Annotated in this window: 55 protein-coding genes (1 of these 55 running past the window's edge); 34 read left to right on the top strand and 21 right to left on the bottom strand. The window is 69.3% G+C overall.

Annotated elements, in window-relative coordinates:
• A protein-coding gene (locus tag CS1GBM4_RS21260) for an ATP-binding protein (RefSeq protein WP_186420756.1) crosses the window boundary here: on the top strand, nt 1-1,678 show its 3' portion. It extends 26 nt beyond the left edge of the window; 1,678 of the gene's 1,704 nt are visible here — the last part of the coding sequence; its start codon lies beyond the left edge, outside the window; the stop codon is at nt 1,676-1,678.
• Between the two features lie 19 nt (nt 1,679-1,697).
• On the opposite strand, the gene CS1GBM4_RS21255 is transcribed toward CS1GBM4_RS21260, so the two are convergent.
• On the bottom strand, nt 1,698-2,405 hold the full coding sequence (locus CS1GBM4_RS21255) for an NAD(P)H-dependent oxidoreductase (protein ID WP_186420755.1): 708 nt from the start codon (nt 2,403-2,405) through the stop codon (nt 1,698-1,700).
• Nucleotides 2,406-2,523: 118 nt separating this feature from the next.
• Between CS1GBM4_RS21255 and CS1GBM4_RS21250 the strand changes: the two genes are divergently transcribed.
• From CS1GBM4_RS21250 to CS1GBM4_RS21240, 3 genes are all read left to right on the top strand, one after another.
• Nucleotides 2,524-3,414, top strand: a complete 891-nt coding sequence (locus tag CS1GBM4_RS21250) for a LysR substrate-binding domain-containing protein (RefSeq protein ID WP_186420754.1) — start codon at nt 2,524-2,526, stop codon at nt 3,412-3,414.
• 117 nt (nt 3,415-3,531) lie between these two features.
• Entirely contained in the window at nt 3,532-3,921 is a 390-nt protein-coding gene (gene rpoZ / locus CS1GBM4_RS21245; protein WP_186420753.1) for a DNA-directed RNA polymerase subunit omega, read from the top strand.
• A 157-nt stretch (nt 3,922-4,078) separates the two neighbouring features.
• Entirely contained in the window at nt 4,079-6,286 is a 2,208-nt protein-coding gene (locus tag CS1GBM4_RS21240) for a bifunctional (p)ppGpp synthetase/guanosine-3',5'-bis(diphosphate) 3'-pyrophosphohydrolase (RefSeq protein ID WP_186420866.1), read from the top strand.
• A gap of 223 nt (nt 6,287-6,509) precedes the next feature.
• On the opposite strand, the gene CS1GBM4_RS21235 is transcribed toward CS1GBM4_RS21240, so the two are convergent.
• Complete coding sequence (locus tag CS1GBM4_RS21235) at nt 6,510-7,352, bottom strand: LysR substrate-binding domain-containing protein (protein WP_186420752.1); 843 nt, start codon at nt 7,350-7,352, stop codon at nt 6,510-6,512.
• A gap of 114 nt (nt 7,353-7,466) precedes the next feature.
• On the opposite strand from CS1GBM4_RS21235, the gene CS1GBM4_RS21230 reads away from it, so the two are divergent.
• The 3 genes from CS1GBM4_RS21230 (at nt 7,467) to parC (ending at nt 11,304) form a co-directional block, all read left to right on the top strand.
• A complete protein-coding gene (locus CS1GBM4_RS21230; protein ID WP_186420751.1) occupies nt 7,467-7,850 on the top strand; it encodes a tautomerase family protein in 384 nt (127 codons plus the stop codon).
• Between the two features lie 164 nt (nt 7,851-8,014).
• Complete coding sequence (recO, locus tag CS1GBM4_RS21225) at nt 8,015-8,743, top strand: DNA repair protein RecO (protein ID WP_186420750.1); 729 nt, start codon at nt 8,015-8,017, stop codon at nt 8,741-8,743.
• Between the two features lie 314 nt (nt 8,744-9,057).
• Nucleotides 9,058-11,304 carry a DNA topoisomerase IV subunit A gene (parC, locus tag CS1GBM4_RS21220; protein ID WP_186420749.1) on the top strand — a complete coding sequence of 749 codons (2,247 nt, stop codon included), beginning with the start codon at nt 9,058-9,060 and terminating at the stop codon, nt 11,302-11,304.
• Nucleotides 11,305-11,479: 175 nt separating this feature from the next.
• Here parC and CS1GBM4_RS21215 read toward each other — a convergent pair whose 3' ends face one another.
• A complete protein-coding gene (locus tag CS1GBM4_RS21215) occupies nt 11,480-12,112 on the bottom strand; it encodes a hypothetical protein (protein WP_186420748.1) in 633 nt (210 codons plus the stop codon).
• Between the two features lie 60 nt (nt 12,113-12,172).
• Nucleotides 12,173-13,186 (bottom strand): DUF2336 domain-containing protein, encoded by a 1,014-nt coding sequence (locus tag CS1GBM4_RS21210; RefSeq protein ID WP_186420747.1) that lies wholly within the window; start codon nt 13,184-13,186, stop codon nt 12,173-12,175.
• 255 nt (nt 13,187-13,441) lie between these two features.
• Here CS1GBM4_RS21210 and CS1GBM4_RS21205 point away from each other — a divergent pair, with 255 nt between their 5' ends.
• Nucleotides 13,442-15,106 (top strand): glucan biosynthesis protein G, encoded by a 1,665-nt coding sequence (locus CS1GBM4_RS21205; protein WP_244607331.1) that lies wholly within the window; start codon nt 13,442-13,444, stop codon nt 15,104-15,106.
• 29 nt (nt 15,107-15,135) lie between these two features.
• On the opposite strand, the gene CS1GBM4_RS21200 is transcribed toward CS1GBM4_RS21205, so the two are convergent.
• From CS1GBM4_RS21200 to CS1GBM4_RS21185, 4 genes are all read right to left on the bottom strand, one after another.
• On the bottom strand, nt 15,136-16,335 hold the full coding sequence (locus CS1GBM4_RS21200; RefSeq protein WP_186420746.1) for a UxaA family hydrolase: 1,200 nt from the start codon (nt 16,333-16,335) through the stop codon (nt 15,136-15,138).
• A gap of 79 nt (nt 16,336-16,414) precedes the next feature.
• On the bottom strand, nt 16,415-16,729 hold the full coding sequence (locus tag CS1GBM4_RS21195) for a UxaA family hydrolase (RefSeq protein ID WP_186420745.1): 315 nt from the start codon (nt 16,727-16,729) through the stop codon (nt 16,415-16,417).
• The gene (locus CS1GBM4_RS21190; protein WP_186420744.1) at nt 16,729-17,376 is read right to left on the bottom strand and encodes an RraA family protein; all 648 of its coding nucleotides are present in this window, start codon (nt 17,374-17,376) and stop codon (nt 16,729-16,731) included. Before CS1GBM4_RS21190 ends, CS1GBM4_RS21195 begins: the two co-directional genes overlap by 1 nt.
• A gap of 336 nt (nt 17,377-17,712) precedes the next feature.
• Complete coding sequence (locus CS1GBM4_RS21185; RefSeq protein WP_186420743.1) at nt 17,713-18,459, bottom strand: arginyltransferase; 747 nt, start codon at nt 18,457-18,459, stop codon at nt 17,713-17,715.
• Nucleotides 18,460-18,623: 164 nt separating this feature from the next.
• Here CS1GBM4_RS21185 and CS1GBM4_RS21180 point away from each other — a divergent pair, with 164 nt between their 5' ends.
• Nucleotides 18,624-19,454 (top strand): class I SAM-dependent methyltransferase, encoded by an 831-nt coding sequence (locus tag CS1GBM4_RS21180; RefSeq protein ID WP_186420742.1) that lies wholly within the window; start codon nt 18,624-18,626, stop codon nt 19,452-19,454.
• Between the two features lie 7 nt (nt 19,455-19,461).
• Here the strand turns inward: CS1GBM4_RS21180 and CS1GBM4_RS21175 are convergent, their stop codons facing one another.
• The 4 genes from CS1GBM4_RS21175 to hemB all read right to left on the bottom strand — a co-directional run bounded on the left by CS1GBM4_RS21175 (nt 19,462) and on the right by hemB (nt 23,929).
• The gene (locus CS1GBM4_RS21175; protein ID WP_186420741.1) at nt 19,462-19,938 is read right to left on the bottom strand and encodes an RDD family protein; all 477 of its coding nucleotides are present in this window, start codon (nt 19,936-19,938) and stop codon (nt 19,462-19,464) included.
• A 151-nt stretch (nt 19,939-20,089) separates the two neighbouring features.
• A complete protein-coding gene (locus CS1GBM4_RS21170) occupies nt 20,090-21,340 on the bottom strand; it encodes a threonine ammonia-lyase (protein ID WP_186420740.1) in 1,251 nt (416 codons plus the stop codon).
• A 17-nt stretch (nt 21,341-21,357) separates the two neighbouring features.
• On the bottom strand, nt 21,358-22,689 hold the full coding sequence (locus CS1GBM4_RS21165) for a branched-chain amino acid ABC transporter permease (protein WP_186420739.1): 1,332 nt from the start codon (nt 22,687-22,689) through the stop codon (nt 21,358-21,360).
• Nucleotides 22,690-22,930: 241 nt separating this feature from the next.
• Nucleotides 22,931-23,929 carry a porphobilinogen synthase gene (hemB, locus tag CS1GBM4_RS21160; protein WP_244607344.1) on the bottom strand — a complete coding sequence of 333 codons (999 nt, stop codon included), beginning with the start codon at nt 23,927-23,929 and terminating at the stop codon, nt 22,931-22,933.
• Between the two features lie 276 nt (nt 23,930-24,205).
• Here hemB and CS1GBM4_RS21155 point away from each other — a divergent pair, with 276 nt between their 5' ends.
• From CS1GBM4_RS21155 to CS1GBM4_RS21140, 4 genes are all read left to right on the top strand, one after another.
• Entirely contained in the window at nt 24,206-25,261 is a 1,056-nt protein-coding gene (locus CS1GBM4_RS21155) for an enoyl-CoA hydratase/isomerase family protein (RefSeq protein ID WP_186420737.1), read from the top strand.
• Between the two features lies 1 nt (nt 25,262).
• Nucleotides 25,263-25,706 carry a DUF6163 family protein gene (locus tag CS1GBM4_RS21150; protein ID WP_186420736.1) on the top strand — a complete coding sequence of 148 codons (444 nt, stop codon included), beginning with the start codon at nt 25,263-25,265 and terminating at the stop codon, nt 25,704-25,706.
• A gap of 208 nt (nt 25,707-25,914) precedes the next feature.
• Nucleotides 25,915-26,427: a winged helix DNA-binding protein gene (locus CS1GBM4_RS21145; RefSeq protein ID WP_186420735.1), complete on the top strand. Its 513-nt coding sequence runs from the start codon at nt 25,915-25,917 to the stop codon at nt 26,425-26,427.
• Between the two features lie 328 nt (nt 26,428-26,755).
• Complete coding sequence (locus CS1GBM4_RS21140) at nt 26,756-27,955, top strand: L,D-transpeptidase family protein (RefSeq protein WP_244607343.1); 1,200 nt, start codon at nt 26,756-26,758, stop codon at nt 27,953-27,955.
• A 74-nt stretch (nt 27,956-28,029) separates the two neighbouring features.
• Here the strand turns inward: CS1GBM4_RS21140 and nhaA are convergent, their stop codons facing one another.
• Both nhaA and CS1GBM4_RS21130 read right to left on the bottom strand, forming a co-directional pair.
• Nucleotides 28,030-29,205, bottom strand: coding sequence for a Na+/H+ antiporter NhaA (gene nhaA, locus CS1GBM4_RS21135; RefSeq protein WP_210201615.1), 1,176 nt, complete (start codon nt 29,203-29,205; stop codon nt 28,030-28,032).
• A gap of 217 nt (nt 29,206-29,422) precedes the next feature.
• Nucleotides 29,423-30,631 carry an MFS transporter gene (locus CS1GBM4_RS21130; RefSeq protein ID WP_186420732.1) on the bottom strand — a complete coding sequence of 403 codons (1,209 nt, stop codon included), beginning with the start codon at nt 30,629-30,631 and terminating at the stop codon, nt 29,423-29,425.
• A 68-nt stretch (nt 30,632-30,699) separates the two neighbouring features.
• Between CS1GBM4_RS21130 and CS1GBM4_RS21125 the strand changes: the two genes are divergently transcribed.
• Nucleotides 30,700-31,134 (top strand): helix-turn-helix domain-containing protein, encoded by a 435-nt coding sequence (locus CS1GBM4_RS21125; RefSeq protein ID WP_186420731.1) that lies wholly within the window; start codon nt 30,700-30,702, stop codon nt 31,132-31,134.
• Nucleotides 31,135-31,254: 120 nt separating this feature from the next.
• Nucleotides 31,255-32,553: a serine hydroxymethyltransferase gene (gene glyA / locus CS1GBM4_RS21120; RefSeq protein ID WP_186420730.1), complete on the top strand. Its 1,299-nt coding sequence runs from the start codon at nt 31,255-31,257 to the stop codon at nt 32,551-32,553.
• Between the two features lie 224 nt (nt 32,554-32,777).
• On the opposite strand, the gene CS1GBM4_RS21115 is transcribed toward glyA, so the two are convergent.
• Nucleotides 32,778-33,728 (bottom strand): hypothetical protein, encoded by a 951-nt coding sequence (locus CS1GBM4_RS21115; protein ID WP_186420729.1) that lies wholly within the window; start codon nt 33,726-33,728, stop codon nt 32,778-32,780.
• Nucleotides 33,729-33,977: 249 nt separating this feature from the next.
• Here CS1GBM4_RS21115 and nrdR point away from each other — a divergent pair, with 249 nt between their 5' ends.
• The 9 genes from nrdR to CS1GBM4_RS21070 all read left to right on the top strand — a co-directional run bounded on the left by nrdR (nt 33,978) and on the right by CS1GBM4_RS21070 (nt 43,120).
• Nucleotides 33,978-34,475 (top strand): transcriptional regulator NrdR, encoded by a 498-nt coding sequence (gene nrdR / locus CS1GBM4_RS21110; RefSeq protein ID WP_186420728.1) that lies wholly within the window; start codon nt 33,978-33,980, stop codon nt 34,473-34,475.
• Nucleotides 34,468-35,598 (top strand): bifunctional diaminohydroxyphosphoribosylaminopyrimidine deaminase/5-amino-6-(5-phosphoribosylamino)uracil reductase RibD, encoded by a 1,131-nt coding sequence (gene ribD / locus CS1GBM4_RS21105; protein WP_186420727.1) that lies wholly within the window; start codon nt 34,468-34,470, stop codon nt 35,596-35,598. The genes nrdR and ribD overlap by 8 nt, the downstream gene beginning before the upstream one ends.
• On the top strand, nt 35,598-36,245 hold the full coding sequence (locus tag CS1GBM4_RS21100; protein ID WP_186420726.1) for a riboflavin synthase: 648 nt from the start codon (nt 35,598-35,600) through the stop codon (nt 36,243-36,245). Before ribD ends, CS1GBM4_RS21100 begins: the two co-directional genes overlap by 1 nt.
• A gap of 176 nt (nt 36,246-36,421) precedes the next feature.
• Nucleotides 36,422-36,919: a 6,7-dimethyl-8-ribityllumazine synthase gene (ribH, locus tag CS1GBM4_RS21095; RefSeq protein ID WP_186420725.1), complete on the top strand. Its 498-nt coding sequence runs from the start codon at nt 36,422-36,424 to the stop codon at nt 36,917-36,919.
• On the top strand, nt 36,916-37,383 hold the full coding sequence (gene nusB, locus CS1GBM4_RS21090; RefSeq protein ID WP_186420724.1) for a transcription antitermination factor NusB: 468 nt from the start codon (nt 36,916-36,918) through the stop codon (nt 37,381-37,383). Before ribH ends, nusB begins: the two co-directional genes overlap by 4 nt.
• An 8-nt stretch (nt 37,384-37,391) precedes the next feature.
• The gene (gene thiL, locus CS1GBM4_RS21085; RefSeq protein ID WP_186420723.1) at nt 37,392-38,387 is read left to right on the top strand and encodes a thiamine-phosphate kinase; all 996 of its coding nucleotides are present in this window, start codon (nt 37,392-37,394) and stop codon (nt 38,385-38,387) included.
• A gap of 36 nt (nt 38,388-38,423) precedes the next feature.
• Entirely contained in the window at nt 38,424-39,629 is a 1,206-nt protein-coding gene (locus tag CS1GBM4_RS21080; protein ID WP_186420722.1) for an MFS transporter, read from the top strand.
• 201 nt (nt 39,630-39,830) lie between these two features.
• A complete protein-coding gene (locus tag CS1GBM4_RS21075) occupies nt 39,831-41,987 on the top strand; it encodes a sodium-translocating pyrophosphatase (protein WP_186420721.1) in 2,157 nt (718 codons plus the stop codon).
• A 203-nt stretch (nt 41,988-42,190) separates the two neighbouring features.
• Complete coding sequence (locus CS1GBM4_RS21070; protein WP_186420720.1) at nt 42,191-43,120, top strand: EamA family transporter; 930 nt, start codon at nt 42,191-42,193, stop codon at nt 43,118-43,120.
• 79 nt (nt 43,121-43,199) lie between these two features.
• On the opposite strand, the gene CS1GBM4_RS21065 is transcribed toward CS1GBM4_RS21070, so the two are convergent.
• Entirely contained in the window at nt 43,200-43,694 is a 495-nt protein-coding gene (locus CS1GBM4_RS21065) for an outer membrane protein assembly factor BamE (RefSeq protein WP_186420719.1), read from the bottom strand.
• 127 nt (nt 43,695-43,821) lie between these two features.
• Between CS1GBM4_RS21065 and CS1GBM4_RS21060 the strand changes: the two genes are divergently transcribed.
• The 7 genes from CS1GBM4_RS21060 (at nt 43,822) to sugE (ending at nt 48,644) form a co-directional block, all read left to right on the top strand.
• Nucleotides 43,822-44,367, top strand: a complete 546-nt coding sequence (locus CS1GBM4_RS21060; RefSeq protein WP_244607330.1) for a ubiquinol-cytochrome C chaperone family protein — start codon at nt 43,822-43,824, stop codon at nt 44,365-44,367.
• Entirely contained in the window at nt 44,364-44,915 is a 552-nt protein-coding gene (locus tag CS1GBM4_RS21055) for a DUF177 domain-containing protein (RefSeq protein ID WP_186420718.1), read from the top strand. The genes CS1GBM4_RS21060 and CS1GBM4_RS21055 overlap by 4 nt, the downstream gene beginning before the upstream one ends.
• A gap of 112 nt (nt 44,916-45,027) precedes the next feature.
• Nucleotides 45,028-46,092, top strand: a complete 1,065-nt coding sequence (gene plsX, locus CS1GBM4_RS21050; protein ID WP_186420717.1) for a phosphate acyltransferase PlsX — start codon at nt 45,028-45,030, stop codon at nt 46,090-46,092.
• Between the two features lie 14 nt (nt 46,093-46,106).
• Nucleotides 46,107-47,084: a beta-ketoacyl-ACP synthase III gene (locus tag CS1GBM4_RS21045; RefSeq protein WP_280177743.1), complete on the top strand. Its 978-nt coding sequence runs from the start codon at nt 46,107-46,109 to the stop codon at nt 47,082-47,084.
• Between the two features lie 193 nt (nt 47,085-47,277).
• Nucleotides 47,278-47,592: an integration host factor subunit alpha gene (locus CS1GBM4_RS21040; RefSeq protein ID WP_186420862.1), complete on the top strand. Its 315-nt coding sequence runs from the start codon at nt 47,278-47,280 to the stop codon at nt 47,590-47,592.
• A gap of 35 nt (nt 47,593-47,627) precedes the next feature.
• Nucleotides 47,628-48,197: a MerR family transcriptional regulator gene (locus CS1GBM4_RS21035; RefSeq protein WP_186420716.1), complete on the top strand. Its 570-nt coding sequence runs from the start codon at nt 47,628-47,630 to the stop codon at nt 48,195-48,197.
• 132 nt (nt 48,198-48,329) lie between these two features.
• Nucleotides 48,330-48,644 carry a quaternary ammonium compound efflux SMR transporter SugE gene (gene sugE / locus CS1GBM4_RS21030; protein WP_186420715.1) on the top strand — a complete coding sequence of 105 codons (315 nt, stop codon included), beginning with the start codon at nt 48,330-48,332 and terminating at the stop codon, nt 48,642-48,644.
• 26 nt (nt 48,645-48,670) lie between these two features.
• Here sugE and CS1GBM4_RS21025 read toward each other — a convergent pair whose 3' ends face one another.
• The gene (locus CS1GBM4_RS21025) at nt 48,671-48,841 is read right to left on the bottom strand and encodes a hypothetical protein (RefSeq protein ID WP_186420714.1); all 171 of its coding nucleotides are present in this window, start codon (nt 48,839-48,841) and stop codon (nt 48,671-48,673) included.
• A gap of 263 nt (nt 48,842-49,104) precedes the next feature.
• On the opposite strand from CS1GBM4_RS21025, the gene CS1GBM4_RS21020 reads away from it, so the two are divergent.
• Nucleotides 49,105-49,608, top strand: a complete 504-nt coding sequence (locus CS1GBM4_RS21020; protein WP_186420713.1) for a ferritin-like domain-containing protein — start codon at nt 49,105-49,107, stop codon at nt 49,606-49,608.
• 7 nt (nt 49,609-49,615) lie between these two features.
• On the opposite strand, the gene CS1GBM4_RS21015 is transcribed toward CS1GBM4_RS21020, so the two are convergent.
• Both CS1GBM4_RS21015 and CS1GBM4_RS21010 read right to left on the bottom strand, forming a co-directional pair.
• Entirely contained in the window at nt 49,616-50,572 is a 957-nt protein-coding gene (locus tag CS1GBM4_RS21015; RefSeq protein WP_186420712.1) for a LysR family transcriptional regulator, read from the bottom strand.
• 95 nt (nt 50,573-50,667) lie between these two features.
• A complete protein-coding gene (locus CS1GBM4_RS21010) occupies nt 50,668-51,087 on the bottom strand; it encodes a DoxX family protein (protein ID WP_186420711.1) in 420 nt (139 codons plus the stop codon).
• 185 nt (nt 51,088-51,272) lie between these two features.
• Here CS1GBM4_RS21010 and CS1GBM4_RS21005 point away from each other — a divergent pair, with 185 nt between their 5' ends.
• Nucleotides 51,273-52,205 carry a ring-cleaving dioxygenase gene (locus CS1GBM4_RS21005; protein ID WP_186420710.1) on the top strand — a complete coding sequence of 311 codons (933 nt, stop codon included), beginning with the start codon at nt 51,273-51,275 and terminating at the stop codon, nt 52,203-52,205.
• A gap of 71 nt (nt 52,206-52,276) precedes the next feature.
• Nucleotides 52,277-52,924 carry an alpha/beta hydrolase gene (locus CS1GBM4_RS21000; RefSeq protein ID WP_186420709.1) on the top strand — a complete coding sequence of 216 codons (648 nt, stop codon included), beginning with the start codon at nt 52,277-52,279 and terminating at the stop codon, nt 52,922-52,924.
• A gap of 5 nt (nt 52,925-52,929) precedes the next feature.
• On the opposite strand, the gene CS1GBM4_RS20995 is transcribed toward CS1GBM4_RS21000, so the two are convergent.
• Complete coding sequence (locus tag CS1GBM4_RS20995; RefSeq protein ID WP_186420708.1) at nt 52,930-53,079, bottom strand: hypothetical protein; 150 nt, start codon at nt 53,077-53,079, stop codon at nt 52,930-52,932.
• A 104-nt stretch (nt 53,080-53,183) separates the two neighbouring features.
• On the bottom strand, nt 53,184-54,017 hold the full coding sequence (locus CS1GBM4_RS20990) for a 3-keto-5-aminohexanoate cleavage protein (protein ID WP_186420707.1): 834 nt from the start codon (nt 54,015-54,017) through the stop codon (nt 53,184-53,186).
• Between the last annotated feature and the right edge of the window lie 441 nt (nt 54,018-54,458).

Raw genomic sequence — 54,458 nt, 5'->3', positions numbered from 1 at the left:
GTTCCACGACGACATCTCGCCCGACAGGCGTGCGCCGAGTCAGGCCGAGGATCGCATCATCGGCCGCGTCGTCGCCTGTTCGGGCTCGCGCGCGACCATCGCGGCAACCGTCCAGGGCCCGCTCGCCGGCGCCGCCAATCCCTGGGTGGTCGGCCGTCTCGTCTCGATCAGCCTCGGCGGCAGCCGCATCGTCGGCCTCGTCTACGAGATGCGCGCGCAGCAGGGAACCTGGGACGAGGCCGGCCTCAATCCGATCGCGGTCGAGGTCGAGCTGCTCGGCGAGGTCGTCGACGGCGAGCATGGCGCGGCGCGCTTCGACAGCGGCATCACCGCCTATCCGCCGATCGGTGCGCCGGCGCACCGCATCCGCTCGCGCGATCTCGAACGCATCCATGACCTCGGCCAGCGCAAGGGCGTGGTCGTCGGGACCCTGACGCAGGATGCCGCGATCCCGGCGAGCGTCGACATGGAGCGGCTGCTCGCGCGCCATTTCGCGGTGCTCGGGACCACCGGCGTCGGCAAGTCGAGCGCGGTCGCCCTGATGCTGCGCAAGGCCGTCGCGGCCAAGCCGAATCTGCGCGTGCTGGTCCTCGATCCGCACAATGAATACGCGCACGCCTTTCCGGACAGCTCCGTCCGCATCGACGCGGGCACCCTCGATCTGCCGTTCTGGCTGTTCCGTTTCGAGGAGTTCGCCGACATCGTCTTCCGCGGCCGGCCGCCGCTCGAGGACGAGGCCGAGATCCTGCGCGAGACCATCGCCGTCGCGCGCAGCCGCTACCGCGTCGTCCCGGCCCATGACATGGCGCGCGATCTCGGCAGCAGCGTGCTGAAGCGGCCGCTCGATCCCGCCCAGCGCCGGCCGGCCGATAGCGCCGGCACGGCCGAACTCGCCTCTCCCTACCGCATCGCCGACCTCTTCGCCGCGATCGACGAGCTGATCGGCCTGCACGAGCAGCGCTACCCGCGCACGACGCTGCGCTCGCTCAGGGTGAGGCTGGAGACGCTGCACGCCGATCCGCGCTACGGCTTCCTGTTCGCCCATGCCAACAGCATGGAGACGATCGCGCCGGTGATCGCCCAGATCTTCCGGGTGCCGCACAAGGGCCGGCCCATCACCGTGTTCCAGCTCGCCGGCTTGCCGTCGGAGGTCCTCAACGCCGTGGCCTCCAGCCTGGCCCGTCTCGCCTTCGACCTCGCCATGGCCGGCCGCGGCGGCTACGAAATCCTGCTGCTGTGCGAGGAGGCGCATCGCTACGTGCCGCAGGATCAGGCGCTGGGTTTCCTGCCGACGCGCCAGGCCATCGCCCGCATCGCCAAGGAAGGGCGCAAATACGGCGCCTATCTCGGGGTCGTGACGCAGCGCCCGGGCGAGCTCGACCCGACCATCCTGTCGCAATGCTCGACCGTCTTCGCCATGCGGCTCTCCAACGAGCGCGACCAGCAGATCATCCGCGCCGCGATCGCCGACGCGTCCGCCAGCACCATCGCCTTCCTCTCCTCGATCGGCAATCGCGAGGCGATCGCGTTCGGCGAGGCCGTGGCGACGACGATGCGCATGCGCTTCCTGGAGCAGCGGCCGGAGGAGCTGCCGGCCATGGCCGGCCGGGCGCCCGCCGAGGCCGAACGCCGCGAGCTCCTGGTCGAGGAGCTCGTGGCGCGCATGCGCGGGCTGTGACGGCCGGCCGCGACGCTGCTCAGGCCGCCGACGCACGATCGGCGCCGTCGGTGATCTCCAGCGCCAGCCCGTCGACAAGCCGGTCGATCTCGGCCTCTGCCGCCGCGATCGACGCTTCCAGACGCTCGCCGCCGAACTCGTCGTATTCGATGGCGATCGCATGCGTCTCGGTCAGGCCGAGATAGGCCATCGGGACCGTCAGGCCGCGCTCGACCAGGTTCACCGCCTCCAATCGGCCGCCGGCATCATAGCCGTAGTCGCCGCGCGAGGAGAGGATGACGAGGCGCTTGCCCGGCGGCAGCATCGGCCAATAGGGCTCGCCCGGTCGGCTGCGGTCGAACCCGAAGGTGACGCCGACCCGGACGACATTGTCGACCCAGGCCTTGAGCTGGGCCGGAAGCCCGAAATTGTACATCGGCGCGCCGATCACGACGAGGTCGGCGCGCAGCAGCTCCTGCACCAGCATGTCGCTCTCGGCGAGCGCGGCCTGCGCCGCCGCATCCCGGCGCTCGGGCGGGGTGAAGGCGGCCGCGATCCACGCGCCGGTGACGGGCGAGGGCGGACGCTGCCCGATATCGCGATAGGTCACCGCGTCCGCCAGCCGCGCCGCGCGCCAGCGCTCGACGAAGCGGCGCGTCAGGCGGCGGGTGTGCGATCCGCGCGGGTCCGTTCCGGACAGGCCGGGGCGGGCGCTGGCATCGATCTGCAGGATCTGGAAGGGAGGCATGGCGATCTCCATGGAACCGAACTGCTCATGCGAAAATCTCGCTATCCTGCGAATACGTCGCTATCTACCTTGGTGACAAAGGCGAATTCCTCAGCCGATAGGTGAGTTGGAATCATCTATGACCGCTCCTCGCAAATTGCCGCCGCTGGCTGCGCTCCGCGCATTCGAGGCCGCGGCGCGGCATCTGAGCTTCCGCAAGGCGGCGGAGGAGCTGGGCGTGACACCGACCGCGATCAGTCACCAGCTGCGGCTGCTGGAGGCGACGCTCGGCCTGCCGCTGTTCGAGCGGCATGTGCGGCGCGTCTCGCTGACGCAGGCCGGCGCGCATCTCTATCCGGTGCTTCGGGACAGCCTGGACACCATCGCGCGCGCCGTCGCCGAGCTTGCGCCGCCGCCCCGGCGCAGCTCCGTCACGGTCAGCGCGACCACGCTCTTCACCGCCCGCCGTCTGATCCCGGCCCTGGGGCTCTTCCAGTCGCGCTGGCCGCAATTCGCGCTGCGGCTGCATGCCTCCGACGAGGCGGTCGACCTGGCGAGCGGCGCCGCCGACGTTGCGGTGCGTTACGGCGCGGGGCCGTTCGGGGGGCTGGTCTCGGAGGTCCTGTGCCGGGAGCGCTTCGGCGTGGTGTGCAGCCCCGCGCTCGGCCTGCGCGGCCCGGCCGATCTCACCGCGGCGACGCTGATCCATTCGGAATGGCACCGCCGGGACCTGCAGCCGGACTGGCGCCGCTGGCAGGCGCTGGCGCAGGTGCCGGGGCTGGACGTCGAGGCCGGACTGCGCATCACCGACGAGAGCCACGCCATTCAGGCCGCCGTCGCGGGGCAGGGCGCCGTCATCACGAGCCTGCTTCTGGTCGAGGACGAGCTTGCGCGCGGCATCCTCGTCCATCCGTTCGGCCCGGTGATCGAGGGCCACCACTACCATCTGGTCGCCACCGCCGAGACCCTGGCCAGCCCCGATGTCCAGGCCGTCGGGGAATGGCTGAGGGCGATCGCCCCGCCGCAATAGGCCTGCTGCCATATGGCGCCGGCGGCGCGGTGCAAAACCTTGCATCCGCCCGCTTCAACCTGTATGAGCGCCGTTCAACCTTTCCATCGTATCGCGCAAGATCAGAAGGAGCCGCGAATGGCTCGCGTCACCGTTGAGGATTGCATCGACAAGGTCGAGAACCGCTTCGAGCTCGTCCTGCTCGCGAGCCATCGCGCCCGCATGATCGCCTCCGGCTCCTCGATCCTCGTCCCGCGCGACAACGACAAGAACCCGGTCGTGGCGCTGCGCGAGATCGCCGAGGAGAAGCTCACCCCCGAGGATCTCAAGGAAGAGCTGATCCACTCGCTGCAGAAGCATGTCGAGGTCGACGAGCCCGAGCCCGACACCGTGCCGCTGCTGACCTCGCCGTCCCAGGCCGCCACGCCCGATTCCGAGATCCAGTTCGACCGGATGAGCGAGGAGGACCTGCTGCGCGGCCTCGACGGTCTCGTCCCGCCGACCGAGAGCGCCGACGACGAGGATTGAGCTGTCGGAAAGCGTTGACGGTATCTGCTAAAGCCCGGCCCCGCCGGGCTTTTTTCATGCCGGCCCCGTGCGGATTGGCCTTGCCGGGGCATGGCGCCATCGTCGATATAGATGACGAATCCACTGAACAGAGCGGCGGAGTACGGCCCGCATGGGCATGATGCGGCAATATGAGCTTGTCGACCGGGTCAAGCGCTACAACCCGAACACCGACGAGGAGCTGCTCAACCGCGCCTATGTCTACGCCATGCGTGCGCACGGCACGCAGAAGCGCGCCTCCGGCGACCCGTTCTTCGCCCACCCGCTCGAAGTCGCGGCGATCCTGACCGAGCTGAAGCTCGACGACGCCACCATCGTGGCGGCCGTCCTGCACGACACCGTCGAGGACACCGAGGCGACGCTGGAGGAGATCGAGACCCTGTTCGGGCCCGATATCCGCCGCCTCGTCGACGGGCTGACCAAGATCAAGAAGCTCGACCTCGTCTCGAAGAAGGCGGCGCAGGGCGAGAATTTCCGCAAGCTCCTCCTCGCCATCGTCGACGACATCCGCGTGCTGCTGGTCAAGCTCGCCGACCGGCTGCACAACATGCGCACGCTGCACTATGTGCCGCCCGAGAAGCGCCTGCGCATCGCCGAGGAGACGATCGAGATCTACGCGCCGCTCGCCGGCCGCATGGGCATGCAGGAGCTGCGCGAGGAACTGGAGGAGCTCGCCTTCCGCCACATCAAGCCGGAAGCGCACGCCACCATCACCAAGCGCCTGGAGGAGGTGACGCAGCGCGAGGGCAAGGTCATCGGCGAGATCGAGAGCGACCTCAAGGCCAAGCTCGCCGAGCGCGGCATCGAGGCGCAGGTCTATGGCCGGCGCAAGCGTCCCTATTCGATCTGGAAGAAGATGGAGCGCAAGTCCGTCTCCTTCGAGCAGCTTTCCGACATTTTCGGCTTCCGCGTCATCGTCGACCTGCCCGAGGACTGCTATCGCGTGCTCGGCATCGTCCACATGACCTGGCCGATGGTGCCCGGCCGCTACAAGGACTACATCTCGACGCCCAAGCAGAACGATTACCGCTCCCTGCACACCACCGTGGTGGGCCCCGGCCGCCAGCGCGTCGAATTGCAGATCCGGACCGACCGGATGGACCGCGTCGCCGAATACGGCATCGCCGCCCATGCCCATTACAAGGACGGGCGCACCACCGGCGTCGTCGCCGCCGCCGACGAGAGCCGCGCCTATCAATGGCTGCGCCGCACGGTCGACCTGCTGGCCGAGGGCGACAATCCCGAGGAGTTCCTCGAGCACACCAAGCTCGAGCTCTTCCACGACCAGGTCTTCTGCTTCACGCCCAAGGGACGCCTGATCGCCCTGCCGCGCGGGGCGACGCCGATCGACTTCGCCTATGCGGTCCATACCGATGTCGGCAACACCGCCGTCGGCGCCAAGATCAACGGCCGCATCGCCCCGCTCCTGACCGAGCTCCAGAACGGCGACGAGGTCGAGATCACCCGCGCCGAGGGCCAGGCGCCGCCGGCGGCCTGGGAATCGCTGGTCGTCACCGGCAAGGCGAGAGCCGCCATCCGCCGCGCCACGCGCGCCGCCGTGCGCCGGCAATATGCCGGCCTCGGCCGCCAGATCCTGGAGCGCGCCTTCATGCGGGCCGAGCGGCCCTTCTCGGACGACAAGCTGAAGGCGGCGCTGAAACGGCTCGCCCGCAGCGCGGTCGACGACGTGCTCGCCGCCGTCGGGCGCGGCGAGATGTTCTCCGGCGACGTGGTCAGGGCGGTCTATCCCGACCTCGAGCCGGAGAAGCGCGCCGGCGCCGACGCCAAGGCGAAGCCGTCCGGCAAGGGCTGGTTCGAGCTGCGCCAGGGCGAGAACCTCAAGTTCAAGCTCCCCAGCGAGGCGCCGGGCGCCGATGCGATCCCGATCCGCGGCCTCGGCGGCGACCTGCCGGTGCGTTTCGCGCCGGGCGGCGGAGCCGTGCCGGGCGACCGCATCGTCGGCATCCTGACGCCCGGCGAGGCGGTGACGATCTATCCGATCCAGTCGCCCTCGCTCGCCGCCTTCGACAACGAGCCGGAACGCTGGCTCGACGTGCGCTGGGACCTCGACGACAAGCGCCCGCAGCGCTTCCCGGCGCGGATCCAGCTCAACTCGATCAACGAGCCGGGTTCGCTCGCGCAGATCACCACCACCATCGCCGAGCATGACGGCAATATCGACGCGGTCTCGATGGTCCGTCCGACGCCGGACTTCACCGACGTCACCATCGACCTGACGGTCTGGGACCTGAAGCACCTTTCCGCCATCATCAGCGAACTGCGCGAGAAGCGGGTGATCAGCCGGGTCGAGCGGGTGGTGGCGTGACGCCGTCATTCCGGGGCAGGCCGGAGGTCTGAGCCCGGAACCCATGACCACGACGCTGCCACAGTTCGTCATGCTCGCCCTTGTGGCGAGCATCCACGTCGTGAACACCGTCCTCGAACAATGAAGACGTGGATGGTCGGGACAAGCCCGACCATGACGGGAGGGGCAGTGTTCATGGGTTTCAGGGTCTGCGCTTCGTTCCGCCCGAGGATGGCGCCCTGTTTCACCCCGCCCGGAACGCCGCCGCGAGCTCCCTGACGAAGGCGTTGGCGCGCGGCGTCGCGACATTGCTGCGCAGCACCACCTCGAAGCTGTCGAGCGCCGGCAGCCCCCATTGCGGGCCGAGGTCGACGGCTCCGCGCGGCGCGATCCGCGCCGCCAGAGGCGAGACGCCGAGCCCGCCCTCGACCGCCGCCAGCACCGCCGCCATGCCGCCGCCGATGAAGGCCTCGCGCCAGGGCAGGCCGGCGCGGTCGAGCGCGTCCATGGCGTGGCGGCGCAGCCGGCATTCCGGCATCAGGCTGACCAGCGGCACCGGCCCGTCCGGCCGCGCCAGCGCGGGCGAGCCGAACCAGCCGAAGGCGTCGCGCCGCAGCACCTCGCCGGTGCGCCCGGGCCCGAGCCGGCGCACCACCGCGACATCGAGCTCGCCGCGCTCGAACGCCGCCTCCAGCGCCGCCGAGGGCTCGATCCGCAGGCCGATCACCAGGGACGGGTCGTGCCGGGAGAGCCGCGCCAGCAGGGCCGGGGCGTCGGCCCCGACCGCCTGTTCGCTGATGCCGACGGCGATGCGCTCCTGAACCTGCTGGAAGGAGGTCCGAGCCCGCTCATGCGCTGCCATCAGCTCGCGCGCCGCCGGCAGGAAGCGCTCGCCCTCGGCGGTCAGCCGGACGAGGCGCGGATGGCGCTGCAGCAGCAGCTGGCCGAGCGCCTCCTCAAGCTTCTTGATCCGCGTGCTGATCAGCGATTGCGCCGTGCCGAGCGCCTCGGCGGCGCGGGTGAAGCTGGAGAGCTCGGCCGCGTGCAGGAAGGCGGCGACGCCGTCGAGGTCGAGTGTGCTGCTCATATCAATCTCAAATCAGGATCACTGATATCTATAAAGATATTATTTTCGGATTGATGGGACAAGCCTAGCGTCGAGATGTCGGCGGCGATGCCGCCCAACCCATGGAGCCTTGTCATGCCTCTGATCCGGATCTCGATGCGCCGCGGCCGTCCCGCTTCGCACCCCGCCGCCATCGTCGACGGCGTCTATCGCGCTCTGCGCGCCACCTTCGAGGTGCCGGAGAACGACCTCTTCGCCGTGGTGCACCAGCACGAGGCCGAGGAGTTCGTCTTCGACGCCAATTATTTCGGCTTCAACCGCAGCGATGCGCTGGTCATCATCCAGCTCGTCGTCGCCAACACCCGCGGCATCACCCAGAAGAAGGCGCTCTATGCCGCCATCGCCGAGAACCTGCAGAAGGAGCCGGGCCTGAAGCCCGACGACATCTTCATCAACCTCGTCGAGGTCAAGCGCGAGGACTGGTCCTTCGGGGGAGGGATCGCGCAGTACGTGGCGTGAGCCGAGAGCAACAGGCGTCATGGTCGGGCTCGACCGACCATCTCAGGCCGGAGGAGGCTCCTGATCGCGCCTTCTCGTCAGGAGATTCTCGGGTCTCCGCTACGCTGGGCCCGAGAACGACGCGCGATTGACGGCGTTCGGCCTCGCACCCTAACTCTCCCGCCATGGAATGGAGCGACGAGGGCACGATCATCGGCGTCAGGCGCCATGGCGAGAACGCCGTGATCCTGGAGGCGATGACGCGCGGGCACGGCCGCCATCTCGGCCTCGTCCGCGGCGGCCGCTCCAGCAGGCTGCAGCCGGTGCTGCAGCCCGGCAATCTCGTCTCGCTGACCTGGCGGGCCCGGCTCGACGAGCATCTCGGCGAGTACAAGGTCGAGCTCCTGACCTCGCATGCGGCCCGGCTGATGGCCCGGCCGGTCGCGCTCTACGGGCTCGCCAACGTCGCCGCGCTGCTGCGCCTGCTGCCGGAGCGCGACCCGCATCCCGGGCTCTATGAGGGCCTCTCGGTGCTGATCGCCCATCTCGATGAGCTCGCGATCGCGCCGGCGCTGATGGTGCGCTTCGAGCTCGCCATGCTTTCCGAGCTCGGCTACGGGCTTTCGCTCGAACGTTGCGCCGTCACCGGCCTGCGCGAGGATCTCAGCCATGTCTCGCCGAAATCGGGCAAGGCGGTGAGCCGCCAGGCGGCGCAGCCCTATCTCGACCGGCTCCTCGCCCTGCCGGCCTTCCTGAGCGAGGGGCAGGGCGCGCGCCGGCCGGCTGCGGCCGAGATCGCCGCCGGCTTCGCGCTGACAGGTTTCTTCCTGCGCCGCGATCTCTACGGACCGCGCGGCCTGCAGGAGCCGCCCGAGCGGGCACGCCTGCTGGAGCTGGCGGCGAGAATCCACTGATTTCCGCCGGTTTTCCGCCGGCGACGTTTTGCGTTGCTGCCTTTCCGCCGGCATTGTGCAACAGGTGATTCGCGCGTCATTCCGAGGCGCTGCGCGGCAGCGAGCCCGGAACCCATGACCACGAGGCGGCTCCAGTGTCGTCAGGCTCGCCCTCGCGGCGAGCATCCACGTCCACCACGCTCGATCCGCCGGGCGAAGACGTGGATGGTCGGGACAAGCCCGACCATGACGGATACGGGCCGTGTTCATGGGTTCCGGGCTCCAGCGCCGCCCCGGAATGACGACGCGCCACGAGTTCGAAGGTCAGTGAAAGCATGGGCAAACCCGTCGAGCCGCCTCCGGAGGAGGAAGCCGAACGCGTCGATCTGAAGAGCGCGCTCGAGGAGCGCTATCTCGCCTATGCGCTCTCGACGATCATGCACCGCGCCCTGCCGGATGCGCGCGACGGGTTGAAGCCCGTCCATCGCCGCATCCTGCACGCCATGCGCCTGCTCCGGCTCGATCCCGGCCAGGTCCACAAGAAATGCGCCCGCATCGTCGGCGACGTCATCGGCAAGTTCCACCCGCATGGCGACCAGTCGGTCTACGACGCGCTGGTGCGCCTCGCCCAGGACTTCGCCCAGCGCTACCCGCTCGTCGACGGCCAGGGCAATTTCGGCAATATCGACGGCGACAACGCTGCCGCCTACCGCTACACCGAAGCGCGCATGACCGAGGTCGCGCGCCTCCTGCTCGACGGGATCGAGGAGGACGCGGTCGATTTCCGCGAGACCTATAATGGCGAGGACGAGGAGCCGATGGTGCTCCCCGCCGCCTTCCCGAACCTGCTCGCCAATGGCTCGCAGGGCATCGCCGTCGGCATGGCGACCTCGATCCCGCCGCACAACGCCGCCGAGCTCTGCGACGCGGCGCTCTATCTGATCCAGCATCCCGGCACGACGTCCGAGCAGTTGATGACCTTCGTGCCGGGGCCGGATTTCCCGACCGGAGGCATCATCGTCGAGAGCCGGGCCTCGATGGTCGAGACCTATCGCACCGGCCGCGGCGCCTTCCGCACCAGGGCGCGCTGGCATGTCGAGGACCAGGGCAGGGGCACCTGGCTCGCCGTCGTCACCGAGATCCCCTACATGGTCTCCAAGGGCCGGCTGATCGAGAAGATCGCCGAGCTGCTCAACGAGCGGAAGCTGCCATTGGTCGCGGATCTGCGCGACGAATCCGCGGAGGACATCCGCATCGTCATCGAGCCGCGCGCCCGCAATGTCGACGCCAACCTGATGATGGAATCGCTGTTCCGGCTCTCCGAGCTGGAATCGCGCATTCCGATGAACATGAACGTGCTGACCGGCGGGCTGGTGCCGCGCGTGCTCGGCCTCGCCGAGGCCCTGCGCGCCTGGCTCGACCATCGCCGCGAGGTGCTGATCCGGCGCTCGCGCTTCCGCCTCGGCCAGATCGACAAGCGCCTCGAAATCCTCGCCGGCCTTCTGATCGTCTATCTCGACCTCGACCGGGTGATCAAGATCATCCGCGAGGAGGACGAGCCCAAGCTCGAGCTGATGAAGGTCTTTCAGCTCAGCGAGGTCCAGGCCAACGCCATCCTCGACACCCGCCTGCGCGCCCTGCGCAAGCTCGAGGAGATGCAGCTCAAGACCGAGTTCGAGGAGCTGACCCGGGAGAAGGGTCAGATCGAGGGCCTGATCGCCTCCGAGGCGCAGCAGTGGAAGACCATCTCCTGGGACATCCGCGAGGTGAAGAAGCTGTTCGGCCCGGAGACGGCGATCGGCAAGCGCCGCACCAGCTTCGCCGACATGCCCGACACCGCCGAGATCGACCTGACCCAGGCCATGGTCGAGCGCGAGCCGGTGACGGTGGTGATCTCGAAGAAGGGCTGGATCAGGGCGCTGAAGGGCCATGTCCAGGACCTGTCGAGCCTGTCCTTCAAGGGCGATGACGGCCTGCGCACCGCCTTCTTCACCGAGACCACGGCCAAGGTCCTGGTGATGGCGACCAACGGCAAGATCTTCACCCTGGAAGCCTCGAAGCTGCCGGGCGGGCGCGGCTTCGGCGATCCGATCCGGCTGATGATCGAGCTCGAGGAGAGCGCCGACATCGTCGCCGCCTTCCCCTACAGGGCGGGCCTGAAGCTGCTCGTCGCCACCACGGAAGGGCGCGGCTTCGTCGTCCCCAGCGACGACGTCGTCGCCAATACCCGCAAGGGCAGGCAGGTGCTCAATGTCGAGGCCCCGGTCGAGGCGATGCTCGCCGTGCCCGCCGAGGGCGACCATGTCGCGATCATCGGCCAGAACCGCAAGCTGCTCTGCTTCCCGCTCTCCGAGGTCGCCGAGATGAGCCGCGGCAAGGGCGTCAGGCTGCAGCGCTACAAGGATGGCGGCTTGTCCGACGCCAAGGTCTTCAAGCTGGAGGACGGGCTGACCTGGCTCGATTCCTCCAACCGGACCTGGACGGTGGCGCAGGCCGAGCTGATCGAATGGCTCGGCCACCGCGCCGAGGCCGGTCGCCTGCCGCCCAAGGGCTTCCCGAAGGCCAACAAGTTCGGGGGCTGAGGGAAAGCGTCATGCTCGGGCTTGCCCCGTGCATCTCAGGCCGGAGGCGTCTCCGACAGGCGCCTTCTCGTCACGAGATTCTCGGGCCTGCGCTTCGCTTCGCCTGAGAATGACACTGTTTCAAAGGCTTACGCCGGCGGCTTGAATCAATCCGCCAACGCCTTGAATCGCATCCTCAACGGACTGCCGGTCCGACCACGCCGACCTCGAGCCCGAGCGTCACGTTGTTGGTCACCGCCCATGCGACGCCGGCGCGCGCCTCCGGCCTGACCGCGATGTCGGAGCGCGAGAACGGCGTCGAGAACGGCGTCGCGCCATAGCGGAAGGTCTCGTTCGCGGCCGACATGCCGACGCTCGTATAGAGCAGTACGTCCGGCGTCGCGAACACGCCGGCCCTGACCTGGAAGGCTCCGGCGATGTCACGGGTGTAGCTCGCCTGGTTGAAGCCGGGATTGGCGTAGCCGCCGAAGGACGGCGAGAATTCGAGCGCCCCGGAAATGCCGTAGACGAAGTCGCCGTCGCGCCACATCTTGCCGGCCTCGAGCCCGATCACCGGGCCGGCGGAGGTCCCGAAACGCTTCGAGCTGGTGACCTGGAACCCGCTGGAGATGCGGGCATACGAGCCTTCCCATTTGACGCCGCCGGGCGACAGCGTCGGCTCCGACCAGGCGAAGGACGGCAGGAGCCCGAAGCCGGAGAGGGGCAGGAAGGCCTGCGCAGCGGCGGGAGAGGTGGCGACCAGCGACGCCGCCAGGGCGGCAGCGGCCGGGAAAAGCGTCATGCGCGCGGCGCCAATAGCCAGGATCATGTTCATGATCTAGCAGGTGAGGGCGGGATTGTCGCGCTTTTGTGGCGCCCCGCCCGGCGCTCAGCCGAGCTTGGTCTTGAGGCGCAGGAAGCGCATCGTGCGCTCGGCCGTCGCCATGTCGAGCTGGACATAGTCGCGCAGGTCGTCCTCGATGTCCTTGGCCTTGAAGTAGAGGCGCCGCCCGCGCAGTTGCAGGACGGCGTGGAAGGTGTCCTTGCCGAGCTCGAGCGTGCGCGCCAGCACGGCGATGCCGCTGACGTCGCGCTGCATCAGCACGCGCAGGGCCTGTTCGTTGGTGACCTCCGCGCTCGCCGCGATCACCTGCGCGAGGTGGAAGGCGCGGTCCTCTTCCGCCAGCATGGTGACGACGTCGTCGAGGGTGCGCGTCCTGGTCCGCAGGTCGGCGAGCAGGAGCTTCACCTCGAGGCGCTGCTGGCGTGCCTGCCGGGCGAGCGTCTCCGCCTCGGCGCCGCGCTCGGACTGGTCGGCGATCTGCTCGACGATGCGCAGCACGCGCTCGACCCGCTGGGGCGACAGGTCCGAGCGGCGCGCCAGCGCCTCGCCAACCACAGCGTCGTCGCCGCCGCGCTGCAGCAGCCGGTCGAAACCGTGATCGGAGAACTGCGCGCCCTCATTGCCCGAGACCGTGCGCAGCACGGTCGTGTCGCCGCGCTCGACCAGGATGTCGGTGACGCCTTCCGACAGGCGCGCGCGCTCGGCGATGGCCGCGAGATGCTGCTGCGTCTGGCTGACGGCGATGGCGGCCAGGTCGGTATCGGTCAGGACGGGGGAGAGTCTGAGCACGAGCCGCGCCACCTCGCTGTCGCCGTCGTTCGCCAGCGACACCGCGACCTGGCGCGGCAGCGTTTCGACCTCGGCGACGGAATCGGCGTAGTGCCGGCGTTCCTCCGTGGCCAGATGCGGCAGCGAGCGCAGGGCGATCTCGCCGTAATGGTCCTTCGCCGCCTCGCTCGGATCGACATCGAGCAGGAACAGGTCGGTGACCGCGTTCAGCAGCTTGCGCCGCGATTCGGAGGACATCTCCGCCGGCATGCGGGACAGGGAATGGAGCATCGGCGCAGTTCCGCAGGAGTATCGCGTCTCAGGCAATGCCCGAACGTTAGCGCGCGCGGTTTGATTTAGTCTTAAGCCGACCGAAGACTCGTCGGGAATTTCGGATCGGCAGGTATTTCGCTAATTGTATCATTAACATCGTGCAACTTTTGAGGTGCGCGTTCCGTTTCTATTCACGGAACATCAGCGTCCGCATCACGTTGGCAGGTCGCCGCCCATGCGCGGCCACAGCCCACCAGCGAAGCGGAGCGTGACGTGAGCAGAAGCCAGCGCCTTCCCCCGGGCGACGAGACGTCGAGAGCGGTGGCGGAACCGTCCCGCCGCGCCGTGCTGGCGGGGCTGGCCTCGATCGGGCTCGCCTCGCCCGGCGCGGCCCAGGACGGCCGCAGGCCGGCCGCGCCGCCCGAGCAGCGCGGCAATTTCGGTTACGAGGACGTCGTCCGCCAGGCCCGCGAGCTTGCGGCGCGGCCGTTCGACACGAGCGCGCCCGGCATTCCAGAAGCGCTCAAGGCGCTCACCTACGACAGCTATCGCGAGATCAGGTTCCGCAGGGACAAGGCGCTCTGGCAGGACAGCGGCTCGGACTATCGCCTGCACCTGTTCCATCTCGGCTTCCTGCACGACAAGCCGGTCCCGATCCACGTGATCAGCGACGGCAACGCGATTCCGCTGCCGTTCAACATGGCGCTGTTCGAATACGGCAAGGCCCAGATCCCGCAGAAGCTGCCGGTGTCGCTCGGATTTGCCGGATTCGCCGTCACGACCACGCTCAACGACCTGAAGGTGCAGGACGAGGTGATCTCCTTCCTCGGGGCCAGCTATTTCCGCTTTCTCGGGCGCGGCCACCGCTACGGCCTCTCGGCGCGCTCGCTCGCGCTCGACGTCGGCGGCGAACAGCCGGAGGAGTTCCCGTTCTTCCGGGGGCTGTGGCTGGAGAAGCCGAAGCCCGACAGCGTCGACCTCGTCATCTACGGGCTGCTCGATTCACCCTCGGTGAGCGGCGCCTTCCGCTATGTCGTGACGCCGGGCCAGCAGACCACGATCGCCGTCACGGCGACGATCGTGCCGCGCCGGCCGATCGAGCGCATCGGCATCGCGCCGCTCACCTCGATGTTCCTCGCCGGGGAGGGGGACCGCGAGCAGCGCACCGATTTCCGTCCGGAAGTCCATGATTCCGACGGGCTGCTGCTGAAGACCGGCGCCGGCGAATGGATCTGGCGGCCGATCCGCAATCCGGCGGCGCTGGCGATCTCGTCCTTTCACGATCGCAACCCGCGCGGCTTCGGGCTGATCCAGCGCGATCGCGAATTCGGCCATTATCAGGATCTCGAGGCGCATTACCACGCCCGGCCCGGCTACTGGATCGAGCCCGTCGGCGACTGGGGCGAGGGCCGGGTCGACCTGATCGAGATCCCGACGCAGGGCGAGGAATTCGACAACATCGTCTGCTGCTGGACGCCGAAGACGCCCCTGCCGAGCGGCCAGCCGGCCGAGCTGAACTATCGCATGACCACGGTCTCGACGACCGAGACCCTGCATGCGCTGGCGCAGGTGCAGAGCAGCTTCGCCGCCCGCGAGAGCGTCGATGCCGACCTCGCCAGGCGGCGCTTCATCATCGACTTCAACGCCGGCGACCTGGAATACTACCTGTCGGACCCCAAGCGCGTCGCGGTCGTCGCGACGGTGTCGACCGGGACCGTGGCCGGCACGATCCTCGCGCCGAACGCCGCCGCCAAGGGCTTCCGGGCGATCGTCGACGTCAGCCTGCGTCCGGGCGAGAGCACCGACCTGCGCGTGCTTCTGCGCGCGGGAAAACAGGCGCTCAGCGAAACCTGGACGATGCCCTGGTCGGCGGCACTTGCGCCGGCCGCGGCGGCGCAGGCCGACGCCGAGAAGCCGGCGATATCGCGCGGAAAGTAGCGCCGCCGCGACGGGCGACGATTCGGCGCCTACGCCGCCGGCAGGCAGGCCGGGCCGAGCGGCTCGAAGCTCTTGTAAGTCAGGATGAATTCCTGATGGCCGAGCTCCTCCGACTTCGTGCGCGCGCCCTGCGCCAGGGAGACGACGAGGTTCCGGATCTCGCTGCCGACCTGGTCAAGGCTCGCCTTGCCCTCGAGGATGCGCCCGGCGTCGACGTCCATGTCGTCGCTCATCCGGCGATAGGTCTCGGGATTGGCGCAGATCTTCACCACCGGCGAGATCGCCGAGCCGACGACCGAGCCGCGGCCGGTGACGAACAACACGCAATGCGCGCCGCAGGCGATCAGCTCGGCGATCTCGGCATTGTCGTTGATGTTGGGAAAGCCGAAGCGGACCTCGCCGTCCGGCACCACGTCGAGCAGGTAGAGCCCGCCGCGCGGCGGCACGTCGCCCGGCTTCAGCAGGCCGGAGATCGGGGAGGCGCCCGATTTGGCATAGGCGCCCATCGACTTCTCCTCGATGGTCGAGAGCCCGCCCTCGGCATTGCCGGCGGCGAAGGAGCCGTAGCCGAGCGTCGCGTAGTAGCGCGCCGCCTTGGCGACCGATTTCTCCAGCTCGGCGCCGAGCCCGGGCGTGATCGCACGCGCCGCCATGATGTGCTCGCAGCCGATCAGCTCGCCGGTCTCCTCGAAGATGCAGGCGGCGCCCTCGGCGATGAGCTGGTCGAAGGCGCGCCCCGCAGCCGGGTTGCCGGTGATGCCGGAGGTGCCGTCCGAGCCGCCGCAGACGGTGCCGATCACCAGCTCGCCGACCTGCATCGGCACGGTTTCGGCGGCGTCGAGCGCGACCCGCTGCTCCTCGACCCAGGCGCGGCCCTCCCGGATCGAGGCCCGCGTGCCGCCGGTGCCCTGGATCATGATGGTCTTCACCGGCCGGCCGCTGGCGCGCACCACCCGCTCCAGCGCGTATTTGTTGAAGCTCTCGCAGCCGAGCGAGACCAGCAGCACCGCCCCGACATTGGGATGGGTGCAGAGCTGCTCCATCATCCGCTCGGCGTAAGGGTTGGGGTAGCAGCCGGGAAAACCGATGGCGTGGACATCGTGCTCGCGCCAGGGCAGGGCGATCTCGCGCGCGACGTGGTGTGCGCATTCGACCAGATAGGCGACGGCGACGACGTTGCGGATGCCCTTGCGGCCGTCGCCGCGCAGATAGCCTTGCAGATGTGTCATTGGGCTCGACCTCGCTTCCCCTCCCCCTCGTGGGGAGGGGTTCCGCGCAGTGGCTCCGGCGATCGATCTGGGGTTGGGATCAGCCCTTCGCATCCGCCCGCTCGTCCTCGAGATGATAGGTCGGCGTGTAGTCGCTCTTCATGTTCTGGACATGGACATGGCTGCCGGCGGCGATGGCGGCCGTCGCCACGCCGATCGGCGCGCCGTATTTCAGGATCTTCTCGCCCGGCGCGATGGCGCGTCGCGCCACCTTGTGGGCGAGCGCGATGTCGCGGTCGGTCAGCGCCGCGCCGGCGCCGGTCTCGATGCGCTCGCCCGCGGGCAGCCGCATGCGCGCGACGAAGACGTTGTCGCGCGGGTCGAGCAGGATCAGGCGCGGATCGTGGCCGGCCATCAGAACTTGCCGTATTGCAGATAGGCCTGCTGCGGATCGGTGCCGGCGAGGATCGCCGTGCGGACCTTGTTCTCGGTCGAGATCGCGGCCTCGGCCTTGTCCAGCACCTCGGCGACGATCTCGGAGGGGATGCGCACCACGCCGTCGCGATCGCCGAGGATGTAGTCGCCCGGCCGGATCCAGACCTCGCCGATCTTGATCGGCTCGTCGACCGCCTTGGGCAGCCAGGCGCCGACGATGTCGCGCGGCGTGTAGGCCTTGAAATAGGCCTGGAAGCCCATCTCGATCATGAATTCGGTGTCGCGCGACAGGCCGTCGATGACGCAGCCGCGCACGCCCTTGTTCTTCAGCGTCTCGGCCGAGAGCTCGCCCATCAGCGCGATCTCCTCGGTGTTCGGCTGGCAGACCCAGACATGGCCGGGCTTGGCGGCGGAGAGCAGGCCGGTCCAGCCGAGCAGCGTCTCGTGCGCGTCGAACTCGCCGGTCCTGCCCTCGACGGTGAAGGCCGGGCCGGCGAGCTTCACGCCCGGCAGGAGCGGGCGCAGGCTCGGCGGCAGGGTGAAATCCTTCAGGCCCATGGCGCGCATCGTGTCGTGGATGATGCCGGTGTAGCAGCGCTCGAGCCGCTCGGTCAGCCTGTCGGTCATGGTTCCTCCGCTGCGGCCTGTCGGGCGGCCTTGGCGGCAGGTTGCACGGAGAGGCACGGCCCGGACAAGTGCGGTTTTTGCAGCGCGGGCGTGCGCGCCAGAGCCGGATCCGATCAGATTGAATCAATCTGATCGGTGAATCCGTCTCTCACTTTCAGCTGAGAGACCGTTTTACCGATCTGCTTGCGGTGCAAGCTGATCGGAACGGGCTCTAAACGATTTAGATCGTGCTTGCCGTCGTCCCGGGCTCGACCCGGCATCTCGAAAGCCAGGCGTCTGGTGATGAGGTTTTCGGGTCTGCGCGTCGCTTCGTCCGAGAATGACGGGCCGGCAGGCTCAGCCCACCCGTTCCCAGCCTTGCGGCATCAGGCGCTCCTGCGGCAGGAAGCGGGCCTTGTAGGCCATCTTCGGCGAGCCATCGACCCAGTAGCCGAGATAGACATAGGGCAGGCCGAGCTTGCGGGCGCGCTCGACATGGTCGAGCACCATGAAGGTGCCGAGCGAGCGGGTTTCGAGGTCGGGATCGTAGACCGAATAGACCATGGAGAGCCCGTCGCTCAGCCGGTCGGTCAGGGCGAAGGCGAAGAGATCGCCCTGGCCGCGGCCGGTGAAGCCGCTATCCGGCCCGCGCCGGCGATATTCGATCAGGCTGGTCTCGACATGGGTGTCCTCGACCATCATGGCGAAGTCGAGGGCCGACATCGTCGCCATGCCGCCATCGGGGTGACGTTCGTCGAGATAGGCGCGGAACAGCGAATAATGCTCCGAGCGCGGCTGCGGCGGCAGCGCCTCGCCGATCAGGTCGCCATTGCGCGCGGCGATCCTGCGGAAGCCGCGCGAAAGCCGGAAGTCGGCGACCACGATCCTGACCGAGATGCAGGCCCGGCAGATCTCGCAGGCCGGGCGATAGGCGATGCTCTGCGAGCGCCGGAAGCCGCCTTGCGAGAGCACGTCGTTGAGGTCGCGCGCCCGCGCGCCGACGAGGTGCGTGAACACCTTGCGCTCCTCGCGGCCCGGCAGATAGGGGCAGGGCGTCGGCGAGGTCAGGTAGAATTGCGGGGCATCCCGCAGGGGGCGCGTCACGTCTGGCAGGCTCCGGAACCGCCGTGTCGGGAGCGAGTTTAGCAGCCGGCGCGGCGGCAACAAGCGCCAAGCCTGCGGTGGCGGCACCGCATGGGACATTCCTCCCGCCGGTGCTACTCTGGACATGAGGGGATACCGGAAAGCCCCGAGCGCAGGGGCATCGGATGCGAACCGAGACGGTCGCGTTGACCCGGGAGAGGGAAACCCTGCTGATCACGCTCTGGGCCAAGGCCGGCGAGAGCCGGCTGCCCGATTCTCTGTTGAAGGACCGCTTCGCGGCGCGGGCGGCAGGCCGGATCGACTACGACTTCGCCAGGCTGAAGGTCGATCGCGACCTGATGATCGGCCTCGCCATGCGCGCCCATATCCTCGACGGCTGGACGCGCGACTTCATCGCCCGCCATCGCGACGCGATCGTGCTGCATCTCGGCTGCGGGCTCGACAGCCGGGTCTTCCGCATCGCCCCGCCTGCGGGGATCGACTGGTACGAGGTCGACTATCCCGACGTCATCGCCCTCAGGCGCAGGCTCTATCCGGCCCGCCGCGGCTGCCATCTGGTCGGCTCCTCGGTGACCGAGCCCGGCTGGATCGAGGCGCTGCCACGGCACCGCCCGGCGATGGTCGTGGCCGAGGGGCTGCTGCCCTATCTGCCGGAGGCGGAGGTGCCGCTGCTGCTGCGGCGGCTGGTGCGGCACTGCCCGGCCGGGGAGATCGTCTTCGACGCCTACAGCTCCTTCGGCCTGCGCCTGGTCGCGCTGCAGCCCTCCATCAGGGCGACCGGCGCGACGCTGGACTGGGCGCTCGACGATCCGGCCGAGCTGGAGCGGCAGGTTCCCGGGCTGAGGCTCGCGACCGAGCTCACCGCCTATGATCCCGATGGCTACGACCCGGCGCAGATCGCCAGGATGTCGTGGCCGGCGCGCTTCGCCATGCAGGTCTTCTCGCTGATCCCGCTGCTGGCGCGCATCGGCCTCCTGCTACGCTATCGCTTCTGAGCCCGGCTCAGGCGCGCACCACAACCAGCCCGGTCAGGATGTCGTGGCCGAGGCGCCGGTCCTCGCGCACCAGCCCGCAGGCGATGTCGATCAGCCAGAGGGCGACCGTGCCGGCCGCGACGTAGAAGAACAGCGCGTGCACGGCAGCGGCCAGCGCATCCGGGCGGCCGCCCGAGGCGGTCTCGACCCGCAGGCCCGCCATGCGCATGCCGAGCGTCGCCTGCCTGCGCCCGCCGATGGTGACCGCCGAATAGCCGAGCACGACGGCGAGCGCCGCGCCGCCGATCAGCAGCCAGGCCAGCCCGAAGGTGACGAAGCCGAGGATGCCGAGCAGCACCCAGACGATCCAGGTCAGGAAGAACAGGATGACGACGTCGCCGATCCAGGCGAACAGGCGCGAGCCCAGCACGCCGCGCGTATCCTGCTGCGGCCGGTCCTCCAGCGCCGTGATCGGCGGCTGGCGATAGGACGACGGGTTCGACATCGATGGGCATCCCCTTCCAGGCAGGCCGTCACGGCCTGTCGAAGGGTAATGTTTGATCGGCCGGCCGGTTCCGCAAGAGCGTGAGGCCGGGATGCGCAAGGCCTTTGTCCATGCGGGAGCGCGCTGTCCGGGGGGAGCGAAGCACGCCCCGCTACGCTCCGGAGCGGTCGGGCTCCTGGCCGCGCGGGTGGATCCGCCGCGGCGCGAAGCCTTCCTCGCGCAGCGCCTGCTCGATGGCCGCCGTGTGCGCCTCGTCGCGGGTCTCGATGGTGACGTCGAGCGTCACGCCCTTGGCCGGCACGTCGAGGAAGAGGCGGCCATGGCTGACCTCGAGGATGTTGGCGCCGTGCGTGCCGAACAGGCTCGCCACCTTGCCGAGCAGGCCGGGCCGGTCGCTGGCGGTGAGGCGGAAGGCGGCGATGCGCTGCTCGCGCTCGAGCTCGCGCACCATGATCGCGGCGAGCAGGCGCGCGTCGATATTGCCGCCGCAGAGCAGGAGGCCGACCCTGCGCCCCCGGTACCGGTCCGGCTCCTTCAGCATCGCCGCCAGCCCGGCGGCGCCGGCCCCCTCGGCCAATGTGTGCTGCAGCGTCGCATAGGCGTTGACGGCGCGCTCGATCAGGTCCTCGCCGACGAGCACGATGCCCGAGACCAGCTCCTTGACGATCGGCAGGGTCAGCGTGCCGACCGTCTTCACCGCGATGCCTTCCGCCAGGGTCGCGCCGCCGATCGGCATCTGCGTGCCGTGCACGGCGTTGTGGAAGGAGGGATAGAGCGCCGCCTCGATGCCGATCAGCTCGATCGACGGCTTCAGCGCCTTCGCGGCCACGGCGTTGCCGGCCATCAGCCCGCCGCCGCCGAGCGGGATCATCAGCATGTCGAGCTCGGGCGCCTCGCGCAGCATCTCCAGCGCGACCGTGCCCTGGCCGGCCATCACCGCCGCATCGTCGTAAGGGTGGACGAAGACGAGGCTCCTCCCGGCGGCGATGTCGCGGGCGTGCTGGGCCGCCTCATAGAGGGTTTCGCCGAACAGCACGACCTCGGCGCCATGGGCGCGGGTGTTCTCCACCTTCACCAGCGGCGTCATCTCCGGCATCACGATCGTCGCCGGAATGCCGAAGCGCCGGGCGTGATAGGCGACCGCCTGGGCGTGGTTGCCGGCCGACATGGCGATGACGCCGCGGCGCCTTTCGTCGTCGCCCAGGCTGCGCAGCTTGTTGACCGCGCCGCGTTCCTTGAACGAGGCGGTCGCCTGCATGTTCTCGTGCTTGACGAACACCTCCGCCCCGGTCAGCGCCGAGAGGCGCGGCGCCGGCATCAGCGGCGTCCTCAGCACATGGCCTGCGATGGTCTGCGCAGCCGTCTCGATATCGGCGAAGCTGATCGCGAAGCCGCTGCCCATCCGTTCCCCCGTGTCCGTCAGACCTGGCGCGGCGTCAGCGCGCCGTCGCCGAAGAAGCCGCCGGGACGCAGGATCAGCGTCACGGCGAGCAAGCTATAGACCGCGATGTCGCGCTGTTCGAGCGGCATCGTCGCCGACCACAGCACCTCGAAGGCGGCGATGGCGAGCCCGCCGAGGCAGGCGCCCGGCACCGAGCCGATGCCGCCGAGCACGGCGGCGACCAGCGCCTTCAGGCCCAGCGTGAAGCCGCCGGAAAAGCCCATGCCGCCATAGATCACGGTGACGATCACGCCGGCCGCGCCGCAGATCGCGCAGGCGATGATCAGCGCCCGGTCGTGCACCGCGCCCGGATCGATCCCGAAGAGCGAGGCGGTGCGGGCGTCGTCGGAGACGGCGCGCCAGGCCCGGCCATAGGCCGAGCGGGCGAGATAGAGGATGAGGCAGGTCGCCGCCGAGAGGCCGAGCCCGGCCATGGCGAGCGAGACCGGCGTCGCGGTGACGATGAACGGCCCGGCCCGCGCCAGCGGCAGCGGCTCGTTGAACACCGGCGGCAGCCAGCGCAGTTCGGCGCCCTGCGCCAGGCGCAGGTATTCCGAGAGCGCGATGGCGAGGCCGATCGTCGCGATCAGCACCTGCTGGCCGTTGCTCTTGTCGAGATGGCGCAGCACGAAGCGGCCCATGGCGAAGCCGTGCAAAGCGCTGACCGCGATCGCCACCGCGAAGGCGACGAACAGGCCGGAGACCGGCGTCGAGACGGCGAGGGACAGGGTCAGGGCCACGCCGACCACGGCGGCGAGCGCGCCCAGCGCCGAGAACTCGCCGAAGGTCAGGATGATGCGGCCGTTGAGCCCGTAGATCAGCGCATAAGCGCTGGCGAGCAGCGCGTAGATCGCGGCCGAGGGCAGGGCGGCGAGCCCCTGCTGCAGCCCATAGGCGAGGCCGGGGGGCAGGATGAGCAGATCGGCACCGGGAGACATGCCGGGATCGACCGGCGGCTCCGCCTTGTATTCGAGATAGAAGCGCCGCAGCAGCAGGAAGCTCGCTTCCGTCATCGGCACGCCGTCGGAGGCGAGCCCCGCCAGGGCGCCGCGCTGCAGCGTCGTTCCCTCGCCGGCGAACAGGCAGTCGATGGTGCGCCGCCGCGCCGGGCCGTCCGGCGCCTGCGCCCGGTAGGCGATGCGCAGGATGTCGGCGCGCGGCCCGCTGCCGGTGCCCTCGATGGTGATCACGCTTCCGGGCGGGTTCAGCGCCGGGATCGCCAGCCGGCAGGCGCGGATCTGATCGGTGTCGAAGCGCCCGCAGGCGGCGAGGGCGAGGCAGAGCAGAATCGACGTGAGCAGGGCGCGCATCGCAGCGGACGCTAGCCTGCTTCACGAGAGTGCGGAACAGCTTTGAAGGGCCAGGGATGAGGGCCTGCCCTATCGATCGGGGCGCGACGGTGCCGTCGCGTCCGACAATCAGCGGCGGATCCTCAGCCCTGCCCCTCTCACTGATCTCGGGCCTGCCCGAGATCAGAACGCAAAGTGTCGAAGTCGGGTAGACCCGACTTCGATGCGGGAGAGGAGTTCCCTGCGCATGTCCTGCAGGCGTTCAGCCCTGCTCCTTCAGCATCGTCGCCACCCGCGGGGCGAAATAGCTCAGCACGCCGTCGGCGCCGGCGCGCTTGAAGGCGAGCAGGCTCTCCAGCATCGCCTTGTCGCCGTCGAGCCAGCCATTATTGGCCGCCGCCATGATCATCGCGTATTCGCCGGAGACCTGATAGGCGAAGGTCGGCACCGCGAAGGTGTCCTTCACCCGCGCGATCACGTCGAGATAGGGCAGGCCGGGCTTGACCATCACCATGTCGGCCCCCTCCTCGAGGTCGAGCGCGACCTCGGCGATCGCCTCGTCGGTATTGGCCGGGTCCATCTGATAGGTGCGCTTGTCGCCGACGAGCGTGGCGTTGGTGCCGATCGCGTCGCGGAAGGGGCCGTAATAGGCCGAGGCGTACTTGGCCGAATAGGCCATGATCTGCACGTCCTCATGGCCGCCCGCGTCGAGCGCGGCCCGGATCGCGCCGACGCGCCCGTCCATCATGTCCGAGGGAGCGATCACGTCTGCGCCGGCCTCGGCCAGCGCGAGCGCCTGCCCGACGAGGACGCCGACGCTGGCGTCGTTCAGGACGCGCTCGCCGTCCATCACGCCGTCATGGCCGTGGGAGGTGTAGGGGTCGAGCGCCGCGTCGCAGATGATGCCGATCTCCGGCACCGCCGCCTTGATCGCCCGGACCGCGCGGCACATCAGGTTGCGCTTGTTCAGCGCCTCCGAGCCGGTCTCGTCGCGCAGGGCGCGGTCGACATAGGGGAAGGGTGCGATCGCCGGGATGCCGAGCCTGGCGGCGGCCTCGGCCCGGCGCACGGCCTCGTCGATGTTGAGCCGGTCGACGCCCGGCATCCAGGCGACCGGCGAGGCGGGCTCAGCTGAATCGATCAGGAAGACCGGCCAGATCAGGTCGTCGGTGGTCAGACGGTTCTCGCGCACCAGCCGGCGCGACCACTCGGCCTTGCGGTTGCGGCGCATGCGCCTTGTGAGCCCGAGCGAGCCCGCCATGGCGGTCGCAGTTTCGGCCTGCCGCGCCTGAGGCGCGGGGAAGGGCCGCACAACCCGAGATGCCATCAACGCCTCCGCCTCGAACGCAATATCGCTTGCCGGCGTTGCTTTAGCACATCGGAACGATTCCAAAACAGGCGCGAAGGTCGCATGGCGGCCCGGCCGTATCGGGCGTTCTGCGGAAACCGGTCGTGCGCGGCTGCGCCGCCGGCCGCGTTGACAGGCCTCCGGCCAGCGCCCAAACACGGCCTGATCCGGACGAGACGAAAGAGCGCCATGTCGGACGAGCCCGAAATTCTCTGCGAGACCCGCGGCAGCGCCGGCTTCGTCCTGCTCAACCGGCCGAAGGCGCTGAACGCGCTCAACCTCGCCATGGTGCGCGAGCTGGCGAAGGCGCTCGACGCCTGGGAGCGCGATCCGGCCGTCAGCCGCATCGTCGTCACCGGCGCCGGCGAGAAGGCCTTCTGCGCCGGCGGCGACATCCGCACCCTGCACGATCTCGGCAAGGCCGGCCGCCATGACGAGATGCTCGCCTTCTGGCGCGAGGAATACATCCTCAACGCCCGCATCCAGAGCTATCCCAAGCCCTATGTCGCGCTCGTCGACGGCTTCGTCATGGGCGGCGGCGTCGGCGTCTCGCTGCATGGCAGCCACCGCGTCGCCGGCGAGCGCTGGCTCTTCGCCATGCCGGAGGTCGGCATCGGCTTCTTCCCGGATGTCGGCGCGACCTATGCGCTGCCGCGCCTGCCGGACCATGCCGGCACCTATCTCGCCCTGACCGGGGACCGCGTCGGCCAGGCGGACGCGCTGGCGCTCGGGCTGGCGACGCATGCGGTGCCCTCGGCGCGCATGGCCGAGCTCGCCGAGGCGCTGACCGGCTCCGGGCCGGTCGACGCCGCGATCGCCCGCTTCGCCGCGGAGCCGGGGCCGGGCAAGCTCGCGCCGGAACGCGAGACCATCGCGCATTGCTTCGGCGCGACGACTCTGCCCGACATCCTCGCCCGGCTCGACGCCAGGGCGGCCGCCGGCGATGCCTTCGCCGCCAGGGCGCTCGCCACCATCCGGGCGAAGTCGCCGACCAGCGTCGCCATCGCCTTCGAGCAGATGCGGCGCGGCCGCGCGCTCGGCTTCGCCGAGGCGATGCAGCTCGAATTCCGCATCGTCTCGCGCATCGCCCGCGGCCATGATTTCTACGAGGGCGTGCGCGCCGTGGTGATCGACAAGGACCAGGCGCCGTCCTGGCGCCCGCAGACGCTGGAGGAGCTCGATCCGGCCGCGGTGGCGGCGCATTTCGCCCCCCTCGGCGAAACCGAGCTGGTGCTGGGCGGCTGAGATGGCGGTGCTGCGCGACGGCGAGGCCCTGCGCGGCCCGGGCCAGACGGGCGAAGCCAGGCGCGGCATCCGCTGGCGGCTGCTCCTCGTCTGGCTGCTGCGCCTGCTGTCCGTGGTCTGGATCGGCAAGGGCCTGATGCATTGGATGACCATCCTCGGGCTCGGGCTGGTCTTCGAACCCGGCCCGGCCTTCGAGACGCGGCCGCTGACCTTCCAGGCGATCACCGTCTATTTCGCGGTGTTCGATCTGGTCGCCGGCGTCGGCCTCTGGCTGACCTCGACCTGGGGCGGCGTGCTCTGGCTGCTCGCCGCCGTGAGCCAGCTCCTGCTCGGCTTCTTCTTCCCGCGCTGGCTGACGCTCTCGCCCGCGCTGATCGGCACCTATGTCGCGCTGATGCTGGCCTATTTCCTCGCCACCTGGGCGGCCGAGAACGAGGAGTCGTGAGCCCGCCGGCTCGCCTCGAATGCCCCCCGATCCGGTAAGAAACGCTTTAGCTTAAGAGACTTGCGGTTCATTTTGGATTCACCCAAATGGGTAAATCCCTGATTCATCCTGATATTTAAACTCGTTTTCATTCGGCCCGCCTATGGTGTCTCTCAGAAGCGGACCGGGAGACAAATCCTGGCCGGTAATCAACAGGCGGGATATTACCATGAAGAGCAATGTAAAGACTGTGGAGCCGGCTGCTGCTGATGAGGTTCAGCTCAAGGTGAAGCCGCTTTACCTTGAGTCCCTCACCTTGGTCGAGCGGCTGCATCGCCGCTTGCTCGACGTGATCAAGGACGAGTTCGAGCGCCGCAACCGCGACGACGTCAACAGCGTGCAGGCGCTGCTCCTCTACAATATCGGCGACGCCGAGCTCTCCGCCAGCGAGCTGCGCACCCGCGGCTACTATCTCGGCTCGAACGTCTCCTACAACGTCAAGAAGCTGGTCGAGCTCGGCTTCCTGCACCATGCCCGCTCGCGGATCGACCGCCGCTCGGTGCGCATCAGCCTGACCGACAAGGGCCGCGAGGTGCACAACATCGTCAAGGGCGTCTACGACAAGCATGTCCGCACGGTCGAGCAGATCGGCGGCATCGCCGCCGACGATTTCGAGCGGATGAACAACGCCCTGCTGCGCCTGGAGCGCTTCTGGACCGACCAGATCCGCTACAAGCTCTGAAGGGCGGGCCGTTTCGGCCCGTTCCACCGGATCTCCCGCAGCGCGCTTCGGCTCCCGGCCGGGGCGCGTGCGCCTGTTTCTTTCCGGCAACAGTGGTTTGCCTTCGGCCGCAGCGATCAAACCCGCGTGAGCGCGCGGTGCCTCCGCCCCAAAAATGCCGCGCTCATCATACGGTGTTAACTGTGGTAAGGGATCGTCCCCAGCGACCGGCCGTGGCGGATGCCCGGCCGAAGGGGCGGGTCGCGTCCCGTTCCGGATCATGTTGGACGTCCAAGGGGTACGATCAATGCCGAATATCCGCCTGACCCGCCGCGAGACGGTTCTGGCCATGCTCTCGACTGCTGCCGCCGGTGTGAGCCTGCCGGCTTTCGCCCAGCAGGCCGAGTGGCGCCAGAGCTATGATGCCGGCTCGCGCAATGCGGTCGCGCGCTCCTCGACGCCGATGCTGTCGCCCGCCGCCCTGGCCGCGACCGAGCAGGCGGTCGAGACCTATCGGGCGCTGGCCGCGCGCGGCGGCTGGCCGAGCCTGCAGGTCAGCGAGCGGCTCGCCGTCGGCTCGCGCGGGCCGAGCGTCGTCGCGCTGCGCCAGCGGCTGATCGTCACCGGCGATCTCGAAGCGTCCGCCGGCGACAGCAACATCTACGATTCCTATGTCGAGGCCGGCGTGCGCCGCTTCCAGGCGCGCATGGGCCTGTCGACCACCGGCAGCATCAACCGCGCCACGCTCGCCGCGCTCAACGTGCCTGTCGACCGGCGCATCCGCCAGCTCGAGACCAATATCGTGCGCCTGCGCACCTGGTCGGGCAATCTCGGCAACCGCTATGTCGTGGCGAACATCCCGGCGGCCGCGGTCGAGACGGTCGAGAACGGCCATGTCGCGACCCGCCATGCGGCCGGCGTCGGCAAGATCGACCGCCAGTCGCCGCTGCTGCAGACCAAGATCCCCGAGGTCAATTTCAACCCGACCTGGACGGTTCCGGCTTCGATCATCCGCAAGGATCTGATCCCGAAGATGCAGAAGGAGCCGAACTACCTGACCGAGAACAAGATCCGCATCATCGGTCCCAACGGCGAGATCCCGCCGGAGCGGGTCAACTGGCGTTCCGACGAGGCGACCCGCTACACCTTCCGCCAGGATCCGGGCGGCGAGTTCAACTCGCTCGGCTTCGTCCGCATCAACATCCCGAGCCCGCATGGCGTCTACATGCACGACACGCCGTCGAAGGGCATCTTCGGCGACGATTACCGCTTCGTCTCCTCGGGCTGCATCCGCGTCCAGAACGTGCGCGACTACATCGCCTTCCTGCTCAAGGAGACGCCCGGCTGGGACCGCGCCAGGATCGACGAGGTGATCGCCTCGGGCGAGCGCGTCAACGCCCGCATCGCCAATCCGGTGCCGTGCTACTGGGTCTACATCACCGCCTGGGCGACGCCCGATGGCGGCGTCCAGTTCCGCGAGGACATCTACAACAAGGACGGCCTCGGCGCCTCGGCCGTCGCCGCTTTGCAGGGCGACCAGGACATCTGAGCGCTTTCGCCGGACCGGCGACATGCGGCCCGCCGGAGACGGCGGGTCGTTTCGTTTGGAGCCGCCCCGGTCGCTCAGCGCGCCCCGGTCGACGGCGCCCGCGGCGATCCCTGCCTGCTCTTCGCCAGCGACAGGACGAGATAGCCCGCCGCCGCCGACAGCAGCGAGCCGGCCAGGACGCCGATCTTTGTGGCGTCGTTGAGGGCGGCGTTGCCGGCGAAGGCGAGCGCGCCGATGAACAGGCTCATGGTGAAGCCGATGCCGCAGAGCAGCGAGACGCCGTAGACCTGCAGCCAGCTCGCCTTCGCCGGCATGACGCCGAGCTCGAGCCGGACCGCGAGCCAGGCGAAGCCGAAGACGCCGATCTGCTTGCCGAGGAAGAGTCCGAGCACGATGCCGAGCGGCACCGGCGTCAGCAGCAGCGAGGGCGACATCCCGGCGACCGAGACGCCGGCATTGGCGAAGCCGAAGACCGGCACGATCAGATAGGACGACCAGGGATGCAGCCGGTGCTCCAGCGTATGGAGCGGCGAATGCTCGGGCTCGTCGCTCTCCGTCCCCCGGCCGGCGAGCGGAATGGTCAGCGCCAGCGCGACCCCGGCCAGCGTGGCGTGGACGCCCGATTTCAGCACGAAGAACCAGAGCACGGCGCCGATGGCGAGATAGAGCGGCAGGGCGCGCACATCGCGCAGGTTGAGCGCGATCAGCACGGCGAGGCAGGCGGCGGCGCCGGCCAGCATCGGCAGCGAGAGCTCGCCGGAATAGAACAGGGCGATGATCAGGATGGCGCCGAGATCGTCGAGAATGGCGAGCGCGGTCAGGAAGATCTTGAGCGAGATCGGCACGCGCGGCCCCAGTATCGCGAGCACCCCGAGGGCGAAGGCGATGTCGGTCGCGGCCGGGATCGCCCAGCCGCGCAGCGCCTCGGCGTCGCCGCGGGCGAGCGTGGCATAGATCGCCGCAGGCACGATCATCCCGCCGAGGGCGGCCAGCGCCGGCAGGGCGCGCCGGCCCCAGCTCGCGAGCTGGCCCTCGATGAACTCGCGCTTGATCTCGAGCCCGACGAGCAGGAAGAACAGCGCCATCAGCGCGTCGTTGATCCAGTGCAGCACCGAGAGCCCGGCGAGCTTGCTCTCCAGAACCTTGAAATAAGCGGGGCCGAGGGCCGAATTGGCGATGACCAGCGCGGCGGCCGCGGCGAGGACGAGCAGCACGCCGGCTGCTGCGCCGCTCCCGAAGAAGGCGTGCAGCGGTGAGCGGCGCTTGGGTGGCCAATCCGGGTGGTGAGCCTCGCTCTCGTCCGTCTGCTGCGCCACGTCGCCTCCTTCCGCCGGTCCCGTCACCGGTTTGCCGCGACACCTCGATGTCGTTTCGATTGCAGCCGATGCCTGCGTCTCGCACGGCGAGTCGGCCAGTTCAGGCCGAATAGAGCAGAGTGGAACGGCGAACGCATGCCATTTCGTCCCGCTACCGCCGGCGGAGCCGCGTGATGCCGACTGCCGACAGGGCCGCGACGCTCATCGCCGCGAGCAGCGCCGCCGTCCCGCCGAAGAGGCCGCCATAGCCGTGCGCACCGATCAGCGGCGTGCTGACGAGCGGCGAGCAGAACTGGCCGATGAAGATCGAGGCGGTCAGGATTCCGCCGGCGAGGCCACGTCTTGGCCCCGGGGCCAGGTCGAGCGCCAGCGCCACGAAGCTCGGCGAGACCAGGGCGTAGCCGGCGCCGATCGCCGCCACCGCGGCGAAGGTCGGCAGGGCCGCCGAGGCGGGCATGAGCAGCAGGAAGCCCAGCGCCATGGCACCGTAGCCCAGCGCGAAGATCCCGGCATCGCCGGCGGCGCGCCGGATGCGCGGATAGAGCAGGGCGAAGGCGCCGCCGGTGAGCATCAGCACGCCCAGTGCCGAGCCGGTCATGATCGCGCTGTCACGGCCGGTCGCCGCGAAGAAGAAGGCGAGCTGCGTGGGCATGACGAAGAAGATCATGTTGGTCGCGCCCTGCAGCAGCACCAGCAGGGCGAGCCCGAGCCGCCAGGGGCGGTGGCCGTCGCTTGCGCCGGCCGATCGCGCACCGGCGGCGGGCAGCTGGCGCGGCGGGTCGACGACGACCAGCCACATCAGCGGCAGGAAGGCGGCGGCGAGGCCGTAGATGGCGAAGGGCAGGCGCGGCGACAGCGTCGCGAGCCAGCCGGCGCAAAGGATGAAGACCAGGCCGCCGAGATTGCGCGCCGAGATCTGCAGCCCGGTCAGCATGTTCCGGTCCTCGCCGCTGAAATAGTCACCGATCAGCGCCGTCTGCGCGGTCATGATCAGGGCGACGGCGACGCCGAGGACGAGCCGGCTCAGGAAGATCGTGGGCAGATCGGGCAGGACGAGCCCGGCGCAGCCTGAGATCACGAACAGGATCACGCCGAGGAGGAGCATCCTGCGCCTGCCGATCCGGTCGGCCGCGATGCCGGCGAGCGGGGCGCAGACCGCGACGCTGAGCGAGGGCGCCGGCACCAGAAGGCGGGTCAGCAGCGCGGCGTCGGGATCGCCGGCGAAGAGGCGCTCCAGCCCGGGCAGCGCCGGCGCGATCGTCGCGTTCGCCATGGTGGTGAGCGACGCCGCCATCAGCAGGGCGATGGCGCGCCGATCCTGCCAGAGCGGAATTTCTCGTGTGGTGATAACGGCTTCCATGAATATTCCTCTTGCCGAAACGAGCAGTCCGGCAGAGTGTACGAATTCAAGTCGACTTGAGGTCAAGCATGGTTGTTCTGGATATCGGGGAGGTCGCCGAGCGTTCGGGCGTGGCGCCGTCGACCCTGCGCTATTACGAGGAGATCGGGCTGATCGCCTCGCTCGGGCGGCACGGCCTGCGGCGGCAATTCGAGGCCGACGTCCTAATGAAGCTGTCGCTGATCGCCATGGGCAAGGCGGCGGGCTTCTCGCTGGAGGAGATCGCCGGCATGTTCGGGCGGGACGGCAAGCCCGCCATCCCGCGCGACCAGCTGCGCGTCCGGGCCGACGAGCTGCAGCGGCAGATCGCCGAATTGCGGACGCTGCGGGACATTCTGCGCCACGTCGCCGACTGCCCGGCCCCGAGCCACCTGGAATGCCCGACCTTCCGCAAGCTGATGCAGGCGGCCCCGGGACGACGGCTCGCCTATCGCCCGTCGGTCGCGCGCAGGGGAGCGCAGTAGGCGCGCGGCCGCGGAGCGGTCCCCGCGTCCATCTAGCGCTTGGACGGCCCAACATCGCGTGATAGGGACCGCGCACGGGGCCCGGCCGCGATCGGCCGCCGCATTCTTCAGGAGCCGGACATGACCGACGCCGCGCGCGACAAGCACCTCTCCAACTCCTTCTTCGGCGCCGGCCTCGCCGATGTCGATCCGGAGATCGCCCGTGCCATCGAGCTCGAGCTCGGCCGCCAGCGCGACGAGATCGAGCTGATCGCCTCGGAGAACATCGTCTCGCGCGCCGTGCTCGAGGCGCAGGGCTCGGTGATGACCAACAAATACGCCGAGGGCTATCCGGGCCGGCGCTATTACGGCGGCTGCCAGTTCGTCGACATCGCCGAGAAGCTCGCGATCGAGCGCGCCTGCCGACTGTTCGACTGCGGCTTCGCCAATGTCCAGCCGAACTCGGGCAGCCAGGCCAACCAGGCCGTGTTCATGGCGCTGATGCAGCCCGGCGATACCTTCATGGGTCTCGACCTCGCCGCCGGCGGCCACCTCACCCACGGCGCCCCGGTCAACCAGTCGGGCAAATGGTTCAAGGTCGTGCCCTACGGCGTCTGCGTCGTCGACCAGATGATCGACTATGACGCGCTGGAGCGCCTCGCGCTCGAGAACAAGCCGAAGATCATCGTCGCCGGCGGCTCGGCCTATGCGCGCCACTGGGACTTCGCCCGCTTCCGCGAGATCGCCGACAAGGTCGGTGCGTATTTCATGGTCGACATCGCCCATTTCGCCGGGCTGGTCGCCGGCGGCGCCCATCCCTCGCCGTTCCCGCACGCCCATGTTGTCACCACCACCACGCACAAGACGCTGCGCGGCCCGCGCGGCGGCATGGTGCTGACCAATGACGAGGCGATCGCCAAGAAGATCAACTCGGCCGTCTTCCCCGGCATCCAGGGCGGGCCGCTGATGCACGTCATCGCCGCCAAGGCCGTCTCCTTCCAGGAGGCGCTGCAGCCGGAGTTCAAGACCTACGCGCACGCCGTCGTCGCCAATGCCAAGGCGCTGGCCGAGACCCTGAAGAGCAAGGGCTTCGACCTCGTCACCGGCGGCACCGACAACCATCTGATGCTGGTCGACCTGCGCTCGAAGAAGCTCACCGGCAAGGCGGCCGAGGCCGCGCTCGGCCGCGCCCACATCACCTGCAACAAGAACGGCATCCCCTTCGACCCCGAGAAGCCGATGGTCACCTCCGGCATCCGGCTCGGCACGCCGGCGGCGACATCGCGCGGCTTCGGCGTCGCCGAGTTCAAGAAGGTCGGCGAGCTGATCGCCGAGGTGCTCGACGGGCTCGCCGCCAATGGCGAGGAGGGCAATGCCGCCGTCGAGCAGGCGGTCAAGGCCAAGGCTCACGAGCTGACCGCGCGCTTCCCGATCTACTGAAGCGCCTGCTGATCGTCGCATTGCGAGTCGGCACGGAACCTCCTGCGTCAGTCCGGGGCAGCCCGCAGGGCTGAGCCCGGAATCCAGAACCGACGCCGATGATCGAAGAGGCATCGCCTCGACCTGCCGGGACCTGCGGTTCTGGGTTCCGGGCTCGGCGCTGACGCGCCGCCCCGGAATGACGGTGAGGTCCCTCGGCTGGTAGCGGCGCCCTCGGCAGCCTCTCAAGGAAACGTTCCGGTCAGCTTGATCATGAACAGGTTCTCCGGGCCGCCGGGCGCATCGCTCCGGTTGGCCCGGCTGAGCTCGGCGTTGAGATCGAGACCCTTGCTGATCTTGTAGCCGGCCGAGGCGCTGCCGCCGAACTGACCATCCTTGACCTGCGCCGCGACGGCGACGTTGAAGCGGTCCTCGGTCGCGCTCAGCTTGAGGTTGAGATCGACGGTCGGCTTGGCCACGTCCTTCTTGACGATGCCGGTGAGCGCGAACGAGCCGTACTGGACCATGACCTCGCCCTCGACCTTGTCGATCGCCGCCGACCGGGTCACCACCTGCAGCGAGAGGTCGAGCTTCAGCCGCTCCCATTTCAGCTTGCCGGTCAATTTGGCGCCGACCAGCTCCGCCGTCGGGTCGAAGACGATGCCGCCGACCCCGAGCTTCAGTGCGCCGAGCTTGACCACCTCGAATTTCAGCTTCTCCAGCTGCTGCAGGCCGAGCGTCACCGCCCCGTTGTTCGGCTTGGTGATGAACAGCGCGGCGCCCGCGCCGAGCGCGAGCGCCGCGCCGACGACATAGACGATGCCCTTGTGGTGATCGACCCAGACGCCGAGCGCCGACGATCCGGCCGCCTCCTTGAAGGCGTCGACCTGCTTCTCGAGCGATTTGTAGGCCGACGACTTCTTGATCTGCTTGAAATACTCGTCGGCCGCCTTGGACAGGACGTCGTCGCCGATCGAGCGCAGCTTCTGGATGTCCTCCTGCGAGAGCTGGGTCGTCTGGCTCTTGAGTTTCGCGTTCGCGAAGCTCAGCAGGCCCTTCTGGGCGGTCGCCAGCACGACCGGGCTCTTCAGGATCTCGGCGAGGCGTTCGGGCGACCTTTCGATCTCGCTGTCGAGCAGGTCGAAGGCCAGGACGACCAGGCCGCCGAAGGCGTCGCCGATAGTGTCGTTGGACATCTGCGGAGCTCCTCTGGGCGGGCGATGGGGCGGGCAGGCGCATGCGATGGGCGTCAGCTTGCCATGAGAAGGCGGCGCGCCCGACGGTTTTCTGCGGGATGCACGATCCGGCGGGTCCGGCGCCGGGCGATCTCGCGCCTGGTCCCTTGCCGCCGGCTGGTCGTTTTTCGCTGGCCTGCGACGGCATGGCTGGGGCAATGAAGGGCGGCGGGGCGGTATCGTCCCGAAAGACAACCCCGAGGCCTCGGCATGCGCTGTCCCTATTGCGGCTCCCTCGACACGCAGGTGAAGGATTCGCGCCCGACCGACGACCACGCCTCGATCCGGCGCCGGCGCGTCTGTCCCGATTGCGGCGGCCGCTTCACCACCTTCGAGCGTGTGCAGCTGCGCGAGCTCACCGTGGTCAAGCGCTCCGGCCGGCGCACCGCCTTCGACCGCGACAAGCTGCAGACCTCGATCGAGGTCGCGCTGCGCAAGCGCCCGGTCGCGCCGGAGCGGATCGAGCGCATGGTCAACGGCATCGTCCGCCAGCTCGAGAGTTCGGGCGAGGGCGAGGTTCAGAGCTCGACCATCGGCGAACTGGTGATGGAAGGGCTGAAATCGCTCGACGACGTCGCCTATGTCCGCTTCGCCTCGGTCTACAAGAACTTCCGCGAGGCCCGCGACTTCGAGGAGCTTCTCGGCCAGCTCGGCGGCGACGAGCTCGAGGACGATCCAAGGCCGGCACCCGTCCGCGACGATGCCTGATCTGGACGAGATCGACCGCGCCTTCATGGCGCGGGCGCTGGAGCTCGGCGCGCGCGGGCTCGGCCAAACCTGGCCCAATCCGAGCGTCGGCGCCGTGGTCGTGCGCGACGGCCCCGGCGGCCCCGCCGTCGTCGGCGAGGGCTATACGCAGCCCGGCGGGCGCCCGCATGGCGAGGCCATGGCTTTCGACCAGGCCGGCGATGCCGCGAGCGGAGCGACGCTCTACGTGACGCTGGAGCCGTGCTCGCACCGGACGCTGCGCGGCGGCACGCCTTGCGTCGAGCGCACCGTGCTGGCCGGCGTCCGTCGCGTCGTCTCGGCCATGACCGATCCCAACCCGCAGATCGCCGGCCTCGGCCATGCCCTGCTGCGCATGGCCGGCATCGAGGTCGTCACCGGCGTGCTCGAGGAGCAGGCGCAGCGCAGCCATCGCGGCCATGTCCTGCGGGTGACGCAGGGCCGGCCGATGGTGACCTTCAAGGTCGCGCGCACGGCGGACGGCTTCGCCGGCGGGGCAGGGGGCGCGCGCCTCGCCATCTCCTGCCGGGAATCGGGCGAGTGGGTGCACCGGCTGCGCGCCAGCTACGATGCGATCATGCTCGGCATCGGCAGCGTCCTGGCCGACGACCCGCTGCTGACCGTACGCCTGCCCGGGCTCGAAATCCGCTCGCCGGTTCGTGTCGTGCTCGATTCCTCGCTGCGCCTGCCGCCTGCAGCGAAGCTGGTCGAGGGCGCCGCGAGCGTCCCGCTCTGGGTCATCGCGGCCGAGGACGCGCCGGTCGCGGCCGAGGAGCGGCTGGTCGCCGCGGGCGCCGAGGTCATGCGCGTCTCCCGCGCCGCCGCCGGCCATCTCGATCTCGGCGAGGCACTGCGCCTGCTGGCGACGCGCGGCATCACCCGGATTTTCTCGGAAGGCGGCCCGACCGTGGGCGAGCAGCTGGCCTTGCAGGGCTTCGCCGACGAGGTCGTGGTCTCGACCTCGCCGAAGCCGCTCGGCGGCGAGGGCGTCGTCGCCGTCCGGCCGGGGCTTGCGGCGCTGCTCGCCGATCCCGAAATCTACGCCGTCACCGAAGCCGGACAGATCGGCTGCGACCGCTTCGAAGTGTTCACGAGGATCGCCTGATGTTCACCGGCATCGTCACCGCCATCGGCACGGTCACCCGCGCCGAGACCAAGGGCCCGAGCCTGAAGCAGTTCGACATCGCCTGCCCCTGGGAGGCGTCCGGCATCGAGATCGGCGCCTCGATCGCCTGCGCCGGCGTCTGCCTGACCGTGACGGCGCTCGGCCCGCGGCAGGACGGCCATCCGGGCTGCGTCTTCCAGGTCGAGACCGCGGCCGAGACTCTGGCGAAGACCAGGGTCGCCGAATGGGCGCCCGGGACGCGGGTCAATCTCGAGCGCTCGCTGAAGATGGGCGACGAGCTCGGCGGCCATCTCGTCACCGGCCATGTCGACGGCGTCGGCACGATCCTGAGGATCGACGAGATCGCGCCCGATCCCGACGAACCCTGGGGCGCGACGGCGCGCTTCCATATCCGCGCGCCGCAGGGGCTCGCCCGCTTCATCGCCGCCAAGGGCTCGATCTGCCTCGACGGCACCTCGCTGACCGTCAACACGGTCGAGGACGACGTCTTCACCGTGCTCCTGATCCCGCATTCCTTCAGCGTCACCACCTGGGGCGAGCGCCGGAAGGGGGACGGCGTCCATGTCGAGGTCGATCTGATGGCGCGCTATGCCGCGCGGCTTGCGGAGGCGCGCCCGGGGGGCTAAAGCCGGCCAAACGCTCAGCCCTCGTCCCGAGGAGCCGCGCAGCGGCGCCTCGAAGGATGCTTCCAGAGCGCACTGGAGCATCCTTCGAGACGCCGTTTCTGTCGAAACAGCTCCTCCGGATGAGGGCTTGGTGCCTGGATGTTCGCTGGCACCATCTGTTGCATAAGGAAGACATCATGGCCGGACCCCGGCAGTCATCGGTTGCCTCAGCCGTTCCGCTCGACGATGCCCGGGTGCTCGTGGTCGAGGCCCGCTTCTACGATGCGCTCGCCGACGAGCTGCTCGCCGGAGCGACCGCCGTGCTCGAGAAGGCCGGCTGCCGCGTCGACGTCGTGACCGTTCCGGGCGCGCTCGAGATCCCGTCCGCCATCGTCATCGGCCTGCGCGCCGCCGACGAGGCGGTCGATCCCTATGAGGCCGTGGTCGCGCTCGGCACCGTCATCCGCGGCGAGACCGGCCATTACGACATCGTCGCCGGCGAGAGCTCGCGCGCGCTGATGGACCTCTCGGTCGCCTTCGCGCTGCCGCTCGGCAACGGCATCCTGACCGTCGAGAACGAGGCGCAGGCCTGGGCCCGCGCCAACCGCAGCGAGATGGACAAGGGCGGCGGCGCGGCCGAAGCTGCGCTGGCGGTGCTGCGCTACAAGCGCTCGCTGGCGGAGGAGTCGAAATGAGCCGGGCCGAGATGCGCCGGGGCGCGCGGCTCTCGGCCGTGCAGGCGCTCTACGAGATGGAGATCGGCGGGCGCGGCGTGGTCGAGGCCATGGCCGAGTTCGAGGCCTTCTGGATCGGCAAGGAGGTCGAGGACATCGAGCTTCCCAAGGCCGAGGTCGCCTTCTTCCGCGACCTGCTCGGCGGCGTCGTGCGCGAGCAGCGCCTGGTCGACCGCTCGGTCGACGAACTCCTGGCCGCGGGCTGGCCGCTGAAGCGCGTCGAGGCCGTGGTGCGCGCCATCCTGCGCGCCGGCGCCTATGAGCTCGCCTTCCGCAAGGACGTGCCGGCTCGCGCCGTGATCTCGGAATATGTCGCCGTCGCCCGCTCCTTCTACGAGGGCGAGGAGGTCGGCATGGTCAACGCGGTGCTCGACAAGCTCGCCCGCGAGGTCCGCGCCGAGGAATTCGACGCGCCGGCGGCGTGAGCGGCGCCGTGGCCGGACCCCAGCCCCCCGGCGAGTTCGAATTGATCGCCCGCTATTTCGCGCCGATCGCCGGCAGCGGCGGGCTCGGCCTGATCGACGATGCCGCCCTGCTGCGCCCGGCCCGGGGCTACGAGCTCGTCGTCACCGCCGACGCGCTCGTCGCCGGCGTGCACTTCTTCGCCGACGATCCGCCGGCTTCGATCGGGCGCAAGGCGCTCGGCGTCAACCTCTCCGATCTCGCCGCCAAGGGCGCCAGGCCTGACGGCTTCGTTCTGACGCTCGCCTTGCCGAAGGGCTGGACCGAGGACTGGCTCGCCGGCTTCGCCCGGGGGCTGGCCGCCATGGCGGGCGAGGGCGGCTGCCCGCTGATCGGCGGCGACACGGTCGCGACGCCGGGGCCCCTGACGCTCTCCATCACCGCCTTCGGCAGCGTTCCCGCCGGCCGCATGCTGTTGCGCTCCGGAGCCAAGCCGGGCGATGTCGTCGCCGTCACCGGCACGATCGGCGATGGCGCGCTCGGGCTCGAGGCGCACCGGCCGGACCGGCCGGCCTGGGTCGGCAGGCTCTCCGAGGCGGACCGGGCCTTCCTCGCCGACCGCTATCTCCACCCGCGGCCCCGCACGGCGCTCGCCGCCGCCCTGCAGAGCCACGCCTCGGCCGCCATGGACGTCTCCGACGGGCTGGTCGGCGACCTCGCCAAGCTGCTCGCCGCCTCGAAGGCCGGCGCCGAGATCGATCTCGACGCTGTGCCGGTCTCGCCCGCGGCCCGCTCTGCGGTCATGGCCGTTCCCGCATTGGCGGAACTGGCCTGGACCGGCGGCGACGACTACGAAATTCTCTGCACGGTCCCGGAAAGGGAATATCCTTCTCTGGGCGCCGCCGCCGAGGCGGCTGGGATCGGCCTGACGCGCATCGGGCGCGTCACCGCCGAGGCCGGGGGCGTGCGCTATACCGAAGCGGGCCGGCCGCGAACCTTCGCACGCGGCTCCTTCGCTCATTTCTGACGGCGGCCGCGCGGCCGCGAAGGGTTGGCTGCTGCGATGAACCAGCATGTTCCGGTCACGGACGGCGATGCTCTCGCCAAGCGCAACGCGCTGGTGCTGGCCAGCGCCCAGGCGCTCGGCGGCGCCAGCCCGGCGATCGTGATCTCGCTCGGCGGCATCGTCGGCTCGCAGCTGGTCTCGAACCAGGCCTTCGCCACCGTCCCGGTCAGCCTGATGCAGCTGGGCCTGGCCTGCGGCGTCATTCCGGCGGCGTTCCTGATGCGCCGGCTCGGGCGCCGCAGCGGCTATGTCATCGGTGCGCTGGTCGGGGCGGTCGGCGCGAGCGTCGCCGCCACGGGCGTGGCGGGCCGGCTGTTCTGGCTGTTCTGCCTCGGCACCTTCCTGTGCGGGCTCTACAGCTCCTATGTCCAGAGCTACCGCTTCGCCGCCGCCGACACGGCCAGCGAGAGCTTCAAGCCCCGGGCGATCTCCTGGGTGATGATCGGCGGCCTGGCGGCCGCGGTGATCGGGCCGCAATCGGTCTACTGGACGCGCGACCTCACCCCGGCCGCGCCCTTCGCCGCGAGCTTCCTGGCGCAGGGCGCGCTGGCGCTCCTCGCGATCGGCGTCGTGCTGGCGCTGCGTGCCCCGCCGGTGGCGGAGGCGAGATCGGGCGGCGGACGGCCGCTCTCCGAGATCATGCGCCAGCCCAAATTCATCGCCTCGGTCATCGCGGCGCTCGTCGCCTACGGGCTGATGAGCTTCGTGATGACGGCGGCTCCGCTCGCCATGGTCGGCTGCGGCCACAGCGTCGGCGACGCGGCGCTCGGCATCCAGTGGCACGTGCTCTCGATGTTCGCGCCGAGCTTCTTCACCGGCCGCCTGATCGCCCGTTTTGGCAAGGAGAAGGTGACGGCGGCCGGCCTGCTGCTGACCGCGCTCGCGGCCGTGGTCGGCCTGTCCGGGCTCAGCGTCGCGCATTTCTGGATCACGCTCGTGCTGCTCGGGATCGGCTGGAATTTCGGCTTCATCGGCGCGACCGCGCTGGTGACCGACTGCTACCGGCCGCAGGAGCGGGTCAAGGTCCAGGCCGCCAACGATTTCCTCGTCTTCGGCTCGGTCGCGATCGCCTCCTTCTCCTCCGGCGGCCTGCTCAGCGCCGGCGGCTGGGACAGTGTCAACTGGCTGGTCTTCCCGCCGGTGGCGATCGCGCTGGCGCTGGTCGCCTGGCAGGGCATGGGCAAGCGGGCGGCCGCGACCTGACATCTTGCCGGGAATGTCAGCCGGGCCGTTTGCGATTCTGGCGGAAACTGGGCAACAATCCGGCCGACACTGGTGATCGGCGCTGTAGGCCTGATTCTTCGTGAGGCCGACCGAGCCGTCCCCTGCGTTCACAGAACCGGAAAACCGGCTCGGTCGGGGCGTCCTGCCCCGGATGACGAAATCTCAGGGATAGGAAAATCGATGTCGGCCTTGCTCATCATCATCGTCTTGAGTGCGTTATCGATCGTCTACGGCGTATGGGCCTATGGCGACGTGATGAAACGCGACGCCGGCAGCCAGCGCATGCAGGAGATTTCCGGCGCGGTCGCGGAAGGCGCGCAAGCCTACCTGAAGCGCCAGTACATGACGATCGGCATGGTCGGCGTCGTGCTCTTCGCCGCGCTCGCCTGGCTGCTGGGCCCCTGGGTCGGCATCGGCTTCCTGATCGGCGCCGTGCTCTCGGGCGCCGCCGGCTTCATCGGCATGAACGTCTCTGTCCGCGCCAATGTCCGCACCGCGCAGGCGGCGATGCAGTCGCTCGGCGAGGGGCTCGACGTCGCCTTCAAGGCCGGCGCGGTCACCGGCCTGCTGGTCGCCGGCCTCGCCCTGCTCGGCGTCGCCTGCTATTACGGCTTCCTGACCTCGATGAAGGGCTTCGAGCCGTCGAGCCGCACCGTCATCGACTCGCTCGTCGCGCTCGGCTTCGGCGCGTCGCTGATCTCGATCTTCGCCCGTCTCGGCGGCGGCATCTTCACCAAGGGGGCCGATGTCGGCGCCGACCTCGTCGGCAAGGTCGAGGCCGGTATTCCGGAGGACGACCCGCGCAACCCGGCCACCATCGCCGACAATGTCGGCGACAATGTCGGCGACTGCGCCGGCATGGCGGCCGACCTGTTCGAGACCTATGCGGTGACGCTGGTCGCGACCATGGTGCTCGCCGCGATCTTCTTCGCCGGCCAGCCCACGCTCGCCACGATGATGCTCTACCCGATGGCGATCGGCGCGGCCTGTGTCGTCACCTCGATCATCGGCACCTTCTTCGTCAAGCTCGGCGCCAACCAGTCGATCATGGGCGCCCTCTACAAGGGCTTCATCGCCACCGGCGTGCTCTCGGTCGCTGCCATCGCCGCTGTCAACTACCTGATGTTCGGCGGCTTCGCCGCCGCCTTCACCACGGGGCAGGGCGTGAGCTTCACCTCGGGCGGGCTGTTCGGCTGCGCGCTCGTCGGCCTCGCGGTGACGCTGCTGATCGTCATCATCACCGAATACTATACCGGCACTGGCAAGCGCCCGGTCGTCTCGATCGCCCAGGCCTCGGTCACCGGCCACGGCACCAACGTCATCCAGGGCCTCGCGGTCTCGCTGGAGGCGACGGCGCTGCCGACCATCGTGATCATCGCCGGCATCATCGTCGCCTATGGCCTCGCCGGCCTGTTCGGCATCGCCATCGCCACCACCGCCATGCTGGCGCTGGCCGGCGTCGTCGTCGCGCTCGACGCCTTCGGCCCGGTCACCGACAATGCCGGCGGCATCGCCGAGATGGCCGGCCTGCCCAAGGAGGTCCGCCATTCCACCGACGCGCTCGACGCCGTCGGCAACACCACCAAGGCGATCACCAAGGGCTATGCGATCGGTTCGGCCGGTCTCGGCGCGCTGGTGCTCTTCGCGGCCTACACCTCGGACCTCAACTTCTTCGTGGCCGAGGCCAACAAGGCGGGTGCGACGACCTTCCAGTACTTCAAGGGCGTCACCGTCGATTTCACCCTGTCGAACCCCTATGTCGTCGTCGGCCTGCTGCTCGGCGGCCTCATCCCCTTCCTGTTCGGCGGCATGAGCATGACCGCGGTCGGCAAGGCGGCGGGCTCGGTGGTCGAGGAGGTTCGCCGGCAGTTCCGCGACAAGCCCGGCATCATGGAAGGCAAGGACCGGCCCGATTACGGCCGCGCCGTCGACATGCTGACCCGCGCCGCGATCAAGGAGATGATCCTGCCCTCGCTGCTGCCGGTCCTGGCGCCGATCGTGACCTTCGTCGTCATCAATGCCATCGCCGGCAGGAACCAGGCCTTCGCGGCCGTCGGCGCCATGCTGATGGGCGTGATCGTCACCGGCATCTTCGTCGCCATCTCGATGACCTCGGGCGGCGGCGCCTGGGACAACGCCAAGAAGAGCTTCGAGGACGGGTTCGTCGACAAGGACGGCGTGCGCCATCTCAAGGGCTCCGACGCGCACAAGGCCTCGGTCACCGGCGACACCGTCGGCGACCCCTACAAGGACACGGCGGGCCCCGCCGTGAATCCGGCGATCAAGATCACCAACATCATCGCTCTGCTGCTGCTCGCCATCCTGGCGCATAGCTGAGCGTTGGCCCCGCCCGAGCAGCCATCGGCCCCGCGGAGCGATCCGCGGGGCTTTTCCGTTGCGGCGCAACGCCTTGCGCGCGAGAGCGGAATCGAATCGGGAAGCCGTTGAATCGGTGTGCGAAGCTACGGCCGGAAGCGTAGCGTCCTGACGCGACGCGGCACTGCCCGGCTGCCATGGTCCGCCCATTCATGGAGGATCTCATGGCTGCCGACGTCACGCCCGCTTCCGCCGCTTCCGCTCGATCCGGCCATTTCACCGACCTCGCGGCGCTGCTCCTTCTCGCCACGCTCTGGGGCGCCTCCTACAGCTTGATCAAGCTCGGGGTCGAGACGATCCCGCCGCTGACCCTGATCGCGGCGCGCACGCTCATCGCCGGGGCGATCCTGCTCGTCGCGATCCGCTGGCGCGGGCTCGCCCTGCCGCGCGATCCGGCGATCTGGCGGCGCTTCCTGATCCAGGCCTGCCTCAACAGTGCCGTACCCTTCACGCTGATCGCCTGGGCCGAGACCAGCGTCGATGCCGGCCTGGCCGCGATCCTCAACGCCGGCTCGCCGATCTTCGCCTTCCTGCTCGGCCTGCTGCTGTTCCGCGCCGAAGCCGCCGCCGGGCGCAAGCTCCTCGGCGTCGCCGCCGGCATGCTCGGCGTCTGCCTGATCATCGGCATGGAGGCGCTGTCGGGTTTCGGCCGCGAGCTCTGGGCGCAGCTGGCGCTGGTCGCGGCCGCGGCCTGCTATGGCGGCGCGGCGCTGTTCGGGCGCAATTTCAGGGGGCTCGACCCGATCATGCCGGCGGCCGGCTCGCTGATCTGCGGCGCCGCCATCCTGATCCCGTTCAGCCTGCTGATCGACCGTCCCTGGACGCTCGCGCCGTCGGCCGCATCGCTCCAGGCGCTGCTGGCGCTGTCGGTGCTCTCGACCGCGCTCGCCTTCATCATCTATTTCAGGCTGATCGACCGGCTCGGCACGGTCGGGACGACCTCCGTCGCCTATCTGCGCGTGCCGACCGGCGTCGCCATCGGCGTCCTGTTCCTCGGCGAGCGCCTGAGCCCGACCGCCTGGGCCGGCCTCGCCCTTGTCATCGTCGGGGTGGTGGCGATGACGCTGCCGGAGCGGAAGCCGAAGGATAGCTGAGCAGTGCGCGGCGCGCTCCGGAAAAAAGCCCCGCGGCGATGCCGCGGGGCTTTCCCGGTGTCGATACGGAGACGCGCCGTCACGTTCCGAACGGCGTGAACTTGGTGACGCCGCGGAACAGGTTGCGCAGGAAGCTCTGCTCCTCGCCGCCGGTCGGCGTGGTGCGGCTGATGAAGTCGAAGATCACGCCGTCCTGCAGGCCATAATTGGCGATGCGCTCGACCTTGAAGGCCTTGTTGAAATAGATCACCAGCACCTTCTGGTCGATGACGGAGAAGTCCTGGAACTGGAAGCGGCGGCGCACCGTCTGGCTGATGTAGTAGAAGGTGCGGTTGCCGACGGTCGAGGTCGTCGACGGCGTACCGAGCGTGGTCAGCACCGTCTGCACGTCCATGCCGGGCTTGACCTTGGCGATCAGCTCCTCGTCCATGACGAAGCCGCGGGTGAACTCCTCGTTGAGACCGGCCGAGGTCGGAGTGCGGAAGCCGAGATGGGTGGCGGTGCCGCAGCCGGCCAGCGGCAGCGCGGCGGCCAGCGAGCCGATCAGGACGGTACGGCGGGTCGGAGCGGTCATGCTTGGCGGATCCGGAGGCAGGCGCGCGGTCCTGCCGCGCTTGTCATGGTGGGTGCGCTTGGCGTAACGCCCGAGCATGGCTTTGGCAAGGCAAGTCGCTTTTTCGCCGGGCCGATCGGGAAAGGTGGTGGAGGCTGTGATCTTCGGCCTGTTCGGCAGGAAGCGCGCGCGCATGGCGCCGGTCAACGCGTTGCTGGAGCGCATCGTCGCCGCTTCGCGCGAGCCCGCCCTTTATCTGCAGGGGCGCGTCCCCGACGATTTCGAGGGCCGCTTCGAGGCGCTGACGCTCCATCTCTTCCTGGTGCTGCGCCGTTTGCGCGAACTGCCGGCGCCGGCGGCCGATGCGGCGCAGGACCTGATCGACGCCAGCTTCGCCTATCTCGAGCTCGGCTTCCGCCAGGGCGGCATCTCCGACATCGCCGTGCCGAAGCGGATGAAGAAGATCGGCCGCAGCTTCTATGGCCGCCTCGGCGGCTACGAGGAGGCGCTCGCCGCGGCGGATGCCGATGCGCTCGCCGCCTCGCTCGCGCGCAACATCGGCCCGGAGGTCGACGCGGCGGCGCTCGCGCGCCATGTCGCGGCGGCGGCCGCCGTCTTGGCCACGCGCTCGCTCGACGATATCCTTGCCGCCGACCCGTTGTTCCCGCCTTTCGCCGATCGTCTCGAAGCATGACCGCGCCACGCCAGGACACGCTGCCCCTTCGCCGCCCGATCCGCGTCGAAAGCATCACCTTGCGCCCGGTCGCGGTCGAGCTCGTGCCGGAGCAGGGCGATCTCGCCGCGATCGCCACCTTTCTCGGAGTCGCCTCCGTCGAGACGCTCAAGGCGAGCTACTCGCTCTCGCGCAATGGCGAGCGGGTCAAGCTCGAGGGCATGATCAGGGCGGGCCTGCACCAGAGCTGCATCGTCACGCTCGAGCCCTTCCCGGTCGAGCTCAACGTGCCGGTCAGGCTCGACTTCGCGCCGCAGGACGAGATCGCCGCCATGGCGAGCCCGTCCGAGGATGACGAGATCGACATCGAGGTGCTGCTGAACGAGGAGGAGCCGCCGGAGCCGATCGTCGACGGCACGATCGACCTCGGCGCGGTCACGCTCGAGTTCCTGGCCCTGTCGCTCGATCCCTATCCGCGCAAGCCCGGTGTCGAGTTCACCGAGCCGGCGCCGGAGACGCCGGCCGAATCGCCTTTCGCCGCGCTGCTGCAGCTGAAGCGCGGCGAATGACGGGCGGGACCCTCGGCGCTTTTGCTTGCGGCGGGCGTCCAACCCGCTATTGTCCGCCGCCCGCCCGGCCGCCCCGGCAGGGGGCGCAGCCCCTGGAATTGATCACCGCCTCATGACACGTCCGGTTACAATCGCGCTCGACGCCATGGGCGGTGACCACGGCCCGTCCGTGGTCATCCCGGGCGCCGCCCTCACGCTCGAACGCCGCCCCGATGCGCGCTTCGTCGTCTTCGGCGATCAGGCCGAGGTCGTGCCGCTGCTCGACGCGCATCCCAAGCTCAAGGCGGTGACCACCTTCCACCACACCGAGGTCTCGGTGAAGATGGACGACAAGCCGAGCCAGGCGCTGCGCTATGGCCGCTACAAGTCGTCGATGTGGCGCGCCATCGACGCGACCAAGACCGGCGAGGCCGACGTCACCATATCCGCCGGCAACACCGGCGCGCTGATGGCGATGTCGAAATTCTGCCTGAAGTCGATGGCGCAGGTCGAGCGGCCGGCCATCGCCTGCCTGTGGCCGACCGCGCGCGGCGAGAGCATCGTGCTCGACGTCGGCGCGACGATCGGCGCCGACGCCCGTCATCTCGTCGATCTCGCCGTGATGGGCGCCGCCATGGCGCGCGTGGTCTTCGATCTCGACCGGCCGAGCGTCGGCCTGCTCAATGTCGGCGTCGAGGAGATCAAGGGCGTCGAGGCGGTCAAGGAGGCCGGCCGCATCCTGCGCGAGAGCGCCTTGCCGCATCTGGCCTATCACGGCTTCGTCGAGGGTGACGATCTCGGCAAGGGCACGGTCGACGTCGTCGTCACCGAGGGCTTCACCGGCAACATCGCGCTGAAGACCGCCGAAGGCACCGCCAAGCAGATCGGCGAATATCTGCGCGCCGCGATGGGCCGTTCGCTGATGTCGAGGATCGGCTATCTCTTCGCGCGCGGCGCCTTCGCCGCGCTGAAGGAGAAGATGGATCCGCGCAAGGCCAATGGCGGCGTCTTCCTCGGCCTCGAGGGCATCGTGATCAAGAGCCATGGCGGCACCGACGCCATCGGGTTCGCCAGTGCGACCGAACTCGGCTACGAGATGGTGCGGGAGAATCTGATGGCCAAGCTGCGCGAGATGGTCGCAGCGACGGCCCGGCCCGGTGCGGAGCCGGTCGAGCCGCAGGTCGCTGCCGGCGAGTAGGGAAGAGAACGTCCTTGTCCAGAATGCGATCCGTCCTGCGCGGCTGCGGCTCCTATCTGCCGGCGCGCATCCTGACCAATGCCGAGCTGGCGACGAAGGTCGACACCAGCGACGAGTGGATCGTCCAGCGCACCGGCATCCGCTCCCGCCATATCGCCGCCGAGGGCGAGACCACCGCCACGCTCGGGCTGAAGGCGGCGCAGGCCGCGCTCGCCGACGCGGGCATCCCGGCGAGCGAGGTCGACCTCATCATCGTCGCGACCGCGACGCCCGACCATACCTTCCCCGCGACCGCGACGGAGATCCAGGCCGCGCTCGGCATCGACCACGGCGCCGCCTTCGATCTGCAGGCGGTCTGCTCCGGCTTCGTCTTCGCGCTCGCCACGGCCGACAAGTTCCTGACCAGCGGCGCGGCCAGGACCGCGCTCGTCATCGGCGCCGAGACCTTTTCGCGCATTCTCGACTGGGAGGACCGCGCCACCTGCGTGCTGTTCGGCGACGGCGCCGGCGCCGTGGTGCTCCGGGCGGAAGAGGGCACCGGCACGCTCGCCGACCGCGGCGTCCTGACGACCCATGTCCGCTCCGACGGCCGCTACATGAACAAGCTCTATGTCGATGGCGGGCCGGGCTCGACCAGGACGGTCGGCTTCCTGCGCATGGAGGGCCGCGAGGTCTTCAAGCACGCGGTTGTCAACCTCGCCGACACCGTGCGCCACACCTTCGAGGAGACCGGGCTCACAGGCGCCGACATCGACTGGTTCGTGCCGCACCAGGCCAATCGCCGCATCATCGACGCCACCGCCCACAAGCTCGGCATCAGCGAGGACCGGGTCGTGATCACGGTCGACCGACACGGCAACACTTCGGCGGCCTCGATCCCGCTCGCCCTGGCGCAGGCCCATTCGGACGGGCGCATCAAGCCCGGCCAGCTCGTTCTGATCGAAGCCATGGGCGGCGGCTTCACTTGGGGCTCGGCGCTGATCCGCTGGTAGCGGGGCCGGTCAGGCTAAGCACTTTTGATCTATGACATTTTCTTAGCGGCTGTCGGCGCGGTTTTCCGCGTTTTTCAACCTGCGCGGGCATGGCGAGGATTGACCGCAATCGCCTCGCCGCCTAGCGTCCGCCTCCGGTGGGGCCAGGTTCGATGGGGACGCCGCTGCTTGAAGAAACGCCTTGGAGGAGCTGATGGCGGGGCAAACGATTACGCGGGCCGATCTGTGTGAGGCAGTCTACCAGAAGATCGGCTTGTCGCGGACGGAGTCGTCGAAGCTGGTCGAGGCGGTGCTGGACGAGATCTGCGACGCGGTCGCACGTGGGGAGAACGTCAAATTGTCCTCCTTCGGCTCCTTCGTGGTGCGCGACAAGGGCGAGCGAATCGGGCGTAATCCGAAAACCGGCGTCGAGGTCCCGATCGAGCCGCGTCGCGTGATGGTGTTCAAGCCGTCCAACGTGATGAAGGCGCGGATCAACGGACAGAACGGCGCGGGCGAGGACGAGTGACTCTGGAGTTCCACGACGGCGGATTCGAGGCCGAATTGGATAACAAGAGCCCAGACGCATTCAGAACCATCAGCGAGGTCGCCGATGACCTCGACATTCCCCAGCATGTCCTGCGTTTCTGGGAAACGCGCTTCTCCCAGATCAAGCCGCTGAAGCGCGGCGGCGGCCGGCGCTACTATCGGCCCGACGATGTCGCGCTGCTCAAGGGCATCCGCCGCCTGCTCTACGGCGAGGGCTACACCATCAAGGGCCTGCAGCGCATCCTGAAGGAGCAGGGGCCGCGCTATGTCCAGGCGATCGGCCGCGGCGGCGAGATCGCTGGCGGCGGTGCGGCTGCTCCCGCGCCGGTGGTCGCGCCGGCTCCGTTCGTGCCCGCGCGGGCCGAGCCGGCAGCCGGGCCGCAGCCGATGCAGCCCCATCAGCCGGCGGCCATGGAGCCGGGATTCGCCGCCAAGGCCCTGCTGTCCTCCCTGCCGCGCGCCGCCCAGCCTCTGGTCGGCGCGGACGACCTCGCCTTCCTGAAGGCGACCCTGTCCGAACTCGTCGAGTGCCGCCGCCTGCTGCATGGCGCGCTCGCGGCCGCGAGCGCCGGCGAGGAAGGCTGAGCCCCGTTCGCCGCCGCTTGAAGCCCGGGTTCAGGTTCGGTAGGTCAGCTGCGAGGACGACCTCCGCGAAGCGAAGCGCGCGCGTTTCCACATAGGCGTGGACGACCTCGCCCTTCCGACAGGAGGGCCGCCATGGCCTGGACCTATCTCTTCCTCGCCGGCCTGTTCGAGGTCGGCTGGGCCATCGGTCTGAAGTACACGCAGGGCTTCACGCGCCTGCTGCCGACGGCCCTGACCGCGGCGAGCATGGCGGTGAGTCTCGGGCTGCTCGGCCTTGCGCTGAAGAGCCTTCCCCTCGGCACGGCCTATGCGATCTGGACCGGCATCGGCACGATCGGCACCGCCGTCCTCGGCATCGTCCTGCTGGGAGAGCCGGCGACGGCGCTGCGCCTCGCCTGCATCGGGTTGATCGTCGCCGGCATCGTCGGGCTGAAGCTGGTGTCCTGAGGCGGCGGCACCAGCTGCGCCGTGGCTCAGCGCCGCCGGAACGCCTCCGGCCACAGGCCGCCGCGCTCGAGCAGCAGGATCGCGACGATAACGGCCAGCGTCACCACCACGGTCACCAGCTTGGCGTTCCAGGGCACGCCCCGGCCGATCAGCCAGATCAGGGCGAGGCCGGCGAGCAGCGGGATCAGCATCTCCATGGCGCCAGCCTAGAGCATGCTGCGAAAAACTGGCAACGGCCTCGCATCGAGCATGTTCTAAGCCGTTGGGATCGATCGGATCATTCGCTTCTGGGCGGTCCTGTCCCAAAGCCGGCGCGATCCGGCGCGGATCGACGGCGCCTGCATCCGCCCTCGTTTCGTCAGGAACAGTTCGGGGCCGCATACGTTGCTCCGACAGGGAGGCGCGCTGCCGGCATGGCGGCGTCCCGAACCCATCGGAACATTGCGGACAGGAGGAAGGCATGGGCCTGTTTTCCAAGGACATCAAGTCGATGGACGATCTCTTCGTGCATCAGCTCCAGGACATCTATTACGCCGAGAAGCAGATCACCAAGGCGCTGCCGAAGATGATCGAGAAGGCGACGGACACGCAGCTGCGCAACGGGCTTCAGGCCCATCTCGGCGAGACCGAAAACCATATCCGCAGGCTGGAGCAGGTCTTCCGGCAGCATGGCGCCGAGGCCAAGGGCGTGGATTGCCCGGCCATCGACGGCATCATCGAGGAGGCCGAGGAGATCACCGGCGAGGTCGAGGACAAGCAGGTGCTCGATGCCGCGATCATTGCCGCGGCGCAGGCGGTCGAGCATTACGAGATCACCCGCTACGGCACGCTGACCGCCTGGGCCAAGCAGCTCGGCCGCGAGGATTGCGCCGCCCTGCTGCAGCAGAATCTCGATGAAGAGCACGCCGCGGACGGCAAGCTGACCAAGCTGGCCGAATCCGGCGTCAACCGTAAGGCGGCGTGAGGGCCGGCTACGCCATCCCGGCCGGCGAGGGCGCTTCCGCGTCCTCCCGGCCTGCGGGCCCGCCTTCCATCAGCGGCCGCAGCCTGGCGAGCTCGGCCGCCATGAAGTCGAGGAAGAGGCGGACCCGCGGCGACTGGCGCAGGTCGGGATGGGTCAGCAGCCAGAGGTCGGCCGCGTAGCCGGCCTGCGGCGGCCCGAGCCGGCGCAGGGCCGGCCGCTTGTCGGCGATGAAGCAGGGCAGGTAGCCGATGCCGATTCCGGCTTCGACGGCTTCCGTCAGGCCGAGGACGGTGTTGATCTTGTAGACCACCTTCTCCGGCGCGACGGTCTTCTGGACGTGCTGGACGACCTTGAAGGCGCCGAACTGGTCGCCCAGCGAGATCCATGGGCGATCACGCAGGGTCGCTTCGGCCGGCGCTGCGGCCTCCGGAAAATCGCTGCTCCTGCCGTAGAGCGCCCAGCCGATGCGCGCGGCGCGCCGGCCGATCAGGTTCTCCGGCGGGTTGTCGGTGGCCCGGATCGCGACGTCGGCGTCGCGCTTGCTGAGGTTGAGCGCCTGGTTGCCGAGCAGTACGTCGAGACGGATTTCCGGACATTGCCGCATGAACGCCGCGAAAAGCGGCGTCACCAGCTCGACCAGCAGCGTGTCGTTGGTGGTGACGCGCAATTCCCCCGCCGGCTGGATTTCGCGTCCGGCGAGGCGGCGGGTGAAGCCGGCGATGTCGGTCTCGAGCCGCTCGGCCAGGGCCGCCATCTCCTCGCCGGCCGGCGTCGGGACATAGCCGGAGCGATGCCGCTCGAACAGGCGCGTGCCGATGCTCTCCTCGATCTGGCCGAGCCGCCGGAACACGGTGGAATGGTTGAGGCCGATCAGCTCGGCGGCTGCGGGCAGGCTGCGCGCCTCGGCAATGGCCTTGATCAGCCGGAAATCGTCCCAGGCGACGGAAGAGGCGGGGTTCGGCAAGCGTTCGGCTCCGGGCGAAGTCAGACAGCCTTGAACATGGTATGGGCGGCAGGTTGCCACAACCTGCCGCCCGTTCGTCGCGACGCTCCGTCGGTTCAGGCGAGCGCGGGCTTCGTCGCCGCGCCGGCCGGGCGCAGCGCCAGCGCGCCGTCGCCGATCAGCACATGGGCGAGGGCGGTCAGGGCCAGGAAAGCCGGGTATTCCCAGCCGCCGTTCGGCGCGGTGAACAGCCAGCCATTGCCGGCATGGACGCTGAGCGCGCCGAGCAGGATCGGCAGCAGCGCGAGCGAGACATAGCGGCCGTGGATGCCGAGGAGGATGGCGAGCCCGCCGAGCGCCTCCGCCAGGATGATCGGCCAAGCGAGGAAGCCGGGCAGGCCGATCTGGCCGAGGAAGCCGGCGAAACCGGGAACGGTGAAGACGGCGAGCTTCAGATAGGCGTGGGCGATGAACATGACGCCGAGCGCAATCCGCAGGGCGAGCGCGCCATAGGGGGCGAAACGGGTGTCGATCATGGGTCTGTCTCCGAAGGACCGGGCTGGCCTGCGGCGGAGAATGATGATTTCACATACGCAATTCAAATTGGCATTTCAGAATGTTACCATTGCTGGTACGCAATGAACTCGCTCTGGCATTCCGCCGCGGCGCGCTCATCTTGGTGGCAACCAGGGCAGCCTCCCGCAGCCCGGAGGACGACATCATGCAGATCAACGGCATCCACCACGTCACCGCCATCGCCGGCCCGGCTCGCCGCAATCTCGACTTCTACAGCCGCGTGCTCGGCCTGCGTCTGGTCAAGAAGACGGTGAATTTCGACGATCCGACCACCTGGCACCTCTATTTCGGCGATGCCGCCGGCAATCCCGGCACGATCCTGACCTTCTTCCCCTGGGAGCATGTCGCGCCCGGCCGGCTCGGCGTCGGCGAGACCGAGGTGACCGCCTTCCGCATCCCGGAAGCGGCGATCGGCTACTGGGCTCATCGCCTCGTCGCCCATGGCGTCGCCCATGAGGCGCCGCAGAAGCGCTTCGGCGAGACCGTGCTGAGCTTCCGCGATCCGGACGGCATGCGGCTCGCTCTGGTCGCGGTGCCCGGCAGCGAGAGCGAGCCGGCCTGGGACAATGGCGAGGTGCCGCCCGAATTCGCGATCCGCGGCTTCCACGGCGTCGCCCTGCTGCTCGACAAGACCGAAGCCACCGCGGCGATCCTGCGCGGCGTCTTCGGCTTCGTCGAGGCGGGCCGCGAGGGCAACACCGTCCGCATGCGGGCCGAGGGCACCACGCAGGGCGGCATCGTCGACCTGCACGCCGCTGGCGGCTTCCTGCCGGCAAGGATGGGCGCGGGCTCGGTGCACCACATCGCCTTCCGCGCCGGCGACGATGCCGAGCAGGAGCGCATGGTGAAGCAGCTCGCCGGACAGTTCGGGCTGCACGCCACCGGCCAGAAGGATCGGAACTATTTCCGCTCCGTCTACTTCCGCGAGCCGGGCGGCGTGCTGTTCGAGATCGCGACCGATGCGCCGGGCTTCGCCGTCGACGAGCCGGCGGCCGATCTCGGCGGCACCCTCAAGCTGCCGGCGCAGTACGAGAGCCGCCGCGCCGAGATCGAGGCGGTGCTGCCGGCCCTGGCCTGAATCGCGACAGGCGCTCCGCCACGCGGCGGGGCGCCTCCTCTCGACCGTCACCATGAAAGGAGGCCGGTGCCATGGCACGTCCTGCATCGACCAGCACGTCCGAGACCTTCATCCACCGCTTCGAGCCGGCGACCGGGCCCGGCCGGGCGCCGCTCCTGCTGCTGCACGGCACCGGCGGCGACGAGACCGATCTGCTGCCGCTCGGGCGCACCGTCGCGCCGGGCGCGGCGCTGCTCTCGCCGCGCGGCCGGACGCTGGAAGCCGGCATGCCGCGCTTCTTCCGCCGCCTGGCGGAGGGCGTCTTCGACGAGGATGATCTGCGCCGCCGCACCCATGAGCTCGCCGACTTCGTCGAGGAGGCCAGGGTGCAATACGGGCTGCCGGCTCCGATCGCGCTCGGCTTTTCCAACGGCGCCAACATCGCCGCCGCGATGCTGCTGCTGCGCCCGGAGGTGCTCTCGGGGGCGGTGCTGCTGCGGGCGATGACGCCCTTCCTCAAGCCGCCGGCGGCGGCGCTGGCGGCCAGGCCCGTGCTGATCGTCTCCGGCAGCCTCGACCCGATCGTGCCGGAGGAGAATGCGGCGCGGCTGGCTGCGACGCTCGCTGGAGCGGGCGCCACGGTCGAGCACCGCACCCTGCCGACCGGTCATGGCTTGTCGCAGGCGGATCTGCGGCTTGTGCGGGACTGGCTGGCGGAGCGTCCGGTGCCGGCGGAGTGAGGGGCTCAGGCTCCGGGCCTGACATGCGTCGAGAGATAGCAGGCCAGGCCGAGCCCGCCGAGCATCACCGAGATCATGTAGGGTCCGAACAGGCAGGCGACGAAGACCGCCGCGATGAAGCCGAGCATCAGGCTGTTGCGCCAGTCCAGGATCATGACGGAGCCTCCATGAATCGGTGCCGACATCATGAAGATAACGTTCACCCTGTGAACCGCATTTGAACGGAATGCGTTAACGGAATCTTGCCGCCGGCCGTCCCTCACGCGGCAGGCGGCAGCTTCAGAAGGCTGCGCGCCTCGGCCGCCGTCGCCGGCCGGCGGCCGTAGTCGGGGCAGAGCGCGACGATGCGCTCGACCAGGGCGGCGTTCGAGGGCGCGAGCCTGTCGCGGTCGAGCCGGACATTGTCCTCCAGCCCGGTGCGGCAATGGCCGCCGAGCTCGAGGGACCAGCGGTTGAGCGTGATCTGGTCCTTGCCGATGCCGGCGCCGGTCCAGGTCGCGTCGGGGGCGAGGCGCTTCAGCGTCGCGATGTAGAACTCGAACACGGCGCGGTCGACCGGCATGGCGTTCTTCACGCCCATGACGAACTGGACGTGCAGCGGTCCCTCGATCGCGCCGGCCTTCGCCATCTCGGCCGCCTTGAAGATCATCGACAGGTCGAAGGCCTCGATCTCCGGCTTGACGCCGTGCGCCTTCATCTCGGCGGCGAGCCAGTCGACCAGTTCGGGGCTGTTCTCGTAGACCCGGGTCGGGAAATTGCAGGAGCCGGTCGAGAGCGAGGCCATGTCCGGCCTGAGCGGGATCATGCCGCCGCGCTCGCGCCCGGCGCCGGAGCGCCCGCCGGTCGAGAACTGCACGATCATCCCCGGGCAGTGCTTGCGCAGGCCCTCGAGCAGCCGGCCGAAGCGCTCCGGATCCGAGGTCGGCAGGCCCTCGTCGGTGCGGACATGGCAATGAGCCAGGCTGGCGCCGGCCTCGAAGGCCTCCTGCGTCGATTCGATCTGCTCGGCGACGCTGATCGGCACCGCCGGATTGTCGCGCTTGCCCGGCAGCGAGCCCGTGATCGCGACGGTGATGATGCAGGGCGTGGTCATGCGCGAGCCTCCGGTTCCGGCCCAGTCAAGACGATTTCGCCGGCGCCGGCAAAGCCGGCATCCGCTGCATCGGCCGGAAGCGGCCGGCCGCTCACCGCAATCCCTCGGGAAGCGGCGCACGCCATGGCCTTCGGAGAAGCTGCGACAGCCCCGCGTCAGCCTCGCATCGCGCCGGCCCGGTTCGCGCGGCCGAGCCGGCTCGTTCGCGGGCAAGCGGCACCTGAGCCGTTCTCGCGCGTTGTCCCTGCGAGGCCGCCATGCGGCAAGGAGAAGAATGCCATGATGTTCCGCCTTTTCGAGGTCATCGCCGACAGGGTTCGCGAGCAGGCCGCCGATTATGCCAGCGCCCAGGCGCGGATCGGGGCGAGGGCTCTCGCCGCCGCGATCGATCCGCTGGGCCTGATGCCGGGTGGCGTCGGGATGCTGGCGGTTCCGGCGCCG

The organism is Allobosea sp. CS1GBMeth4 (assembly GCF_900185715.1).
Classification (GTDB): domain Bacteria; phylum Pseudomonadota; class Alphaproteobacteria; order Rhizobiales; family Beijerinckiaceae; genus Allobosea.
This window is presented reverse-complemented; position numbering and strand designations above follow the sequence as displayed.

Bases quoted from the DNA above. Each gene is read 5' to 3' on its own strand.
- recO (WP_186420750.1), top strand. From the start codon at position 8,015: ATGGAATGGAGCGACGAGGGCACGATCATCGGCGTCAGGCGCCATGGC.
- hemB (WP_244607344.1), bottom strand. From the start codon at position 23,929: ATGGCGGGCTCGCTCGGGCTCACAAGGCGCATGCGCCGCAACCGCAAG.
- glyA (WP_186420730.1), top strand. From the start codon at position 31,255: ATGACCGACGCCGCGCGCGACAAGCACCTCTCCAACTCCTTCTTCGGC.
- CS1GBM4_RS20995 (WP_186420708.1), bottom strand. From the start codon at position 53,079: ATGATCCTGGACTGGCGCAACAGCCTGATGCTCGGCTTCATCGCGGCG.
- CS1GBM4_RS21025 (WP_186420714.1), bottom strand. From the start codon at position 48,841: ATGGAGATGCTGATCCCGCTGCTCGCCGGCCTCGCCCTGATCTGGCTG.
- CS1GBM4_RS21055 (WP_186420718.1), top strand. From the start codon at position 44,364: ATGACCGCGCCACGCCAGGACACGCTGCCCCTTCGCCGCCCGATCCGC.
- CS1GBM4_RS21010 (WP_186420711.1), bottom strand. From the start codon at position 51,087: ATGATCGACACCCGTTTCGCCCCCTATGGCGCGCTCGCCCTGCGGATT.
- CS1GBM4_RS21175 (WP_186420741.1), bottom strand. From the start codon at position 19,938: ATGTCGAACCCGTCGTCCTATCGCCAGCCGCCGATCACGGCGCTGGAG.
- CS1GBM4_RS21210 (WP_186420747.1), bottom strand. From the start codon at position 13,186: ATGCTCCATTCCCTGTCCCGCATGCCGGCGGAGATGTCCTCCGAATCG.
- parC (WP_186420749.1), top strand. From the start codon at position 9,058: ATGGGCAAACCCGTCGAGCCGCCTCCGGAGGAGGAAGCCGAACGCGTC.
- CS1GBM4_RS21070 (WP_186420720.1), top strand. From the start codon at position 42,191: ATGGCTGCCGACGTCACGCCCGCTTCCGCCGCTTCCGCTCGATCCGGC.
- CS1GBM4_RS21155 (WP_186420737.1), top strand. From the start codon at position 24,206: ATGTCGGACGAGCCCGAAATTCTCTGCGAGACCCGCGGCAGCGCCGGC.
- CS1GBM4_RS21190 (WP_186420744.1), bottom strand. From the start codon at position 17,376: ATGACCGACAGGCTGACCGAGCGGCTCGAGCGCTGCTACACCGGCATC.
- CS1GBM4_RS21170 (WP_186420740.1), bottom strand. From the start codon at position 21,340: ATGGGCAGCGGCTTCGCGATCAGCTTCGCCGATATCGAGACGGCTGCG.
- CS1GBM4_RS21150 (WP_186420736.1), top strand. From the start codon at position 25,263: ATGGCGGTGCTGCGCGACGGCGAGGCCCTGCGCGGCCCGGGCCAGACG.
- CS1GBM4_RS21195 (WP_186420745.1), bottom strand. From the start codon at position 16,729: ATGGCCGGCCACGATCCGCGCCTGATCCTGCTCGACCCGCGCGACAAC.
- CS1GBM4_RS21165 (WP_186420739.1), bottom strand. From the start codon at position 22,689: ATGCGCGCCCTGCTCACGTCGATTCTGCTCTGCCTCGCCCTCGCCGCC.
- CS1GBM4_RS21240 (WP_186420866.1), top strand. From the start codon at position 4,079: ATGATGCGGCAATATGAGCTTGTCGACCGGGTCAAGCGCTACAACCCG.
- CS1GBM4_RS20990 (WP_186420707.1), bottom strand. From the start codon at position 54,017: ATGACCACGCCCTGCATCATCACCGTCGCGATCACGGGCTCGCTGCCG.
- CS1GBM4_RS21130 (WP_186420732.1), bottom strand. From the start codon at position 30,631: ATGGAAGCCGTTATCACCACACGAGAAATTCCGCTCTGGCAGGATCGG.
- CS1GBM4_RS21065 (WP_186420719.1), bottom strand. From the start codon at position 43,694: ATGACCGCTCCGACCCGCCGTACCGTCCTGATCGGCTCGCTGGCCGCC.
- CS1GBM4_RS21080 (WP_186420722.1), top strand. From the start codon at position 38,424: ATGAACCAGCATGTTCCGGTCACGGACGGCGATGCTCTCGCCAAGCGC.
- CS1GBM4_RS21040 (WP_186420862.1), top strand. From the start codon at position 47,278: ATGGCGGGGCAAACGATTACGCGGGCCGATCTGTGTGAGGCAGTCTAC.
- CS1GBM4_RS21230 (WP_186420751.1), top strand. From the start codon at position 7,467: ATGCCTCTGATCCGGATCTCGATGCGCCGCGGCCGTCCCGCTTCGCAC.
- nrdR (WP_186420728.1), top strand. From the start codon at position 33,978: ATGCGCTGTCCCTATTGCGGCTCCCTCGACACGCAGGTGAAGGATTCG.
- CS1GBM4_RS21145 (WP_186420735.1), top strand. From the start codon at position 25,915: ATGAAGAGCAATGTAAAGACTGTGGAGCCGGCTGCTGCTGATGAGGTT.
- rpoZ (WP_186420753.1), top strand. From the start codon at position 3,532: ATGGCTCGCGTCACCGTTGAGGATTGCATCGACAAGGTCGAGAACCGC.
- sugE (WP_186420715.1), top strand. From the start codon at position 48,330: ATGGCCTGGACCTATCTCTTCCTCGCCGGCCTGTTCGAGGTCGGCTGG.
- CS1GBM4_RS21100 (WP_186420726.1), top strand. From the start codon at position 35,598: ATGTTCACCGGCATCGTCACCGCCATCGGCACGGTCACCCGCGCCGAG.
- ribD (WP_186420727.1), top strand. From the start codon at position 34,468: ATGCCTGATCTGGACGAGATCGACCGCGCCTTCATGGCGCGGGCGCTG.
- CS1GBM4_RS21250 (WP_186420754.1), top strand. From the start codon at position 2,524: ATGACCGCTCCTCGCAAATTGCCGCCGCTGGCTGCGCTCCGCGCATTC.
- CS1GBM4_RS21115 (WP_186420729.1), bottom strand. From the start codon at position 33,728: ATGTCCAACGACACTATCGGCGACGCCTTCGGCGGCCTGGTCGTCCTG.
- CS1GBM4_RS21075 (WP_186420721.1), top strand. From the start codon at position 39,831: ATGTCGGCCTTGCTCATCATCATCGTCTTGAGTGCGTTATCGATCGTC.
- CS1GBM4_RS21020 (WP_186420713.1), top strand. From the start codon at position 49,105: ATGGGCCTGTTTTCCAAGGACATCAAGTCGATGGACGATCTCTTCGTG.
- ribH (WP_186420725.1), top strand. From the start codon at position 36,422: ATGGCCGGACCCCGGCAGTCATCGGTTGCCTCAGCCGTTCCGCTCGAC.
- CS1GBM4_RS21000 (WP_186420709.1), top strand. From the start codon at position 52,277: ATGGCACGTCCTGCATCGACCAGCACGTCCGAGACCTTCATCCACCGC.
- plsX (WP_186420717.1), top strand. From the start codon at position 45,028: ATGACACGTCCGGTTACAATCGCGCTCGACGCCATGGGCGGTGACCAC.
- nusB (WP_186420724.1), top strand. From the start codon at position 36,916: ATGAGCCGGGCCGAGATGCGCCGGGGCGCGCGGCTCTCGGCCGTGCAG.
- CS1GBM4_RS21005 (WP_186420710.1), top strand. From the start codon at position 51,273: ATGCAGATCAACGGCATCCACCACGTCACCGCCATCGCCGGCCCGGCT.
- CS1GBM4_RS21215 (WP_186420748.1), bottom strand. From the start codon at position 12,112: ATGATCCTGGCTATTGGCGCCGCGCGCATGACGCTTTTCCCGGCCGCT.
- CS1GBM4_RS21140 (WP_244607343.1), top strand. From the start codon at position 26,756: ATGCTCTCGACTGCTGCCGCCGGTGTGAGCCTGCCGGCTTTCGCCCAG.
- CS1GBM4_RS21125 (WP_186420731.1), top strand. From the start codon at position 30,700: ATGGTTGTTCTGGATATCGGGGAGGTCGCCGAGCGTTCGGGCGTGGCG.
- CS1GBM4_RS21235 (WP_186420752.1), bottom strand. From the start codon at position 7,352: ATGAGCAGCACACTCGACCTCGACGGCGTCGCCGCCTTCCTGCACGCG.
- CS1GBM4_RS21200 (WP_186420746.1), bottom strand. From the start codon at position 16,335: ATGACACATCTGCAAGGCTATCTGCGCGGCGACGGCCGCAAGGGCATC.
- CS1GBM4_RS21180 (WP_186420742.1), top strand. From the start codon at position 18,624: ATGCGAACCGAGACGGTCGCGTTGACCCGGGAGAGGGAAACCCTGCTG.
- CS1GBM4_RS21255 (WP_186420755.1), bottom strand. From the start codon at position 2,405: ATGCCTCCCTTCCAGATCCTGCAGATCGATGCCAGCGCCCGCCCCGGC.